Origin of the sequence: Alkalibacillus salilacus (assembly GCF_030812915.1) — a bacterium.
GTDB lineage: Bacteria > Bacillota > Bacilli > Bacillales > Alkalibacillaceae > Alkalibacillus > Alkalibacillus salilacus.
This window is the reverse complement of record NZ_JAUSTQ010000007.1, coordinates 57,672-115,342: the sequence shown is the minus strand read 5'-3', so window position 1 is coordinate 115,342 and position 57,671 is coordinate 57,672. Positions and strand designations below refer to the sequence as shown.

The following is a 57,671-nucleotide window of genomic DNA, read 5'->3' as shown; positions in this document are numbered from 1 at the left end:
TATAGTCATTGAAAAACCTAACATTAATCATGCAGGGGCTATTGCTACTATTTGTTCAACAGGCTGGAAACAAACAGTTGAAGGCATATTAAGTGATGAATATCAGTTAATAAATGTGGCCTATTGGTACAATGAAGAACGTGTTAAAAGCGATATAGAAGCAGGGGCTTATTCTTACATAGCATTAATGGACTCACAGGTTGTCGGCGTGATTGGTGGAGGAAAAACAGGAACGAATACAGGCGAAATATTTGTGCTTTATGTCGATGATCAAGTTAAATATAACGGGATTGGAAAGAAGCTGCTTGAAACATTAACCCAAGAACAGATCGAAGAGGGTATCTCTGAACAATGGGTGTCTGTCCAGGAAGGTAACTATAGAGGGATTCCATTTTATGAAGCAAGAGGATTTACGTATAAAGAAAAGCGAATCCAAGAAACCGAGACAGGTGAACAGCAAGTGTCCTTGCGATACTCAAGAGAAATACCTTTTTAGGAAGTGATGATATGCCAAGAGGTTTGAAAATCATTCTCTTTTCGTCCCTTATACTTCCGACCATAATCACTATTTTGCGAATTATAACAGACTATATTCTAGGCAGAGAAATTGAATTGTTTTCGTACACTGCAGTTTTTTTAGGTAAAGCTACTGCAGGATTAGTCATTGTTGCACCATTGTTGTATTTTGTATCTAGATCGAATGACGAACAGTATTAACTGTTATATTGCGCTTAAGGATTTAGACGCCTTTTTCAATTATGCAACATCTACACAAAGGAGAATTTATATGAGTTTTTTAGATTACATTGAAAAATTAATAATAGCAGGGTTAATCTTTGCCCCTATTGGTTTAATCAGCGAAATTTTCATCATAATCAACAATCCATACCCACTGTTCTCATTTGAAAATATCAGCATATTTATCAATCTAATCATGATTGTTATTCTAATCATGATCTTTATCAAAATTAAAAAGACACAGAATCAACGTGAGAATCAAGAGGATTTAGTGAAATCCTGATTTTTAATTCATCAAATGATAGCGGAAACAGTATGCTTAGATAGTAGATTACCTTTGTTATTTTGAAAAATAAGGGGAACAAATTATGAAGAAGGTATTACAAATTATAATTTCTATAGCACTCATTTCTGCTTTGGCAATCGTCATCATAGACCATTTCGAAGTATTTGATTCAACATCACCCGCAGAAATAACAGAAGGTCACACTAACTCTGAATTCGACGCAGTTTCAGCTCCAAATTTTAAGCTGAATAGACTTAATGATGGTGAACTTGAGTTAACAGAACTGCAAGGGAAAGGTGTAGTCGTAAACTTTTGGGCTAGTTGGTGCCAGCCATGTAGACACGAAATGCCAGTAATTCAAAAAGTATATGACTATTATGAAGAAGATGGTTTAGAGGTTATCGCCATCAATGTAGATGAATCAGAAGATACAATCACCAATTTTTTGGGTGAGATTCCAGAAATTGATTTTCCTATTTTATTAAATGATGGACAAGTAATGGAAGATTATATGGTTATGGGATTACCGACTACTTATTTCATTAACCCTGATGGTTCAATGGAAGATCACTATGTGGGAGAGCTTCACGAGGAACAACTTCATGTATTAGTGAACGAAATATTGCCGTCCGACTGAACGAGTCGTTCTGGTTAAAACATGCTAGGATTATTTTAAGCATTCTCTATGGAAAAAGTGTTATGCTTTCTTTCGTAACGTATAAATTTGTTCATCATGCTCAATTAACTTATGCTGAACAAATTCCAATTTTTCTTCAATTCGTGTTAGGCGATCATTGGTTTGCTTTTGGTTGTCAGATAACTCTTTAATCGCTTGCATGATGGTGTTCATTTGTTCATCAGTCATAATCGGTCACTCCTCGACATTTTATTCTAAATCTATTATAAAACGAAGGGGATGTTTTTACAACTCCAACTATGGGTTGCATCGCGTTGAAATTTTCGCAATCAATAAATGGAGCATAAGCTCGAACAAACGGATAAGATTATTTAATTGTTTTTATAAAACTATTATTTCTTAAGAGGAGGAAACATATGACTATTGTATTTGCTATTGCCGTACCAGTTTCAGTAGCCTTGATTATTAGTATAGTGATGTCGAACATATATAAGGATACAGAAAAGCAGGATAAAGGGGTTGTCCTAAACTATCACAGATTAACTTACAGAAGGAGATTCATACGTGATCTGTGGACGTTCCCCTATGCTGTCATTCTGTTCCTAATTATGTATTGGTTTAGTGATTTAACATTCAATGAATATTTAATTATTGGCGCTATTTTCTTTTTTGCAGTGTTAATAGACACAATTTACAATTATGTGAAATGGCAAAATAACGAGAAAGATGCATGACCAATATGAGGGTATTCTAATAGAGACATAGAGTATGACTGTTCATAAAAACATCAAATAAACCTTAACGTCCATGCTCCCTTGCTGCTTTCACCCGCCTTGCATGCCTTTTATATCTTTTCAACTTTTTAAATCCATCTCCCCAGTGTTTTAATGACATATTGATAGTCCAAAACTCTAAAAGGATTAATACCACATAATACTGAACTCCTAAGTCAGACCTTGTGTTATACAAGTAGACAAAAGCGATTATTACAACAAACCCTAACAGCATAGCAATTAAACTTATAGCAGGGCTAACATAAAACCCAATTTTTCTTAAGACTTTTGGAATCAATTTAATTCATCCTCTCATCTAAAACAGTCAATACTTTGAACCAAATACTAACATAATTTTAAATTATTGATAAACTTAATTTTTCACTATTCAAACATTAAATTCTATACCCAACACCTGCATCTAAAGTGGAACTTATAATAAGTAATAATTCTACGGCACATTTCCAATGATAAAAGCCTCAAGACACCTTCTTTATCCCCCTTTCTTTTCATTAACGCATTGAATTAATGAAAAGCCACACAATCAAAAAACGCCCGACTAACCCCAGCCGGACGTTCGTATCTTCTATTTCGTTAACAATGCACGATCGTTGGCCATTTTCTTGCCGCGAATGGCTTGGAACTGATCGAGAAGGTCTTCTACTGTTAGATCTTGTTTCACCTCGTCATTGGCTTCGAATATGACTTTGCCTTCATCCATCATCCAGAGGCGATTGCCGAATGCAATCGCTTGCTCCATTTGATGTGTGACCATCACAGTAGTCAATTGATGGCGTTCGACTAAATCGCGGGTTAAGCGTAAAATCAATTCTTCTTTCGATGGGTCAAGAGCTGCTGTGTGCTCATCGAGGAGGAGAATTTTTGGTTCGGTAAAGGTTGCCATTAAAAGTGACAACGCCTGCCGTTCACCGCCAGATAGTAAGCCGACTTTTGTATTCAAGCGATTTTCTAAACCGATTTCGAGTGTTGCTAAGTGCTCACGGAATTGTTGACGTAGTTGCTTCGTCACGCCACGAAATAGACTGCGTCGTTTTGTGCGACCGAGAGAGATCATCATGTTTTCCTCAATCGTCATCCCTGGTGCTGTACCGGCTTTAGGATCTTGGAAGACGCGGCCGATATAGGAAGCGCGCTTCTGTTCGGAGAGCCTCGTCACATCGTTTCCATCAATAACGACGTCGCCTTCATCAGGAACAATCGAACCAGCGATCGTGTTTAACAGTGTCGATTTACCAGCACCGTTACTGCCGATAATTGTGACAACATCGCCTCCTAAAAGCTCTTGATGCAAGTCTACGAGCGCTTGGCGTTCATCTGGTGTGTTCGGGTAGAACGTTTTATGAATCTGATTGAGCTGTAACATGGCCTCTCTCTCCTTCCGTCTCGATTTGGCTTGCTTTTTGTTTGGCCGCGTTTGCTTTCGATTTCTTATACTGTTGCTTCGCGTTGGTTTGGCCGAGCCAATTCGGGACGACGAGTGCCGCGACAACAATGAGTGCTGTAATGAGTTTCATATCACTCGCTTCTAAGAAATCAACTTGAAGCGCAACTGCATAAATCATGCGGTACACGATAGCACCTAAGATTACTGCAAGTGTGGTACGAACAATTTTATCCGAACCAAAACTAAAGAGCACTTCACCAATAATCACCGAAGCAAGACCAATAATGATCATTCCTACGCCTAAGTTGATATCCGCGAAACCGTTATGTTGGACTACCATCGATCCACTGAACGCAACAAGCATGTTAGATACGCCCATGCCGACGACAATATAGACGTTCGTATTCGCCGAGAAACTGCGTACCATTGTCTGGTTATCACCTGTCGCACGCAGTGTTGTGCCCGCTTCTGTGCGTAAGAAGAAGTCGAGAAGTTTTTTTACAATGATCATAAGAATAGTAGCTGCGACGAGAACATCTAATGAACTTGGGACGTAGGCAGCAATGCCAAGCGCTTCAAACGGTGCCATGACAATTCCTTGCAAGTTTAAGGTTTGCCACCAATTTTCCACCACCGTAAACACGGTCGTTTCGTTTAAAAGTGGTATATTGGGCTGACCCATAATTCGCAAGTTAATCGAATAGAGCGCAACCATCATTAAAATACCCGCTAACAATGGATTAATATGACCTTTCGTATGCAAAATCCCCGTGATGCAACCGACGATAAAGCCGACCGCTGCGCCAGCTAAAGTCGCGGTAAACGGATCAATTCCGTTTATAACCATGACTGAGGTTACAGCTCCTCCTGTTACGAAGGAGCCATCCACTGTTAAGTCTGGGAAATCAAGCAATCGAAAGGAAATATAAACACCTAATGCCATTAAGGCGTAAATTAACCCTGATTCAACTGCACCGTATAATGCTTGTAACATGACTTACTCACCTTCTTCCGTCGACACAATCTCCGATGCTCGCTCTTCTAAGTCTTCTGTTAACTCAACGCCCATATTACTGGCTGCGTCTTCGTTAATATGGAGCATTAGATTCTGTGGGTAATTGGCTTCGATGTCACCAGGATTGGCACCATCTTCTAGAATTTGCACCGCTTTTTCGCCTGCTTCAAAACCGATATCATAATAATCGAAACCAAATCCAGCAAATGCGCCACGTGAAACGGAATCAAGTTCACTTGTAAACACTGGAACATCATTATCTTGTGCAACGGATAAGACGGACTCTAGTGCACTAACGACTGTGTTGTCGGTGACGATTAAGAATGTATCAACATCACCTGCTAAAGATTGAGCGGCTTGCATAACCTCAGATGAAGATGACACCGTTGCTTCTTCTGTCGAGAGATCATGCTCGCTTGCGACACTTTTCACGTTTTCAACTTGTGATACGGAGTTTTGCTCACCTGAGTTATAAATAAGTCCGATTGATTCGTTGCCCATATCTTTAATAAGCTCAACCGTTTTTGGGACAGATTCTGGATGGGAATCAGCTGTTCCTGTCACATTACCACCTGGATTATCCATCGATTCGACTAACTCTGAACCAACTGGATCGGTTACAGATGTAAAAACGATCGGGATATCACTCGTTTCATTAAGGGCTGACTGAGCACTCGGAGTTGAGTTACCGAAGATCAAATCAACCTCATCACTTACAAATTGTTCAGCGATCAGCTGTGCATTTTGGTTATCGCCTTGAGCTAAGGAGACATCGTAAGAAACTTTCAAGCCTGCTTCATCAAGAGCATCTTGGAACCCTTCTGTTGCTCTGTCGAGTGATGGGTGCTCAACAATTTGTGAGACCCCGACAACATAATCGGCTTCGTCTTCCGATACGCCACTGTTACCCGAACCTTCTTCAGAATTGCTTTCGTTCGATTCACTATCACCTGAGTCACTGTTTGACTCACTGTCGCCACCACACGCGACAATTAGACTTAAGGTGCTGATCATCACTACCATTAACAATAAACGCTTCATAAATTAGCTCTCCCCTTTTTTGCATACATGCTTTGACGCGATAAAGAATTTCGGAATATTGTTTATCATTATATGAGAGCGCCTTCGGAAAATCAACCCTTAAAATAAAAAAGATTCCCCGGCTTGATCAGCCAGAGAATCCATGTAAACGCTTCCTTTATTATTCTGTTGCGACGTGGTCACGTAAGCTTCGTCTTAAAATTTTACCGGTTGTATTTTTCGGTAGTTCATCTAAGAAGTTAATTTGTTTCGGTTGTTTGTATTTAGCAAGTTGGGCTTCGCTTAATTCACGTAACTCTGCTTCTGTTAACTCTGAATTATTTGAGACAACAAAAGCGACAACTGCTTCTCCTAAGTTCTCATCAGGTACGCCAATTACAGCGACCTCGGTAATATTATCATGACTGTAGAGCACTTCTTCAACTTCACGCGGATAGACATTATATCCGCCGACTAGAATGAGATCTTTTTTACGATCAACAATATAGAAATAGCCTTCATCGTCTTGTTGTGCCATATCTCCAGTATATAGCCAACCATCTTTGATCGAGGCTTGTGTTTCTTCAGGCATCTTGTAATAGCCTTTCATGACGTTAGGACCTTTAACAACTAACTCTCCGACTTCTCCTTGTTGAACTTCTTCGCCATTTTGATCAACGACTTTGTTCGTCACGTTTGTGATATCCGTACCGATTGATCCTGCTTTACGTGGTTGGTCAAGTGGGTTGAAAGCTGTAACGGGCGACGCTTCTGATAAACCATAGCCTTCTGACACTTGCACATCGAAATGTTGTTCGAACTGTTCTAATAATGCGACAGGCATCGATGCACCACCTGAGATGCAGAGACGAATACTTGAGAAGTCTTTTTCTTCTTCGTTAGGATATTGGAGTAAATAGTTGTACATTGTCGGCACCCCAGCAAAAACAGTCGCACTATGTTCACGCGTCATGTTAAACACTGTTTCTGGCGAGAACTGTGGCACGATTAAAACAGTTGAACCACTAACTAGTGGAGCGTTAAGGGCAACAGTTAGACAGAATACGTGGAACATCGGCAATGCTGCGATCACGCGGTCGTTTTCATCAATCTGAAGATAATTTCCTGTATCTTTTGCGTTTGAGTATAAGTTTTTATGTGTGAGCATGGCACCTTTAGGTTTGCCCGTTGTGCCTGATGTATAGAGGATGACAGCGGTATCATCATCGTCTAACGTTGGACGATTGAATTCTAAACTGCCTGATTGCACGAGATTCATGAAGGAGTGGACTTTATTTTCTAGTGGTGACTTGCGGTCTCTAAGTTGTGGGTCAGCTTCTCCGACAATATAATCTTTGACGTTAAGTTGGTCATCGATCGCTTCAAATTTTTCAAGTAAAACATCAAGCGTAATAACCCCTTTTACGTCACCATTATTTAAAATATAAGACAGTTCATTTCCTGTATAAAGTGGGTTCACTGGAACGACGGTTAATCCGAGGCGGAGCGCACCGTATAAGCCGATCACAAAATGAGGTGTGTTACCGACGACTAGTGCGACGTGGTCTCCTTTCTGGTAACCTAATGATTCAAGACTTGAGGCGAATTTCGTCACAGAACCCTCTAATGTCTTATAATCTGTCGCTTCCCCATTGAAAATGTAAGCCGGTTTCGATAGATGATCCTTTGCGGTTAATGATAGTTGATCACTTAAATTCATCTTGCAACCTCCCTTAGATATGTAAGCCCTTTCAATGTCGGGCACAAAGTTGAATGAATAATCATTCATTAAATTGTCTGAATTTATTATAAATTATTTCGGTTATCTAAGCAAGTTAAATCTAGTCTGTGACGATGTTTTTCACTCGTCCTACTTGGCCGTCTTCTAAACGAACTTTAATACCGTGCGGATGTGATGCTGATTTGGTTAAAAGATCTTTGACTGTTCCGCGAGTCAGTTTGCCTGATCGCTGGTCTTGTTTCAAGACAATATCGACGGTTGCTCCAGGCTTAATCGCTTCACGTTTTTGTCCACTCATCATAACACCTCCTCCTTCTCAACAAGATTGTTAGATAATCTTGCAACTTTGTTTGATAATCTCAGAACTTTGTTAAACAATATCGATTATTTGTTAAATAAAAGAGTAACTTTGTCACATAACATTTTTCTCCTCGTCATATTACCACTGCTACACTTGCCCATTCTCTCCAATTTCTATCCCTTTCGCCAAGACATGTGCATAGGTTAAACAAGAGACGATCTAGAAAGGAGTTTAGCATAATATGTATTTTGACCCGAATTATTATGATTTCCGATTCAATCAGCAAGACTGGGGTAGTCCGAATCAACCAGGTTGGGGTGGTCCAAATCAGCCAGGTTGGGGTCCGCCGGGCTGGAATGGTCAACCAGGCGGAGGTTGGCAACCGCCACAGGACCGTGTTGACCACGGACCAAATCCATATGTCGTTAATATAGAACGGGCGACGATGATGAATCCTTACTACCGCCGGGCGTTATGGACGGGTGAGTATTTACAATTGACCCTGATGAGCATTGCACCAGGGGATGATATTGGCTTAGAACGTCACCAAAACCATGACCAATTTATTCGCATCGAGGGTGGCCGTGGCCTAGTTCAAATGGGCGACCGACGAGATCGACCGAATTTCGAACGCGAAGTACGTGACAATGATGCCATTTTTATCCCTGCTGGAAAATGGCATAACTTAACAAATATCGGGCGTTCACCACTTAAATTGTATTCGATTTATGCACCACCTGAACATCCTCGCGGTACCGTTCATGAAACAAAGCAAGACGCTTCTCATAATCAATATTAAAACAAATTAGATGTTGTTTTTGAACATTGTTAAACAATCTTCTTATATTATTTAACATTGTTAATCAGTTATGTCACAAAGTAGTGACATTGTTAAACAATCTCACTACTTTGTTTTACAATTCCCGCAGATTGTCTAACAATCCTTGTGATATATTAAAACCCGCCAACTATTTGGCGGGTTTTTCCTACCATTTAATCTTAATAAACTAATGCCATAAACTCTTCGTCTGGAATTTTACCTAAATAATGCTGAATGTCAACATCACTTAATGCTTCTTCAATCGCTTCGCGGTCATAGCGAACACCTTTAAGGGCATCTTCTACTTCACTCACTTCACCAATTCCAAAGAAGTCACCGAAGATATTCACATCTTGAATAACGCCTTTCTTCACGTCTAAACGTACGTCATATGAGCCAACGCCTTCTACACGTTTCGTATGCTGGATGTTAAATGCAGGCGATTTTCCATAATTCCAGTCCCAACGCTGATAACGTGCTTCTGAAATTTCACGGATCTTAGCCCAATCGTCTTCAGTCAACTTATACTCTGGTACATCATTTAAATCTTCTACATCAAAGATATACTTCAGTAGCAATTGTCTAAAGTCTTCAAGCGTAATATCGTCTTCAAGAAATTCTGAGATATTCGCGACACGACTACGGATCGACTTAATTCCTTTAGAACGAATTTTCTCGGACTTCACACGTAATGAACGAACCACTTTTTCAATTTCGGAGTCAAACAAAAGCGTTCCGTGGCTAAACATGCGACCTTTCGTCGTAAACTGTGCGTTACCTGAAATTTTCCGACCATCCACAGTAATATCATTACGACCTGACAATTCGGCATTAACGCCAAGCTGTTGAAGTGCGTCCACTACTGGCTGAGTAAACTTCTTGAAATTTGTAAAATTATCGCCTTCATCTTTTGCTAAAAAGCTAAAACTTATGTTTCCTAAATCATGATAAACGGCGCCACCACCTGAGAGTCGACGAACAACTGTTATATCATGTTCATCAACGAAATCAGTATTAATTTCCTCGATTGTGTTTTGGTTCTTACCAATGATAATCGATGGACTATTCGTATAGAACAGTAAATATTGTTGGTCATCATCGATGTTCAAATGTTTTAGGGCATATTCTTCAATCGCTAAATTCAAATATGGATCGTTATTGCCTTGGTTATCGATAAAATATAACATGGTGAAGCTCCCTTCATTTTATATATCTATTAAAAGTATAAGCAAATTCGCCTATCTTCGCAAATTAAAACATAACCCTTCACGTGCTAATTCAACCTCGCCATTGTAAACGGTCTTAGCCTCACTTACCAAATCCGCTAAATGCCCAAAATGCGGTAAATGGGTGAGCCAAAGTTTTCCCACACCTGCATCTTCAGCTATTCTTCCACATTCCGTACTCGTCATATGCCCCGGGCCACTTCCATCCATTCCGTCGTAAAAGCTACTTTCCGCAATCAGCAAGTCTACGTCTTTCGTAAAGCCTGTTAATTCAGGGAAGAAAGCCGTGTCAGCCGTATAGACAACTGTTGTTTCATCATCTGTCACACGCATGGCATAACACGTTTTAGGATGTTTCGTTTTCATAAACTTAAAGGTGAACGGCCCGAGGTGTAATGGTTTATTCGGATCATATCCACGCCCAGCTGTCGCTACATGATCCAACATATCAAAATCTGTATCACCATCTGCTGCGGCATAGATTGGCACGGGTCCATTTAACGTACCAAGTTGTTCATTAACGAGACAGGCATATTGAAAAGGACCTATGTCTGCCACATGATCATGGTGGAAATGTGATATAACAATCGCATCTATTTCATTTACTGTTATATACTGTTGCAGTCTCGATAACGCACCACTTCCCATATCAATGACGACTGAAAAACCATCTTTTTCAACTAAATAGCATGATGTCGCACTTTCCGCTTTAGGATAGACCCCCCAAGCACCAATAGTTGTCCATTTCATGTAGGTATTTCCTCCTATTTTTAGTTATATAACAGGTGTATGGTTCACAAATCTGTATTAATACAGTATAGTATGAGTATAAAGAAATTGTCTAAAAACTCTAAATTTTGAGGAGGTCGTTTCATGTTAATGTCACCTGTCCAATTTTTCCGTAACCTACCGAAAAAGCAATGTACTGTCTGTAAACGGGACATGAACGAACAGGCTGATTGCTACACAAACAAATGTGAAAAATGTGACCCAATTTCGTAACCGAACCGCAACCCATCTATTAAAAAAGTGCTCTAATTCACGTTAGAGCACTTTTTTATGTCTCATAAGGGGCTTGCGCTTAACTTTTGAAATAAATGCCTTTATTTATTTCAAAAATCAAGCCATTAATTAAATAACTTCCCGAAGTTATTTCATTACTTCTCATTTATCTCATAAATAAACCAAGTTATCTCATAAATCAATTGAATGATCTAATAAATTCAAGGAATTATCTAATAAATTAACAAGCGGAGTTAGGATTCGAGTGTTTCGATTGTTTTAACTGTTCGAATCGCTTGGTCCATACAATCAGGTAATCCTACACCACGATAAGTATTGCCGATCAAGAATACACCTGGCAGTTCACTGTCTAGCTGTGATTCTAGTTTTTTGACGCGGTCTAAATGGCCAACTGTATACTGTGGCATTGCATTGTACCAGCGCGTCACGATATGAAAACGAGGCTCGCCTTCGATTGTCATGATTTTCTTCAAATCTTCAATGACTAAATCAGCAATTTCATCATCTGATAATTCCAGGACCTCTTCATCACCAGGTTTTCCAACATAAGCACGTAAAAGAACCGAACCTTCTGGTGTTGTGTGTGGCCACTTCTTATGTGTCCATGTACACGCTGTAATCCGGTAACCTTCTTTGCGTGAGACAACGAAACCTGTTCCATCAGGCAAGTTCTTCACTGATTCTTCATCAAACGCAATCGCCACATTCGCAACCGACGTGTTTTTCGTCTGTTGAAAATCGTCCATGAACGATACATCAGTGAACATTTGAGCCGTGACTTCATGCGGAGTGGTCGCAATCACATAATCCGCTTCAACTGACTCACTTTCTCCTGCAACATCAATCACATAACGACCATTCTGCTTCACCACACGTTCGATCGGTGTTGATGTCCGCACTTCGCACTGAAGCGATTCGGCCAAACCGTTCAATAGTGTCTGCAAACCGCCATCCAACGTTAAAAACATCCCTTGTTTCTTACCAGACGTTTGCTGGCTTGGGGTGGTTTTTTGCAGTCCACGAATTAAGCTGCCGTATTTCTGTTCTGTTTGTAAAAAGTGTGGGAACGTTGCTTTCAAGCTTAAATCATCAATATTGCCAGCATAAATCCCTGAAATCAATGGATGAATTAAACGGTCAACTACTTGATCACCTAATCGGCGACGGAAGAAGTGTCCGACAGAAATATCGCCATCCACCTCAGTTCTACTCTTAACGAAATCCTTTAAGGCATTCAATTTGCCTGAAGCCGTGAAAAGTGTCGACTTTATAAACGGTTTCATATCAGTCGGAACACCCATCATTGCCCCAGCAGGCATGGGGTGTAATTCATCCTGTGATAAGATAAACGCTTTACCCGTCGCACTTCGAATTAGTCGATATTCAAGCCCTAAGTCTTGTACTAACGTTTTCGCTGTCTTTTTCCGTTCTAAAAATGAATCCGGACCACGCTCAATTGTAAAACCGTCACGTTCGACAGTCGAAATCTTACCACCTAATTGAGCAGACGATTCAAACAGTGTGACATCAGCTTCTACATTATTCTTCTGCAAATAATAAGCGGCGGTTAATCCCGTTATGCCGCCGCCTATTATCGCAATTTGTTTGCGCTTTGCCATAAGACATTACCCTTTCATCGTATCGAGAACGACTTTAGATAGTGTGTTAATAAACTTCGGATTTGCATTTGGCATTTCTGGACGATAATAGGATGCACCTACCTCATCACATACCTGTTTACATTCGATGTCATTATCATATAACACTTCTAAATGATCAGCCACGAAACCTACAGGGGCGTAAACAAATGTTGTATATCCTTTTTGTTCAAATAAATCGCGTGTTAGATCTTGCACATCAGGGCCTAACCACGGATCAGGTGTATTCCCTTCACTCTGCCAGCCAATTTCATAATCTTGAATGCCTGCACCCTCAGCAATTAGATCCGCTGTGCGTTGTAATTGGTCTGGATAAGGGTCTCCTTCTTGGATAATCTTCGTCGGTAAACTGTGCGCCGATACGATTAAGCACGCGTTATTGCGTTCTTCTTCTGTCATTTGACCGTATACTTTATTAATCTGTTCAACCCAGAATTCGATATAGCCTGGTTCGTCATACCAGTCGACAACTGAAGTTAACTGAATACCATGTTTATCCGCTTCTTCTTGGGCACGACCATTATAAGACTTAATACTAAACGTCGAATAATGCGGCGCTAATACGATACTAACTGCTTCATCAATACCATCGTCTGCCATTTGTTGAACCGCGTCTTCAATAAACGGATCAATATGTTTTAAACCAAGATATAGTTTGAATTCAACATCATCTTGTTCTGCGTTCAGTTTCGCTTCTAAGGATTCGCCTTGTTCGCGTGTAATACGTGCAAGTGGTGAGATACCACCAATTTCTTCATAACGACTACGGAGATCTTCAATCATCTCATCGGTCGGGCGCTTTCCTTTACGAATATGTGTGTAATAACGTTCTAAGTCCTCTTCTTTGTAAGGCGTACCATACGCCATGACGAGTAGTCCTACTGTTTTCTCTGCCATCATTCATTCAACTCCTCTTACTTTGAAGTATAGTCATGGACAAACGCCGCTAAGCGTTTCAGTGTCTCCGGATCCACTTCTGGAAAAACACCATGTCCTAGATTAAACACATAGCCTGGAATATCTTTTCCTTGATCTAAAATTGCTTTCGTTCTCTTTTCGATGACGTCCCAATCTGCTAATAACACAGCTGGGTCTAAGTTTCCTTGAAGCGAACTTGTAATTCCCATATCACGCGCTTCTGTAATCGATGTACGCCAATCTAAACCGACCGTCGTACATGGTAGACTATTAAACTCAAGCAACAAATGATTTGCACCAATTCCAAATAGGATGGTTGGCACGTCTTCGTCTTTTAGCGCATTAAAAATCTTTTCCATCACTGGTTTAATAAAGACGCGGTAATCTTGTGCACTAACAGCACCGACCCACGAATCAAAGATTTGAATACCTTTAGCGCCTGAAGCGATTTGTGCCTTCGTATATGTGATAATCATATCGCCAAGCTTGTCCATTAATGCAAACCATGTCTCAGGATCACCGTACATCATCGCCTTTGTCTTATTGTACTGTTTCGACGGACCGCCTTCAATCATATAGCTTGCTAGCGTAAACGGTGCACCACTAAAGCCGATTAACGGCACATTCAACTTCTCTTCCGTCAAAATCCGAATCGTTTCTAAAACGTAAGGCACATCTTCTTCGGGGTTAAGATCATCTAACTTCTCGACATCCATTTTCGATTGAATCGGATTATAAATCACCGGTCCGACGCCTTTTTTAATTTCAACATCAACACCCATTGGGGGAAGTGGCGACATGATATCTTTATACAGAATAGCTGCATCTGTGTTGTAGTTAATCACTGGCAGTTCTGTTACATACGCGCACAATTCAGGTTGATGCGTAATTTCAAATAAAGAATACTTTTCTTTCAGTTTGCGATATTCTGGCTGCGAACGTCCCGCTTGGCGCATAAACCATAACGGCGTGTAGTCCGTCTTTTCACCATGATAAGCTTTTAAAATCGTATCATTGAAATCCGTCATTCGACTCACCCTTCATTATTCCATCTAGTTACAATATAAATCAATTTTCGCAGTGTGTATAGTAACAGCACTGAATTGTCATGAATTTGCCTCACTCTGATCTAGAACGCTTGATCACGGTTAGAAGGCTCACCTTCTGAACCATTTAATGGGTTCACAGGCACCACATAATATGACGGATTATTAAACATTTGTGTATCGTTGACTTGATAGGTATTTTCTCCTGTAACCGAACCAATCTTCTCAACTTGATCACCTGTTTCGCGATAAACGTCGAAACGCACTCGATCATCGTCATGAGTCCAGGTTAATTGGACATCTACACCACTCAAAAACCCTAGAGATACACTTGCTTCTAGATCATCAATTTGAGCCAGTCGAATCGGTCCTTCTAAATCATCTACACCTTCAGGCACACTGAATGATGTTGTCAGGTCATGCGATTGGTCCAAATCAGACATCACGCCATCAACCAATGACACAGCAAGTTGACTACCATCTGTTAAATAATTCTCTTCATTACTGACATCATAACCAATCCAACTTGCCACGGCATAATCAGGATTAAAGCCGACAAACCAGGCATCTTTTACGCCACCAGACACATGTGGATGTTGGGTAGAGCCTGTTTTACCAGCTAAATCTTTGTTAAACTCGCCACCACTAGCCGTCCCATCTTCCACGACAGCCTCAAGCATTCTCGTCAAATTCCATGACGTCTGTTTTGAAAATAATTGCTGACTGTTTCGATCTGGAGCTTCTAAAATCTCACCATGACGATTCTTAACTTCTAGAATGGTGTAAGGTTCTATATATCTTCCTTCATTGGCAAAGCTTCGATATAAGCCTGCCAACTCAATTGGTGTTAAACCATTTTCTAAACCGCCAAGCGCAACAGATAAACCATTATCTTCAATAGAGTAGCCAATATCCTCAAGATAGGATAATCCTTGATTTATATCGAGCTCATCTAACAGAGCAACAGCTGGAGCATTTTTCGATTGAACTAACGCATCATAGATGGTCACTTCACCAGCATATTGCCCATCCACATTTTCGGGACTGTAACCATCATAATCTCTCTGTTCATCAGGAATTAAGCTATAAGGGTGGTATAAACTTTCTTCTAAAGCTGGTCCGTAAACGGCAAGCGGCTTAAACGTCGAACCAGGCTGTCGCCTCACTTGCACACGATTTAAATCACCCTGTTCACGATCACGTCCACCTACAGCAGCTCTTATCACAGCATTAGTTTGATCGACTAAAACAGTCGCACCTTCTACCTGATCAGTCGAGCCCTGAAAATAGTCCTCTTGTTGCATGCGGTCATGCACTGTTTCTTGCATGCTAGGATCTAATCCAACTGTAATCTCATATCCACCTGTATAAATCTCATCTCGTGACAAATGATAATCTTGTTCTAATTCATCCAAAACGAGATCAACATAACTATTAGTGGCAGGCTTCGATTCCGTATCGCCTATATCAAGACCGAGCGTACGACCTTGTGCTTGGCGCATATCTTCCGCTTGTAACATACCATTATTTTCCATATGACTTAGTACAACATCACGACGTTCTTCGACACGCTCTGGATGTTCACTAGGATCATAGTAATTCGGTGCTTTTGGCATCGCAGCAAGCGTTGCCCCTTCTGATAAGGTTAATTCTGATACAGATTTAGAATAAAAGGCTTGAGCAGCTTCTTCAATCCCATGAATCCCGTTACCGAAATATATTTCATTTAAGTAATATTCTAATATTTCATCTTTCGTCCGTTGTCGTTCGAGATAAATCGCACCCATGACTTCTTTTGTCTTACGCATCCAAGTCTGGTCATTTGTAAGCGACACATTTTTAACGAGCTGTTGAGTAATGGTGCTCGCGCCTTCCGCTTTACTCATTGTTGCTATGTCACGCCAAACAGCACGGCCGACCGCCCAAAAATCGACACCATTATGATCATAAAATCGGTGATCTTCAACAGCTAAAAAGGCATCTGTCACATGATCAGGAATTGTATCGAGCGGGACATAGGTTCGATTTTCATCATATAATTTTATAATGTCTTCTTCATTCTCAGTTGTTAAGACCGTCGATTCGTTAAAAACGAAATGTTCTTCATCTACAACAAATCGACCACCTAGGATAATGGCCATATAACCAAACAAACTTAACAACACTAGGACAACCACACCATATACTAAGTAACGCCATTTACCAAGGAATTGGTTTAATTTATTCATAACGGCCATAATGCCACCTCAATTATCATTCTGTTCAGTTCGATAAAACCCTTCACTATTATATTATAGTGGACGAATTTCGACAAAAGATTTACGTTTAGGGTTTTCTTAGCTTGTTTAATCAAAATACTATTCGGGTATTGTATTTATAGATACTCACAAAGAAAGGGTGATCAATAATGGAACAAGATGTACAAAAGTTAATTGATGGTTTAAACAAAGATTTAGCAGAAGAATATGGTGCGATGATTCGTTATACTTACAATGCAGCAGTTGTATCTGGTTTATACCGTGAAGTTTTAAAACCGTTTTTCGAAGCTGAAGTCCAGGATGAATCAGGTCACGCTTTATATTTATCTGAGAAAATTAAAATTCTAGGCGGTGATCCAACCACATCCCCTGCTGAAGTTAAACGATATGAAGATGTTAAGCCAATGTTAGAAGATGCTTTAGCTGCTGAGAAAGATACGATCGATCGCTATGAAGAACGCAGAAAGCAAGCTGATCAACTCGGTTACACTGAATTAGCTGTCAAATTAGAAGATATGATTTCAGATGAAACGAAGCATAAAGAAGACATTCAACGTCTTTTAGATGATCCAAGCTTTAAATAAATCATGATTAAGCGCGAGCAACTTCCTTACGACAAGGGAGTTGCTTTTTTCATGCTAAAAACTTATTACGTGTCACGAAAAATCTGTTATAATAGCTTTAACGTTCAGAGAGAAGGGAGTTAATGATATGTGGGAACAGTTTTATGAAAAACTTGATCAAATGTACGACCAAATGGTAGAAGATCGTCGTTACCTTCACCAACACCCTGAGTTGTCATTTGAAGAGAAAGAAACAGCTCAATTTATTAAAAATCGTTATGACCAATTAGGTATACCTTATCAAGACAATATTGGAGGGTATGGTTTAGTCGCGACATTAAAAGGTGGCAAACCAGGTAAAACAGTTGCTCTTCGTGCTGATTTCGACGCCTTGCCAATCCACGAAGAAAATAATGTCCCTTATAAATCAACAGTCGATGGCGTGATGCACGCATGTGGGCATGATGGCCACACAGCTTCATTACTTGCGGTTGCTGAAGCGGCACTTGAATTTCAAGATGAAATCCCAGGTACACTCGTCTTTTTACACCAACCTGCCGAAGAATTTGCTCCAGGTGGTGCCAAGCCAATGATTGACGACGGTGCACTAGAAGGTGTTGATGCCGTATTCGGTACCCATTTATGGGCGACAAGTAAGCTAAACAAAATCGAAGCGACTTATGGAGCATTTATGGCTGGCGCTGATCGTTTTACAGTTACGTTCCAAGGTAAGGGTGGCCACGGCGCGATGCCACACCAAACAAAAGATCCAGTCGCAATGGCAGGTCAAGCAATTGTAGAATTACAGCAAATTGTTAGTCGTCGCATAAACCCACTTCAACCTGCTGTTTTAAGCATTGGTAAAATCGAAGGCGGCAATGCGTTTAACGTCATTCCTGATACGACATCACTAACTGGCACTGTCCGTATTTTGGATAAAGCGGTGCAAGACGAAATTATTCAAGAGATGCACAATATTTTAGACGGAATCGCCACAAGCTTTGGTGCTAGCTATGAGCTCGATTACGTGAAAGGCTATCCACCAGTTGTGAACCACGAACGTGAAGCATCATATTATATTGATGATGCGACCGATATTCCTGGTGTCAATGAATCTGAAGCAGTTGACCCTGTCATGGGTGGCGAAGACTTCGCTTATTACTTAGAAGAACGCCCAGGTGCCTTCTTCTTTACTGGTGCGAATATCGAAGGCCATGATTATCCGCACCATCATCCAAAATTCGATTTTGACGAGCGCGCCTTACCAACTGCTGCTAAAGCACTTGTCCACGGCGTCAAACGCTATCAAGAAGATCATTCATCATAAACATATACAAATTCGCCTAGCTATTCTTTAGCTAGGCTTTTTTCGATCAAACAAATTTCTGTAACATAAAAAGACGACTCACAGTATGAGCCGCCTGATTAACTAAACTTTTAAATTATGATATACGTTGTTCTGATTCGTACCGACGATTTATCCGTTCAGCTGATTTATGAGCATCAATCATGCCCCAAATCCAGATAATTGGCGTTGTAATAAAGCCAATGATGACAATCATCAATAGAGCAGAAATCGCGTAAGCAACCATGAAGATGACGCCTTTTCCGATTTCACCATTATAAACTTGACCTAAACCTGAGAATAAAAATGATAAAACAGCTGCTAATCCAGCGTTCTTTTGCATCTAATAACGCTCCCTCGAATAATATAAATAAGTTCAACATTAATCTTATCACATTCATAATTTATGATGAAATAGTAACCATCTACTCATACATTTATACAATCACGTTAAGCTGGGTCGTAAAAGCCACGACCTAGTACTTCTGCTGAGTCCGTCACAATGACGAACGCCTCTGGATCGACATCTTTCACCGCTCGTTTTAGCATGGCCATCTCTGATTGATTGACCACACACATTAAGACAGGGCGTTCAACCTCTGTAAAACCACCTTGTGCTGCCAAACGTGTAACGCCACGATCCACTCGCGTATAGATTGCCTCTTGAACATCAACATATTCATTCGATATTATTAGTGTTGTTTTCGTTTTATTAAAGCCTGTTTGGACGAGATCTATTGCTTTGCTGGTTACATATACGCCCATTAAGGCATACAAACCAAGTTCAATATCAAACACGATAATCGCAGACAGGACGATCAAGCCATCAATCATAGCGATGCTTGCCCCAAGCGATAAATTCGTGAATTTGTTAATGAGCTGTGCGACTAAGGCAGTGCCACCAGTTGATGCATCACCTAAAAAGACAATCCCTAAGCCAACGCCGACACCTAATCCACCGAAAAGAGCTGCTAATAATGGATCGTCCACAAATGCTTCCATATTTCGAGATAGATAAACGAAAAATGGTAAAGCAATGGATCCCGTTAACGAACGAAATGCAGAACCTTTACCAAGAAAATAGTAAGCAACAAATAGAAGTGGGATATTAATACCCCAAATGACATATGCAGGCTCAAGCCCGAATAGCGCTTCAAGCAATGTACTAATACCACTAACGCCACCTGCAGCAACGTAATTCGGTAATAAGAAACCATTATAAGCAAACGCGACAATAACCGATCCGACTATAATGTATAAAAATTGTTCGACTATGGATAGTTCAGATTTCTTTTTCTGTCCGACCATGATGCTGTCCCTTCTTTCTCTATGATAACCCAAATGATTTTAACACTCTTGTCCTGCTTTGTGAACATCAGCATATGAACGCATTAATGGACAAAAGTCCTAATAATCTCATTATTCTCCCTATTAATGAAATAACTCAACTTATCTCAGAAATGAGTGCAATTATTTCAATAGTAAGCAGACTTATTTCATAACTTAATTGCACAAAAAAGCCTCCGACTGAGTCGGAGGCTTTTCCCCTCTTATTTAATCTCAATTCGTGTTGATTCTTGAATCCAATTCGGATAATAGTTCAATTCGACTTTAATTGGATTCATATCTAGTGATACATTCTGATCTAGTTTTTTTCCAAAAATACGTCCTTCTTCTTCCATTTGCATATACTGTCCTGAGCCATCAATCTCGTCACCATTCTCAGCATAAACCTGGCCGAATGGACCAAAACCAAATCGTCCCTCAGGATCCTTGATTGTCATTTTGAAACCATTTCCGGATTTCTCTAGAGACTCAAATTGACCTAATGGATCGTGCACAATCTCTTCATTCACTAAATCCAGTTCAATATAAGAATTTTCAGAAGGTACAGCTTGTAACTCCTCAAAGGCTAATGTCAACGATTCAGTCGGTTCAAAATAATGACTTTGCAAAAATACAGAAAAAACGTCATTTTCATTTGAACGCCAACTGCCATTTCCAACCACTCCGTTTCGAATACTCGCCCACACCTCACCATCACCATTAATTAAGCGGAGGTCTTCAAAATTAAATAGTGCCCAATCAGGATTTTCAGGAGCTTCTACTTTCACTTCTGTGCGAAGCGGATTGATGATCACTTCCGAAATTCGGTACTGTTCGTTCCCAACTTGAAAAGGTTGATCGACGTTATAGTGAACTGGTTCTGCTTTATTCTCTGCCTCAAATGAAACCTTAAATGATTTATTTAAGTCTTGCCCTTTGACTTTGCCTACTATAATAAATTTTGTATCCTTAACTGGTTCATTAAAAAATATCTCAGTTTCATGCGTATACGAAGACGTCTCACCGTGAGAAGGCATACCAAAACCAAGAGAACTTACTGGTAAACCCTCGCCATTTTGACGTTTAATGGTGACATCCGAAAAATTCAAGTCTTCTTTTGGCCCCTCTGTTTCAATTGTATGATAAACAACCATACCATATTGATCACGAATAACTCCATCAATCGTTAATGTCACGTCTCCGTTTTTAACTGATTGGTCTATTTCTTCATAATAACCTTCTGACAAAGCTGCTTGTCGACCTTTATCCCATTTAACTAACTCAACTAAATGATCGAAACCTGGGACTTTAGAGACTTGTTCAGCAAATACAGGTGATGTATTAACGCCAAGTACAAACATAAACATCACAACTGCAGCTACTATAGTAGAACGCCACGTCCGCTTCAGGCGTTGATGACGCTTCTTCTTTATTTTCAACCCATCTGCAATTGACTGATTTAATCGTTCATCTGAAGGCCATTCATCTATGGTTTCATTTGCCCAATCATTTAACTTTTTTTCAAGATCAGCCATCATGACGTCCTCCTTTCTTTTCATTTAGTAACTCTCTTAATTTATCTAAACAAACATGAACCCGGGATTTCAGTGTACCGGGAGCCACCCTATAATGATTAGCCAATTCTTCATATGTATATCCGTGAAAGTATTTTAAGAAAATTAAGGTTTGTTCATCCTCACTCAGGTCCTGAATCGCCCAGTCTAGCAATAACGTCTCAGAGAAGTCTTCCGCTCCATCTGTCAATTCATCATAATAGGCCATTGTCGGTTTCCTAGTCTGTTTCCTCAAAACATCTTGGCAATAATTGATCATCACGCGAATTAACCATGTTTTAGTATAGTTTGATTGGCGAATTTGTTTACGCTTTTTATAAGCTCGATAGGTTACTTCTTGCAGCGCCTCTAGTGCCGCTTCTTCAGATTTCAAAAAAGCGTAAGCTGTTCGGTATAAATCCTGACGATATGCTTGCACCACGGCGATAAAATACTCATCCTCTGTTCGATCACTCAAGCCCGGCTTCCCCCTTTTCAACCTATTTCTATGCATTAGACGATAAAAATTACAAATCGTTTGGTATTTTTTTAATTTTACTATAAAAAAAGCACATCCCCTTGGGACATGCTCTTCCTAACTTTACCCCTTAAACGCTCGAATTCGTCCGCGCACGTAAAACGCTTCAAATAGTACGGTAAACGCTGCGGCAATACTTAAGTAAATAAGTGCATTCAGCCAATCACTAGCCCATACAAATCCGATCGTCGTGATCACAACTTGCACAACCATAATAACTAAAATCAATTGATGCACCGCTTTACGTCGTACATCCACCGTTACTGGATATAACCTCAACCACTCCACTGTTCGGTGATGATTGTAGATCGCGATAAACTGGAAACCCGACATGAACAAGAATAATACCGCGAACAACACTTTACCCCAAAATGCCGGCACCCAGAACACGAAAAACAGCGCCAACGCGACCAACCTCAGATACATTCCGAAATAATCACCACTTCGGATAAACGTAATGGCATATAAATACGTAAACGTCTGCTTTCGTCTAATCGGCATACGCCCAGTAACCAGTCGAACTAAACCGTGGCGCTTCTTCGGCTTCCGTTTTAAATCTGGCACATCTGTCGACATATTCGCAATTCGATAGAAAAATTGCAACTTCGCATCTTCTTGGTCGATCAATCGATCCCAAGGCAGCGTAGATCCTTTATAGAGATTATGGTAGTTTAGAAAACAAACACCAATAATTAAAAGTGATCCGATTAACGCAAAATACGGTACACCTATTGCTAAGAAGTACATAATAAATCCATTAACTACAAACCGTATCCCAATATCAAAATAATGATACCGAATATCTCGCGTTTTTTGCATAAACCAAGTAGCAAACAAGTTGCCCACTTTCACCACTAACGCAAAAACGATCATTACCAGTATATAACTCGCGCTGACATTATCATAAATCTGCAAATACAATGGTGCTAACGCAAATAACGCAATCGCAATCCAATAGCTTTGCATGACAAAACTATAAATTACCGCATTTCTTACATAAGGTCTCAGTTTATTTTCCACTGGTAATAGAAAAACTGTGTCAGCTTCTTTAAAAAACGTCCGCACTGGACTGTATGTTAATAACGCCCCTACTATCCCAACAACAATCCATTCAACCGGAAACGTATCGGGTACTGTTTCTAGCCATGCCTGGTAAAAATATGCGAAGGCAGCCACAAAGAAAATCATCGCAAACGCTAGATGATCGTTAAAGATTAATCGCATATAACGGCTGACCATTTTGATATGAGACTGAAACCGCTCTTTCCATAATTGATTGGTATCCATATTAAGCATCGTCCTTTGTTAATTGCACATAAATATCATCCAAGCTTGATCCAGGCATATTAAACTCAGTTCTTAGTTCATCTAATGTACCATAAGCTCTAATCTTACCATGGTGAATAATAACAAATCGATCGCAGTACTTCTCAGCTGTTGCTAGGATATGTGTAGACATAAGTACGCCTGCCCCGCGACCTTTCATCTTTTCCATCGTATCTAAATAAGACTGAATCGCTAATGGATCTAAACCAACAAACGGCTCGTCCACAATATAAAGTGATGGTTCCACTAAAAATGCACACATAATCATTACTTTTTGGCGCATCCCTTTTGAGAAATGGACGGGGAACCATTTTCGCTTTTTATCTAAATGAAATTCTTTTAATAACCACTCAGTACGGCTCTTGTATGTTTCTTCATCTAAACCGTAAGCCATTGCAGTTAAGCGCAAATGTTCTTCTAATGTTAATTCTTCATAAAGCATTGGCATTTCTGGAATATAAGCAAATTCCTGGCGATAGGCTTCTAAATCTTCGTTCATTTGTTTACCATTAATCGTGATCGACCCTTGTTTCGGATTCATTAAACCGATTATATGTTTAATTGTTGTACTTTTACCTGCTCCGTTCAACCCGATTAAACCCACGACTTCACCTTGTTTAACCGAAAACGAAATATCGTGTAATACATTTTGCTGCGTATACCCGCCTACAAGTCCGTCGATTTGTAATAAGTCACTCATACCATCCCTCTTTTCTCTAACTCTTTCCCTATCATACCAAAATTTTGAGACAATTCACTAGTTTAGACGGTTTATTCTTACATTCGACACATGTTTACGTTACAATAAAAGAAAGAATATTTCTTAGGAGGATGACCATGTCAGATTGCATTTTTTGTAAAATTCTCGATGGTGAGATTCCATCTGCCAAAATTTATGAAGACGATGATGTATACGCTTTTTTAGACATTAGCCAAGTAACAGAGGGGCACACACTTGTCATCCCAAAGAAACACTGTGAAGATGTCTTTGATTTAGATGAAGATACAGCGGCTAAGTTGTTTAAAGCGGTTCCTAATATTGCTCGAGGAATCCGTTCAGCCTTCAATCCACAAGGCCTAAATATGCTTAATAATAATGGTTCATTTGCTGATCAAAGTGTTTTCCATGTTCATCTTCATTTAATTCCACGCTACGATGAATCAGACGGATTTAAATCTAAATGGCAGACACACGGTGATGATTACACGCCAGAACAACTTCAAAACATTGCACAATCCATTTCAAACGAGATATAAGAGAGATTATTGCGCAAGTAGACAGGGAATATAATATATAATAGCAGTAGAAGACGAAAGGAGAAATCGCAATGCCAAACAGTAAGTCTTTATTTTTAGGTGTATTAACAGGAGGACTGATTGGAGCATCCGTCTCTCTATTAACAACACCTTCCTCAGGCAGTGACATGCGCTTACGTGTAAAAGAACAAAGTGAACGGTTACGTGAAATCACACAGGAATTGAAGGAAAATGGAATTGATTTGAAAGATCAACTAACACAGACATCTAAAGAAGGTGCAGAACTTCTTAAAGACCTATCTCAAGATATTAAAACATCAGTCGAAAGCTGGAAATCAACAGTTGAACCCCATCAAGAAAATCTCCAAGAACATCTTCGTCAGATCGAAGAAGGCATTAAAGAATTAGAGGAAAAGATGAAAGAACAAAATGCTAATCAGACATGATTGTTAACCTGCTCGCCATTCGGTGAGCAGGTTTTTATTTTGTATAATTGTACATAAAAAAGCTCTCCCTAACCATCGTTAGAGAGAGCAAAATATTAAACTATTCTAATGTCATTCAATTATTCAGCTGCTTCTAAGTCTTCAATAGACTCTATGTCCATATAACTTGGAACGACAAGGCCGATTTTAGCACCTTCTAAGTTCGGACCTAAATCAACTACATCGTCTTTAACACTTTCGTAGAAGTCAGCATGCGTAAATGGCAACCAAGCTGCTACTGTAGCATCAGCATCACCATTCGCAATTGATTCGAAGACGATTGATGGATCTACCGGGGTTACTTCAACTTCGAATCCGTTCTGTTCTAAGACAGTTGCAAGAACATTGGATGAAGCGCGCTCAGAATCCCATGGTGTTGAAGCTAGTTCAATTGTTGAACCATCACCTTCACCAACGCCATCAGTCCATTCTGAAACTTTATCTTCATTGTCTTCTACCCATTGTGCTGAAACATCTGCGATATCTTCATCACTTTCATTGGCGTCATACATGATTTGTTCCATGTCTTCAACTGTCCAATTGAATTGATCGACTAGTTTGTATGCCTCAGGATGGTCCTCTTCAAAACCTTGGCGAGCTAATGTTTGAATGTTTTCAGCTTCACCATAAACCCCTTTAGGATCTTCTAAATACTTCATGTCCGGGAACTGAGCAAACATCCAATGTGGATTCCAACCAGTTACAATGATTGGCTCCTCTGCATTAATTGCCTCTTCTAATTCCGTGATCATAGCAGCTGTCGAAGGAGTTTCTAATGTCCATCCCGATAGACTGTCATATTCCTCGATAGCAGTTTCTGTTGTAACTGAAATACCTGCTCCAGGTTCAATTCCAATAATTGTACGGTCGACTTCTTCACTGTAATTGATATCTTCATTAGAATCACTGTCGCTAGTAGCATCATCTGACCCACACGCAACAAGCGTGAGGATCAGGGATGCTACTAACATTACCATTCCCTTTTTAAAGTTCATGTATGTTAGAGTCTCCTTTATTGTGAGTGAATTACTCCATTGTAGTCCATTCGTCAACTAGGTCTTGGTTGTTTTCAACGAAGTTAGCTGCTGCCTCTTCAGGATCAGCTCCGTCTTGGATTTCTGCCATTACAGAGTTAAACTTCTCTTCGCCCCATTGGAAGTTATCAAGTACTTGATAAGCACCTGGCATATCTTCTTCTAGACCTTCACGAACCATTGTTTCGATTGTTTCAGCATCACCATATACGCCTTCAGGATCTTCTAGATATTTAAGATCCATTTCTGCGAATTTCCAGTGTGGAGACCAACCTGTTACAACGATTGGTTCTTCGTTTTCATATGCTTCTTGTAATGATGTAGCCATTGCACCAGAAGAAGAAGTCTCTACTGTCCAACCATCTAAGCCTTCATAAGTTTCAACTGCATCTTCTGTAGCCTGTACAACACCAGCTCCTGGTTCGATACCAGTGATTGTCTCATTTAAATCATCACCATACTCACCTAAGTTTTCTAGTGAATCAACTTCCATATATTCAGGTACAACAGCACCAATCTTAGCACCTTCGAAGTTAGGACCAAGCTCTACCATTGAATCTGAATGCTCCTCATAAAGATCTCCGTGAGTTGCTGGTAACCAAGCAGCTACCATACCATCAGCATCACCGCTTGCAACTGATTGCCACATAACTGCGTTGTCTAATGGTGTGACTTCAACATCATAGCCTAAATCTTCTAATACTTTACCAATTACGTGAGTTGATGCAATTTCTGTTGCCCACTCAACGTAAACAAGTTCAATTTCACCTTCGTGCGTGATGTCGCCTGATTCACCTGAATCTGAACCATTTTCTTCTGAATCTGAGCCAGAACCTTCATTGTCACTACCACAAGCGGCAATTACTAGAATTAACGCAAGCATAGCTACAAGGCCAAAGCTTTTCCATGTTCCTTTTAACATGTTAAAACAACTCCCCTTTAATTTATTATAATATATTGGAACTCCTCTCCCATTACAGGAGAGAAGAGCTTCCTTATTTTATTTACCCTTATTTAAACTTTGGGTAAAGCGATCGATGATAATCGCAAGGATTACGATACCGAAACCAGCTACGAAACCTGTTCCTGCTTCGGCACGTTGTAACGCGGATAACACGTCACGACCTAAACCTGGCGCACCGATCATCGAAGCGATAACAACCATTGATAGTGATAACATCACAGTCTGGTTAACACCAGCCATAATCGTTGTTTTCGCCATTGGTAATTCAACTTTAAAGAGCTTTTGACTTCCAGTTGTACCGAAAGCGTCTGAAGCCTCTACTAGTTCGTCTGAAACTTGGCGAATCCCTAAGTTTGTAAAACGAACAACAGGTGGTGTTGCGAATACGAATGATGCAAACACACCTGGAACCATACCGATCCCAAAGAAGGCTACGGCTGGAATTAGGTAAACGAACGCCGGCATTGTCTGCATGAAATCAAGTACCGGTGTAATAATATTTTGAGCTATGTTACTCTTCGACATTAGAATCCCGAAAGGAATACCGACTATGACAGAAATTAAACTGGCATAGAAGACTAATGTGAATGTAAACATAAGTTGCTCCCAAAGTTCTTGGTTATGAATGAAAATCAAACCAACAATTGAAAATGCTGCTAATCCAAACTTCTTGCCTGATAAGAAAAAGGCAATAAGTGCAACAAGAATAATGATAATAAAAGGTGGTACCATTGCTAAATATTCAGCCGATGTATCTAGTAGCCACCCGAAACCATCTTGGATTGGGTTAAATATAAATGAAAACCAATCTGTAATGTTGTCTACTCCATCATCTATCCATTCTGCTACTGGTATTTGTGGTATATTATCAAGCATCGTCTGCGTCCACCTCATTTCCATCAGCTAATGCTGCGATTACAGCACCACGTACAATAATACCGCGAAGCTTTCCGTCTTCTGTCACGGCGACTGGTACGGGTGAATCGTGAATAATATTAAAAATATCTTGAATTTGTGTATCTTTGTCGACAGTTGGAACTTCTGTTTTCATGATTTCACTAAGTTTCTCTATTCCACTTTCACGTGCTTGACGTGCTTCATCCGCTGTTACATAACCTTTAAGGTTACGAGAACGGTCTGTTACAAAGATGGATGAAAGTCCTTGTTCACGCATTCTTTCTAATGCAACACGCGGACCATGTTTATCATAGTCAACTGTTTCAGGACGTTTCATAATATGTTCAGCTGTTAAGACTTTCGAACGGTCTACGTCTTCTACGAATTTCTCAACGTAATCGTTCGCTGGGTTTGTCAGAATCTCTTCTGGGGAACCAATTTGAACAATTGAACCGTCTTTCATTAATGCAATACGATCACCAATACGTAACGCTTCATCTAAGTCGTGTGTAATGAAGACAATCGTTTTCTGCATTTTTTCTTGTAAATCTAGTAACTCGTCTTGCATGTCTTTACGAATAAGTGGGTCTAATGCTGAGAATGCTTCATCCATTAGAAGCACTTCTGGATCATTCGCTAAAGCACGTGCAAGACCAACACGTTGCTGCATACCACCTGATAATTGGCTTGGTAGTTGTTCAACATATCCACCGAGTCCAACTAGCTCAAGTGCTTCCTCAGCTTTTTGAGAACGTTCTTCTTTTTCCATACCTTGTATTTCAAGACCAAATTCTGCATTCTCACGTACAGATCTGAATGGGAATAACGCAAAGCGTTGGAATACCATACTCATTTTTGTACGACGAATCTCACGTAAATCTTCTTTATTCATGGTAGCTAAGTTTTGACCGTCGATCTCAACGCTACCTTCTGTCGGTTCAATCAAGCGGTTTAATAGTCGTACCAATGTCGACTTACCACTACCTGAAAGACCCATAATTACGAAGACCTCTCCTTCTTCCACCTCAAAAGTTGCTCGGTTGACACCGACTGTACAACCTGTTTTCTCGAGGATATCTTCTTTGGAGTAACCTTCGTCTAATAATCTCGTTGCCTCTTTTGTTTTCTTACCGAAAATCTTCGATAAATTTTCGACTTTAATAGGCACTGGTTTACACCTCTCTCTTCCTCAATCACTTTAATCATATAACTTATGTTGTAATCACTTTGTAACAATCACTCTTCTAACTATATTATGTTCGACAAAAAAACTCAACTTGTACATAGAGCGACATAGCTTTATTTATTCCGTAAAGTTAAAACTGAACAAACTTATCAGACGAAATACTGATTTTTTCTCTCTTATACTAGCAAATACTATCAATTTTCCTAGTTTGTTTTTGTAAGAAAGTAGTGTAGATTGAAATTAGAAGTCCTAAGGAGGCTCATTGGTATGCAAACACAAGAAAGGGACGAGGCACTTGAAGCTTTTCATTACAATATGATTAGCGAGTTTTCGAAAACGTTGGAGATGTTTTCGCTAAACACAACAGAATCTCAATTATTTGTTATTCTCTACTTGAGTGAAGAACCGATGACGTTGGATGATATGAAAAACGCTCTAGGAAAAAGTAAGACCGCTATGAGCAATGCCATTCACACATTACTAAACTTTAATCTAGTAGAACGGGTTTGGAAGAAAGGTGTCCGAAAAGATTTATACCAAGCTGAAAAGGATCTCTATGAGAAGTTCATGAACGCTTATGTTAATCGCTGGCTAGAGGCGATTGCCAGACAAAAAGCTAATTTAGAAGAGATTGAGAAACAATTCTGCAAAAAATCAACAAACGATAAACAAACAAATCTTAAATTACAAGAAGCATTAAGATTTCACGATGCACTAGAAGATGTTTTTAACAATTTACATAAAGAATACTAGATGTTTATAAAGCGAGTTGTTAGGTGTAAAAAAATTCCTACAACTCGTTTTCTTTATATTATGTTAAACTATAACAAAACTCAAGTGATATACACTGTAGTTTAATTAAAACTTTATCATTAAATAGCGTTACTCCATGAAGTATATCGGGTAAACTATAAAGATATAACTTAATACCATTAAAAAGGAGACGTTGTCGTGAGTGAACAAAACTATTCATTACAAGAAGCCATTCTCTATTCACACAAAATGGCACAGTTATCGAAAGCTGTTTGGAAACAAATCGAAAAAGATTGGCAAAATTGGGTGAAGCCGTTCGACTTAAACTTAAACGAACATCATATATTATGGATCTGTTATCATTTAGATGGCGCTAGCATTTCGGAAATATCCAAGTTTGGGATTATGCATGTGTCTACCGCTTTTAATTTTTCCAAAAAGCTTGAGGAACGTAAGCTTTTAACATTTTCAAAACGAGAAGAAGATAAAAGAAATACGTATATTGAGCTAACAGAGTCTGGCAAGCATCTATTCGAGGAAACGATGGAAGCTCATGCTCAAGGAACAGATAAAAACACCGTTATGCAAGCTTCATTACCCCTAAAAGACTTATATGGTAGATTTCCTGAATTCCAAGAGTTAGAAGCTATTGTAAAAGAAATTTATGGCGAAGAATATCTAGACATTTTAGACCGCTCCATCGCAAGTATTAAAGCGGAATATTAAGAAGGTGTAATTTTTTTGTCAAAAGGGTTGAATTTTTTCTTTGTAAGGCGTATTATCACCCTTGTAATAGACGTTACAAGGCTACGCAACGCCTAAATTCAAAGATAAAGGAGGCCCTATCATGACTTGTTGGAAAACGATCAACATTTCAAGAGAATTCGGCCATAATCGACTGAAAATCTTATCGGTTTTTTTCAGTATTATGTCATTTATAGTCTTATTTGTACCATTTTCGATTATTTACCATAATGTGTCGTTACATGAACCCGCACTGTGGCAAGTTTTGTTAGGGCTATTAACATTACCGATTTTGCATAAATTAGCTCACGCATTTCCACTTACCTTTACGAGTAAGGAATTTACGTTAAAATGGTATTTTAAATACCGCTATATACCAATGTTAAAATTTAATATGCGTTCAAGTTTATCGAAACGCACGTCCATTATCATGATGTTAGCACCTACAATTGTGCTGACATTACCATTGTTAGCTGGCGCAATCGTATTACCGACATTTTATCCAATCTTGATTGTATTTACTGCGATCCATCTGGGTATTTCCCTTACAGATTGGTTAATGTTATCATTCTTTATTAGAGCACCAAAACAATGTATTGTAGAAAAGTCAAAACACAATTATGATATTCTCGTTCAGTCTCCACAAGCGTAGTATGATCGTAAGTCATTAGGAGGGGGAAATATTGCTACTGTTTTATGTACCATTTGCGTTGTTTATTTTTTACGCATTTAATACTATGGCCCAGAAATTCTGTACAAAATCTGAGATGTCTAACGAAAAAAGCACTAAAGTTTATCGTATGATTAACATTTCAATGCTTGTCTTACTCATCTCATCTTATTATGAAGTGAATTTTCTATAAGAAAGTTTAAATTAAGGCTCGCTGTTGATATTGTGATCCGCTACCGGTGGACGCTTTCCGCGGGCACGGCTCGAGCCTCCTCGGCCAAAGAGCGTGGCCTGTGGGGTCTCGAGACTCGTGCTTTTCCCGCAGGAGTCGCCACCTTCGCTTCTCACAAATCAACAACTGATAGCAATTCTAGTTAATAATCAAAAATAAACATTAAACTAACCATAAAAAAAGGTTGATCTTCTTTTGAAGATCAACCTTTTTTGTGAGGTTTTTTAGAACCAAGCGGCGCCCACAATGATGAGTAAAATGAACAACACAACAATTAAAGAAAATCCACTGTAATAACCTTTTCCATAACTCATTTTTTCACCCCCTAATCCATATCTATCTTATTGTATGGTTATGAAAGCTGATGCGATTAGGCGCGTGTCAATTTGATTAATGCCACTTTAAAATATTTATGGTATAGTTATGATTGGAAATATAGAAAAATGGGGGAATCAGAGTTGAAAAAACTAATCGTACTACTCTTTGCAAGTATTTTAGTTATTACTGCCTGTCAATCAGACGAAGAAGTGGTTGTAGAATCTCAATCAGGTGATATCACAAAGGACGAGTTCTATAATGAACTGAAAGAACGTCACGGCGAAGAAGTATTAGAACAAATAACGAAAGAAATGGTTCTTGAATCGCAATATGACGTATCTCAAGAAGAGATTGACCAAGATATAGAAGAATTCAAATCACAATTAGGGCCTCAATTCGAACAATTCCTAGCCCAACAAGGTTATGAAAATGAAGAAGATTTCCGTAACGATTTTTATATGAGTCAACTTGAATTCAAAGCAGCAACAGATGACCTAGATGTTTCAGATGAAGATGTACGTATGCGTTATGAAAATATGCAACAAGAAGTAAAAGCGCGTCACATTTTAGTCGAGGATCAAAGCACAGCAGAAGAAGTCATTCAAGAATATGAAGATGGTCAAGAATTTGCAGCCTTAGCTGAAGAATACTCAACTGATGGTTCTGCTAGTTCAGGTGGTGATCTTGGCTATTTTACTGGCGGTGACATGGTTCTGCCATTTGAACGTGCAGCCTTTTCACTAGATGTAGGAGAAATTAGTGAGCCTGTCGAAACACAACATGGTTGGCATGTCATTCTAGTTGAGGACAAGCGTGAAGCTGATGTAGAATTAGATTCCTTTGAAAACATGGAAAGTCAAATTCGCGAATCGTTATTAGCTTCTCAAGTCTCACAAGATGAACTCAATTCGATTATTGATGAAGTGATGAATGAAGCTGACGTGTCTATACAAGACGATGACTTAGACCATATCTTTGATTCAGAAAACGAAAGTGAAGACGAATAATATATTTAACACAAAAAAGTTCCGAAACATGCCTAACAGCAGTTTCGGAACTTTTTTATAACTAGATTGTAGGCTTGTAAAATTGACGGTTCTCCATTGGAAAAATACGATCAGTAAATTCACCAGGTTCCACCTTCTCAAGGGCCCGATTCATCATGTTCATCTTAGCATCTATCATATCAATTTGGTGCAACATTTCAGCTTCACGGACAATCGGCGTTTTCGGGCTTCCCCATTCATTCTTACCGTGATGACTTAAGACCAGATGTTGTAATAGCATCACTTCTTCACCTTCAATTCCCAATTCTTGAGCGGTTACTTTAATTTCTTCAACCATCATCGAAATATGACCAAGCATTTTACCTTCAAGTGTATAGGATGGTGATGCTGGTGAAGATAGCTCTTTGACTTTTCCTATATCGTGCAAAATAATACCCGCATACAATAAATCCATATTCAAATCAGGATATAACGACTTGAGTGATTGAGCGATTTTAAGCATGCTAATAACATGGTGCATCAGTCCAGAAGCATATTCGTGATGATTCTTTGTTGCAGCTGGGTAAACAAACACATCATCGTTATACTTTTTCAAAATCTGTCTAACGATCCGTTGAATATTTGGATTTTCCAATGCAAAGATGGTTTGTGTTAAGTAATCTTTCATTTCCTCCAAATCAACGGGTGCTTTCTCGATAAAGTCTTCTACTCTAACACCATCCATCTCATTAGCCAGACGAATTTGGCGTATATTCAATTGATGCTTCCCGCGAAATTGGCGAATTTCACCTTGTACGTGAACGATTGATTCCGCAAGAAACGTTTCTTCATCCTCTTTCGCCGCTTCCCATAGCTTGGCTTCAATTTCACCACTTAAATCCCGAAACACAATCGTTAAAAAGGGCTTACCATTACTCGCCACTCCTTTATCAACGGATTTAATTAATAAGTAGCCTTCAAATTGATCTCCAACTTCTCGGTTAGCTACGCCTTGTGTCATACCATCGCACTCCTTTTATTAAACTATTATCTTCTTCGCTAATTTAAATGTATCACATGATAAGATGTAGATGATGGACCCTCTTCAAATGAAAAATAAATAATTTGTTGTTTCTTTGCTTGCTGGGATAAGATCCTCATCATTTCTTGTTTGCGTTCATGATCAAAGTGGACAAACGCATCATCCAATATAAACGGAAATGCTTTAGTATCTCTTAAAGACTCATTTAAAGCGAACCTTAAAGCAACATAGAGTTGATCAGCAGTCCCATCTGACAATTGCTTAACATCAAACCATATATCATCATATCGCTGTACCATTAACGATTCCTCTTGGGAAAATCGAACGGTTTGATAGATTCCTTGAGTCAATTTATTAAATAATTGAGAGGTTTGAGTCAATACATGAGGTAAATAATCGTATTGATACCTTGACTTCGTATCTTGAATAAGTCCTTTAGCTACATTTAAAGCTGCCCATTGTTTTGATAATGTCTTAATTTCATCTTCAATTTTGGATCGTTCATGAATAAGATCAGACAGTCGACCATCTTCTTCTATTTGCCTAATATGTGCTGTACAATCAGCTAAACGTTGTCGTTTCTCTTCTAGTTGTGCCTCTCCTATCTCTTTTCGATGTCGATTGTCATGAAGCACTTCTTGTAGGTGATCCCAGTTATAAGACTGAGCAATTACCTCGTTTGTACTGTCACCGAATAATTGTTTAACAGCTTCATATGCTTCAGCCCTCTTCTGGTCCTTCTCTTGATAAGTAGCAAACGCTTGAATGACGTCTTCTAATTCAGCTTCATTTTCTACATCAATCTCTGACAACATATCCTCCATTGCTTGTTCATAAGGGGCATATTCGTCTTTTAACTCTTGTAGTTGCTTCTCTAATTCCTCTAACCAATAGTGATGCTGATTGATCTGGTTAGTTATATCACGTTCTTGATTTAAATATTCGCGAACCAATGATAATCCCGCTTGGTCGTCGCGCCAATTCAAATCATTCACATAATAAGATAAAAAGCGTTGCAGTTGTTCTTTGATATAGTCGAGCGAGGATTCGATGGTTAGCTGTGATTCAACTAATTGATCGATATCACTTAATATATGTTTAGCATTAATCAATTGTTGGGCAACATCTTCCCATTGCTCGAGTTCATATCGTTCCAGCCACTGATGTTGATTTATTTCTTGGTTTTGTTTGAATTCTAGATCATCAATGATTTCTTCAATCGATAATCGTTCACTTTCAACTTCACGTAATTCACTGTTCACGTAATCGATTTTGGTTTGAAGGTCGCGATTATCATTTATAAGCTGATCATCATTTTCTATGATACGCTCTAGATCACGTTTTTCTTGTTCTAAAGAAACCTTTTCTGAGTTATCTGAATGACTTGCCTGTTGCTCAATAGAAATCTGCTGTCGATTGAGTAGGACATAAAATGCTATCCCACTAATGCCAGCATACACATAACTAAAAACATTCATCCAAGCCATCACACCAGCTAATACAAATCCAATAGCGAAAGCAAGTGCCAACCATTTACCTACCATAAATAATGGCTGTTTTAAAGAAGATTGACGGTTACGTGAAGAGCTACCACGTGAGGCAGTAGTTTGATCGACAAAAATCTGTTGGTTAATTTGCTCAAGTTTCCGTGAGGTTGTGGCACGTTCCTCTTCTGTCAATAAATTCTTTTGAACGTCTTGCTGTTTAGATTCTAACGATCTCAATTCATCTAATTTAATTCGCTTACGACGTTCTAAGTCACTTAATTTTTCTGCATTCGCATGTAAATCATAGGCGATTCTTGACCATGTTTGTTTTGTATAATCACTAATAGCTAAGGATCTTAATTCAGTTTCATCAACTGGCAAATTCAGTTTTTGTAATTGTGAACGCTTTGACTGAATTTGATTAGATAAATCATCATACTGCTGTTTCTTATGTTCCCATTCCACCGTCCAGGCTTGAATTTCATCAAGCGTGAATGGAAAATGATCTTTTTTCGATTGAGCCATTAAGCGATTGCGTTCTTCTTTCGCTTCACTCATCTTAGCCATAATGGCTCGAGCACGGTCATCATAAGTTTGACGTTTCGCTTTAACATCTTCATATCGATCAATGACATCTTGGGACAAATGCGAATGATTGAGTAATGATGCCATTTCCTGATCAAGTAATTGAACACGATCAATGGAAGAAGAAACCTGCAACAGTTGTTGATAATCTTTGATTTGTTGATTTAACTGCTCATCTTCATATTTTAAGGCTTGAATATCTAATTCCAATTGTTTGGCTTCTTGATAAAGCGTAGCGTGCTCTTGTTCTTTTATTTGTGCTTTCTCAATTTCTTCATTGATAGCCTTTAATTGCTGCAAAGCTTGGTTAACAGGAGGCTTGCGACCTTGTTTCTTGAACAGTTTATCGCTTTCTTTTGTTAAGCCTTGTTCAATTTCAACAATATCTTCAGAGCCTGTTAAGCCTAAATTGAATAATACTTTTCCAATATCATCTGACTGCTGATGTCGAATGGCTTCAAGATCACGATCCTGAAAAGAAAAAATGGCTTGATAGATATAATGATCAACATGATCCAATAATTGCTCGATTTCTTTATCCTGAACGGTTTCTCCAGCTAGATACCCTACTCTCTTACCTCGATTACGATGAGAAAATCGCTCAATCGTATATTCTTTTACTCCATCTGTTAAAATGATCCGACCACCTAGTTGCCCATCAAATATAGATGTATATTGTTCACGTTCAGAGGCTGATAATCCAAATAAGATATACGTGATAAATGATCGTAATGATGATTTACCTGACTCATTAGAACCGTATAAATAATTAAACCCACTTGTTAAATCAATCGTTTTTTGATGCCATTTCCCAAAGGACACCACTTCCAATTGCTTTATCCACAAATTAATCCCTTCTATCATTCAGTAATTGATTGATGACTAGTTGTTCTGCTTGTTCTTGAATATCTAATAGATCCTCGTCACTAAATGTTCCGATATGATCTTTGAACTGTCGGTGTTGAAGTAAATCGGTTAAATAGCTCGTGACATGTTCTTGTTCGTCTGACAATTTTATCACTTCACCGACAAATTGATTGGATTGTTTAAGTTGGTTACGGTCGTAAGAAACACTTGTTTTTAACTCTAAATCAGTTAACCAAATCCAGTCATTAACTTGATTTTCCTGCTCATTTAGCCACTGTAACAACTCTGTTTCATAGCCCTGAAGAACATCTGGCACGATGACACGAAGGCGTAACCAAACTTTACCATGTCGCTGTCTCAATTGGTCTTTGTAATCAGTCAACACTTTAACAAGATCATCGATTTTATCACTTGATGAGGCTGTCGTTTGTTCATCTAAAAAAAGCACATCATGTAATGTGTGAAAGGAAAGGTTAGTTTGTTGTTCGGTTAACTCCACTACATAACAACCTTTTTCACCTGTTTCTTTCATATGACGACCTTGGATATTACCTGGATAGACGATATAAGGTCTTTGGGCTAATAGATCACGCTTATGAATATGACCGAGCGCCCAATAATCAAATGGTTTCGCTTTTAACTCTTCCAATTGAAACGGTGCGTATTGATCATGCTCTTCATTTGATTTCAAACTTCCATGTAAAGTCGCGAGATGATAACCTGGCCGTTCAATTCGCTCGTATTCATGCACTTTGGACTCTCTTACGGCTCTTGATTCATAGCTAAATCCATATAAATGAGCTTCGGTTTCACCTTTATTGAATGTTGTCACTGTCACCTCTTCACTGGGGAAAACATAGGTGTTTTCAGGCAGTATTAAATCAACTTTGCGCATCATATCGTAATCATGATTACCAAAACTGATGTAAACGTTAATCCCGTACTCATCTAATCGCGATAATCCTCGCTTTAAGGTCACAAGCGATTTTAATGAAGCAGATTGAACGTCAAATAGATCACCAACAATCAAAACAAAATCAACTCGTTCGTTTACCGCTAGTTCAATCAAACGTTCAAACGCCTTTAATGTCGCGTTTTGCACATCATGTAATATATTTTCTGGTACTTCACGCATTCCCTTAAAAGGGCTATCCAAATGTAAATCGGCTGTATGTATAAATCGAATCGGCTGTTTCATCGTGATCCTCCTTATTATGTATTTTACCAAAAGATAAAAGCGAATGCACGTTCGATTACTATAAAATGTGTTTAAGGCGTCAGACTATTTACAAAACTCCTGAAATTCCATATAGTTAAAGTAGCCTAATTAAACTAGAGGAGGACAAACATGAAGACTTATTTCTTAACTGTTTTTTCACAAAAGGGAGAGAACTTATTAGACGATACAATTGAAGCGCAAAATGATGAGGAAGCATCGAAGATTGGTAAAGAACGCCTAGCTGAACACGGCTATGAAGAGTCGACTCACCGCTGTGTATCACCAGATGGACGTTTAGTGTTATTTCATCGATAAGACAAAAAGAGGCTGCCGCATTTGCGACAGCCTATCAATATTTATTGTTGTTGTTCATCTTCACCGTAAAGTTCTTCTAACGGCTTCGTGATAATCTTACTAACATCGCCAATTAATGTATTAAGGCGCTGCTCTTCTTCCATAAGCTTAGAAATATCTTCGTTTTGTTGAACAAGTTCAACAACTTGTTGAGCTTTCTCAACTTCTTCTTGTGTGATTTCTTCACCTTGAGCTTGTTTTTGTTGCAATTCAAGCTGTGTATCACGGAAGTTATCGAACATTTGCTTCGTTGTTGGATCGTTCATTACTTTTTCATACGCTTCTTTTAGCGCTTGAAATTCTTCACTTTCGCGAAGTCCTTTTTCTAAATCGTAAGCTAAATCATAAATATTTGACACAATATACCTCCTAGAAACTTTGCACATATTCGAACCCTACTGTAACAGAGATTCATCCTCATGTATAGTCAAAACTCAATTATCCGACAAAAACGACAATCAACCCTTGTACTAATCCGATTGTACCCCCAAGTAAAGCTCCTAAATACGTGATCATCTTCAGTTCACGTCTCGAAATATCTAAGACCATTTTTTCCAAACGATTCACATCAAATTGACTGACTTGGCGTTCAACCATTTGACTTAAATCGATTTGCTTCATAATGGTTTCAAGATGATCAGCTATTTGATTAAGCAAGAGCGTGACAAGATTAGGGATGATATCGTGTTTTGCCTGATATTCGAATGTTTTTAACCATGTTGAAACAGGTTCATGTAAATATTTACTAACGTCTAATTCATTAACGATGTAATTGGCCATTTGATCTTCAATCTGATCGTGCAATAGTTTGTTTCGCATGCTTGCAAGATCAAGATGTTGCCATTTATGCCATTCGGCTCGAAGCATGGTTTCAACTGTCTCATGTGTATCATCTGAACGGATAAATTGGTTAATCGCCGGTGTAATCTTCTCAACTAGGCCTTCTTCACCTAAATAATTCGACACCATATTCCCAAGGAAACCTTGACTTTGTAAGAAACTAGAGCCTGTTTCAGATAGTTTTCTTTGACCTTCCCGACTATTCACATATTGGTCGACTTGATCTAATATATATCGCGTTGCTTCAGGCAACGATTCATCGATTGTCTGCGTAAGTTGCTCAGGCAATATTTCATGCAAAGTCTTCGTTTGTTCACGGTCATAGATCTGGCGTAATTGTTCAGCAATCTTCTTCGTTAAATTGGCTTCAATCTGCTCAGTTGACCAGTCCGATTTCACATTACCTAGAAGATCGATCGTGCGTTTTTCAGATTCACACCATTCATCATACTTATGAGATACAGCTTCCGTCACCTGTTGATTAAACGATGGACTGACTAACTTTTCTTTTAAGGCGTCTTGTGTCACTAAATGTGACGTTACTAAATAGCCCAGTTGTTCGGCTAATTCTTCTTGGCGCTTCGGAATCAATCCTGGCGTAAAGGGTAACTGAAAACGGCCAATATATTTCGCTTTATATGGTTTAAATAACATTTTAATGGCTAAGTGGTTCGTCATACCACCTATTAACGCGCCTACAACTACCATCATTAGCACTAATAGTAGTGTCATATCATCACCAGCTTTCTTAACAAATCTCACTTTTCATACTGTAGCATATTTGGTTTAGCATTGCGATTTTACACACATGATTTTTTTGTATCAGGTTAACCTAAACGATAAAGGAGGGTGTTGGATGGCATCTAAGAACAACCGAGAAAAAGACCCACGAAGCGAATTCGATTTAGATGTCGAGCGCATGTTAAATGAAGGGTTAGCTGGTGGCCAATTTAATCCTAAAGATGGCCAAGGTCAAATCGAACAATCTCACGACATTCGTCGAAATAATAAACCATTTGCAAAAGCAGATGATGATGAGAGCTAGGCCGTGGCCTAGCTCAATTTTATGACCCATATCCGATTTTCGTTTCGCCATATATACTATTAATTTCGCCGTATCAACTTAAAATCGCTGTATAAGAATAGATTTTCGCCTGATCGACCAGCTTAACTGGGTCACCCATGATCCACAAAAGAAAAGGAGGGTCTTTTTTATTAAGACCCTCCTCATCATATTCAATCCGCTTCTCATGGCTAGGCTTGTGGTCCGCCGCCCATTTGTTGTTCTGCCATTTGAACTAGGCGTTTTGTGATTTCACCGCCAACAGAGCCGTTTGAACGTGACGTTGAATCTGGTCCAAGCTGTACACCAAATTCTTGAGAGATTTCCGTTTTCATTTGATCTAAAGCTTGTGAAACACCAGGTACAACGAGTTGATTTGAATTGTTGTTTTGCGCCATGTTGTTCACCTCCTGTGTAATCATTATTGTTAACAGGAGACTTTCAATTATAACGGTAAATCTTGTTATTTTGCGTTAGGTTTTGTCATTTCTTTAGGATTAACAAGGCGATCAAATTCCTCACCCGAGAGCAATCCTGTGTCTTCCGCTGCTTCACGCAACGTTTGATCATGCTCATGAGCGTGTTTGGCAATTTTTGCTGCGTTCTCATAACCAATATGAGGGTTTAACGCTGTCACTAGCATAAGTGAATCGTTAACATTTTTATTAATTTCTATTTCATTAGGTTCTAGTCCAACTAAGCAACGCTCGTCAAATGACTTCATGCTGTCACCAAGGAGCTGACAAGATTGCAAGAAGTTATAAGCAATCATAGGTTTGAAGACGTTAAGCTCAAAGTTACCCTGACTTGCCGCAACACCAATTGCTGCGTCATTACCCATGACATGTGTTGCAACCATCGTAATCGCTTCACTCTGCGTTGGATTAACTTTACCTGGCATAATTGAACTTCCAGGTTCATTCGCTGGAATCTCAATTTCACCTATACCACAGCGAGGTCCACTAGCAAGCCAACGCACATCATTAGCAATCTTCATCACATCAGCTGCTAAACCTTTAAGCGCTCCATGTGTATGCACAAGTTCATCGTGACTAGTTAAAGAATGGAATTTATTCGGTGCTGAGATGAATTCACCATTTGTTTCGTCATTTATTTTACCTGCAACCACTTCAGCGAAATCAGGATGTGCATTAATGCCTGTCCCAACAGCTGTACCACCCAGTGCAATCTCACGCACATACTTTAATGAGTCATTGATCATGGATTCTGTTTTCTCTAACATACGATGCCAACCACTAATCTCTTGTCCTAAGGTTAATGGTGTCGCATCCTGTAAATGCGTACGTCCAATTTTCACAATGTCATAAAAAGCATCGGATTTTTCTTTTAATGTGTGTTTCATCTGTACTAAAGCTGGTAATACATGATCCTCAACCTTTTTAACGGCTGCGATATGTAGTGCAGTCGGATAAGTATCATTAGAACTCTGTGATTTATTAACATCATCATTCGGATGTAGACGTGCATCTTTTCCTTGCTGTTCTAACCACTCGTTCCCTACATAAGCTAACACTTCATTCATATTCATATTCGATTGTGTGCCACTACCTGTCTGCCACACAACAAGTGGGAAATGATCAAATAATTCCCCTGCTAATACACGATCAGCAGCATGTGCAATGGCATCTGCCTTGTCCTGATCTAGTAAACCAAGTGATTCATTTGCGCGAGCAGCACTCTTTTTAAGGACGGCAAAACCTTCAATAATTTCTTTTGGCATTGTTTCATTACCAATCGGGAAGTTTTGTAAACTACGCTGGGTTTGCGCTCCCCAATACTTATCGGCTGGTACTTTCATTTCACCTAATGTATCGTGTTCAATACGATATTCCATGATTAGATCCTCCTTTGAATTTACGAACATGACCACTATTTATTATAAGCATTTTTTCTGTGAATTTAAACGATTTACTCAACTAAACCGTAATATTCTTCCACTGTCACACCGGCTTCATGAATTTCTGTTGCAATTGATTCACCGAAATAACGTAAATGCCAAGGTTCATAACCATAGCCTGTTATATCACTCTTTCCTTCAGGATAGCGAATCACAAAACCATATTCATGTGCATTCTCTGCCACCCACTGTCCAGCCGCTGAATTACCAAACGATTCTGTAAGGGCGTAATCATTTTGTGGTGTTGAAATATCCATTGTTAATCCTGTCTGATGTTCACTATGACCTGGTTGAGCGGAATATTGCAGAGCGTGTTCACGACCGTTACGATCAACATTAGAAGCGAATACTGCAGCTTGTGTTTGTTGTGAACGATACCCTGAAATACCAACTAATTGATGACCTTGCTGCTCAGCTTCTTGGAATAAATCCTCTAGGGCTTTAGCGGCCTCAGCTCGCATATATTTGCGCTCATTATTCACAACATGAAATTCAACATTTGGTGTTGTTAAGTCAGGTGGTTCATAACCTTCTGGTAATTTGCGTTGTTTATTGACAACAACATCCATCGCCGTTGGTTCATCAACTACTGTCACGTCTCCATTATTGGTTTCATTTGATTCTTGTTCTTCATTAGCTTCATCTGTTTCTTCATCACCCGATAATTCAATATTGGGTTTGTTTTCTAAGGCTTCTTCACTTGCTGATACTTCTTGTCCTGTTTTCACTTCGGATTCTGTTTGACATGCACTCATCGCTCCAATGATGCATACCATACCAAAGATGCCTATAATACGTTTCACAATCATTCCCCTATCATTTTCTTTTTAAATTCAAATCACTCTTCAATGTTTTATACATTGTTAAGTTTTGATTATTTACGACACAATTTTAACATACGACATACAAATTCGTACTCATTTCACAAGAAAAAGCTGCCTAAATTCAGGCAGCTTTTGAGTCAATTTCAGCTTATTTTACATATTTACCATACTGTTGGCTAAGTTCAATGAATGACTGAACGTCGCCAGTGTCAAGCGCATCATTGATTTGTTCTTCGAGACGTTGTTTGTTAAAGGTGTAAGTTATTTCATCTAAGAATAATCGCGATGCTAACTTGACCTCATAAGGAATGTCACGACGTGCCTTGAATGTCGTCTCACTTGGAAACTGATTTTTCACGAGTACATAAGAGGTAACTTGTTTTTTCATGGCCCCTTCCCCCTTACTCCTTTTTTCTATTATCCTAAATTTTTAAGATAATTGCAACAATTTTCTGAACCTTTAATGTAATTTATTCAAATTTTCTTCTCGTGTGTTAGGTTTTAACGAAATTTTTACCTAAAAACAAGACCCTGACGTTTAATAGCGTCAGGGTCCACCTTATTGGGAGAGAGGTGTTATATAGATACTTTGCTTAGCAAAGTGATCCGCGATTATTTGCCATTCGGTCCGCCTTTACCTTTACTTTTACCTTTAGCTTTGCCCTTACCATTTGATTTTCCTTGGGCTTTGTTTTCTGAAGCTTTATCTTGCTTTTCTTTCACAAATTCTGGCGGCCCTTGTTTACCATTTTCCTCTTTTTCTTCTTTTTGTTCTTCTTTCTCATCATTAGTTTCTACTAATTGATTTTGTGTGACGTCACCTTTAGTGCTGTCTTGTTCATCATCTGATTTATTATTTTCTTCTTGAGCTACTTCTTCGTTAGCTTCGTTATCATCTGTTCCATCATCATTCTGTTGCTCTTCTGTTGTTCCTTCTTCGTTGTTTTGCTCTTCATTTTCAGTGGATTCATCTTGTTCACTGTCATCTTCAGAAAATTCATCAGTAATTTCATTTAACGACTCATATAACGATGCTAAACGATCGTCATCATATTTCGATTCTAAACGATCTAAAGAACGCTCAACATTACGTTTTAGGGCAGCTTTAGCAACTGGATTCTTTTTATCTTCCATAGCTGTTGCTAAAGACAATACATTTTGTCCAACTTGTTCTTCATCAGAAGATTCTTCCTCATCATTTTCTTCTTGCTCTTCTTCGTCAGTTGATTCGTCGCTGTCTTCTTCCTCTTCTTCTGTTCCTTCTTCATTGTCTGTTTCATCTGATTCTTCAGATTCGTCTGCTTGTCTTGCTTCCTCTAATACAGCTAAAACTTCATCTAGTTTTGTCTGGGCTGTTTCAAGATCACCTGATTCATAAGCTTCATAAGCTGACTCTAGTTCTTCCACTGACCAAGCTAAGATGTCTTGAGCTAATTCAGTGTCTTCATTTTCGATTGCTTTTGACAATTCCTCAGATAATTGTGTGTAATAAGTAAATAATTGCTCTTCAACTGTCTTTTCTTCCTCTTGTTCATTCTGTTCTTGTTCACTTTCTTCAGTTTCTTCTACTCCTACATTCGCAAATGTGCCGATTGGAGATAAAAACAAAGCTCCCGTCAGCGTTGCGGCTGATAATGAGTAGACAAAAGGTTTCATTTTCATGTAATCATCCTTTCTATGTATTGTTACTTATACATTACGAAATGCAACCAATCATTGTTGGGGGTTTTAAGAAAATTTATGCAATTTCTTCGTTTATACATTTCAATAACTAAACATTAAAAAACTTACTAGCTTGGTACTAGTAAGTTTTGAGGATTTAATTCAACTATTTTTATAAAGTTATTTATCAAACACTATGATAGTAATTAACTTCAAGACTTAGAATGTGAAGAGGCTAAAAGTTGCTTTAACTTCTGTAGATCATACCATCCATAAGCCGTTTCTTCATATGTCCCTTTCCCAATCGTAATCTGTTCAGCTTCGATAGGACGTGCCCCTAAGCGCACATAAAATTCCCCATTCGGATTATCGGTTAAAATCCACACGAGTAGTGATTGATATCCTATCGTCTCACATTCCTCTACGAAGGTACGTAGTAGTTCTTTTCCATAACCGCCACCTTGATAATCGGGGGACACATATATATTATAAATTTCTCCTTCTACTTCTAAGTAATCTGTCCTTGCTTTACCACCTGCGATAAAGCCTACGATCTCTTCATGTAACGTTTCTAGAACAAATACGTGGTGATTCGTTTGTAACGCGGTCTCCCACATAATCTTACGGTGTTCAAATGATGTTATTTGTTGCAAATCGTCTTGTTCAATTATCGGTTGATATGTTTCAATCCATGTTTGTTCATGAACCTTTGCAATTTGTTCAGCATCTTCAACACATGCTCGTCTTATGTTCATGAGTATCCCTCACTCTTTTTTAGAAAGTCAATAAAAATACGGTCGCAATTGCACCTAACACTGCAAAGATAACATTTAAATTAAATAATGCAATAACAACAGCTATTAAACCACCTGCTAAACCAATCCAAGGCTGATCTGGTATTACCGTTAGAATACTTGGGAAAATCAAAGCCCCTAATGCTGCAAACGGAATCGCATTTAGCCAACGATTGAGCCAAGGACGAAGTTGAACCTTCTCCATAATAAAAGCCGGAATAAACCGAGGCACCATCGTCACAATCGCCATACCAATTATAGTTGCTATAATCATGCCTCATCCTCCTTCATCACAACAATTCCAAGCAAGCTCGCTAAAAGCGTCGAAATGACAATAGCCCAGCCTACTTCAACTGCAAGGACATTCATCAAAACAAAATTAACACCCATCGCAACTACTGCAATGACACCAATACGCCATTCTTTTTTAATCGATGGCACTAATAATCCTATAAACATCGCATATAAAGCGATCCCCATACTATCACTTAGTGTTGCAGGTAAGGCATCACCCAAGATCGCTCCTAAAAAGCTTCCAAACAACCACCCTATGTAAGCTAATAAAATTAACGCTAAAAAATAAAAAGCTCCATGTTCTTTTTTAGCTTCATGGCCATTTAAGGATGATACGGCAAAAGTTTCATCTGTCAATCCAAGTGTTAATCCGAACTTCCAACGCATCGGGAATTCCCGGATTTTATTAACAAAGGACATGCTCATAATGAAATGACGAAAATTCAAAACAAATGTCGCAACGACAATTTGTATGAGCACGGCCCCTTGAGCAAACATATTTGCTGCCATGAATTGAGCTGCTCCAGCGAAAACCAAAGCACTCATCATGGTAGTCTCAAAAGTTGTTAAACCTGACTGCTGTGCTAAGACACCATAAGCAATTGCAATGGGTAAATAACCTAAAAAGATGGGAAAACCAGCGATCGCACCTCGCTTAATCGCTAAGAGTTTTGTTTGTTCAACTCCCTCATCTGTTATCATTGATGTTTCCCCCATGTTAACACCTTCTCTCATCTTAATCTGTTGTTGGTCTGGGATAATATGTTGGATGCAATAAGTACGCAATTTTCTCTAATCCTTCTATCAATCGCGGTGATGGCCTGCAATATAAATATTCCTCCAACACATGGATATTTTCGTTTTGAATCGCTGATAAGGTATTAGCTTGTTCTCGTTTTTTTATAATGGCAGGGTTCATCTTAGCTTCTTGAACACCAACCCATACCATACAAATGACATCAGGATCACGTTCTAATACCTCTTCCCATTCTACTTGTACACTCGCCTGATCATAATCTTTGAAAATGTTATAACCACCTGCTAATTCACTTATGTAAGATAGCCAATTTTGTTTGCCTGGTGTGAATAATGGTTTCGGCCACCACTCCCAATATAACGCTTTCGGATATTTTATTTCCCGGGAAATGGATCGATATTTGTCTAAGTGGGACTTAAATTGGTCGTAAACTGTTTGTGCTTTAGTCTCTTTCCCTATTTCCTTCCCTACTGTCAGTAAATCGTTTGCAATTTCGTCTAATGAATTAGGATCGAGAATAATATAAGGAATTTGAGCATCATCTAGCTTTTCAATATTTCGTTCCATACCAGGTACACTTAATGAGGCCAATACTAAATCCGGCTCCAATGCACGGACTGCTTCAATATCAATATTTAAATCTCTACCTACTTTAGGTAATTGATGGACTGTTTCTGGCCAATCACTATCATCATCAACACCCACTAATTGATCGGTCGCTTCTAAATACGCTAATATCTCAGTATTGCTGGGACAGATCGATACGATTCGCACACCATCACCTCGCCTTAAAATGTTAGAAAGGAGAGACTGAATTTTCAGTCTCTCCTTATATTATAGCTTGAATTGTTGGACTTGGCTATTTAAGTCTTCTGCTAATTTCGTTAAATCATCTGCTGCCCGAGATATTTCTTCCATCGAGCTATTCGTTTCTTCAATTGATGATGCTGTCTGTTCCACACCAGCAGCTGATTCTTCTGAAATCGATGCAATCTCCTCGACTGACTTATTCATCTCTTGGCTATCATTTAATACATCTTTTAAGTTAGACGTAATCTCTTGAATTTGACTGACCACATTATTAATGGCCTCTTTGATTTGGATAAAGGTTTGCTCTGTATGTTTGATTTGTTCTGAGCCTTGTTCCACTTCATGATAACCCGATTCTAATGATTGGGTAACTTGTTTTGATTCTGTTTGTATAGAGCCAACAATGCCTGTGATATCACCGACAGAATGGCTGACTTGCTCAGCTAATTTACGCACTTCATCAGCAACAACTGCAAAACCTTTCCCATGTTCACCAGCACGTGCCGCTTCAATAGCTGCGTTCAATGCGAGTAGATTTGTTTGATCAGCAATATCTTCAATCACTTGGACCAATTTAGAGATTTCGTTTGATTGTCGGTCTAATCCTTTTACTTTCTCGACAGCATCTTCAACAATATGATGAATTTGGCTCATTTGAGTAACCGACTCACTCATCATCGATCGACCTTCTTGTGTCATCTCAAGAACTTCCTCTGAAGCGTGCGAAACATGTTCTCCACCGTCATATGATGTCTGTACTTTCCGAACTAATTGTTCCATCATTTCCGATAAAGCGGATGCACTTTGGGCTTGGGTTTCAGTACCAGATGAAAGCTCCTGCATGGTTGAGGCGATTTGTTCGCTACCTTCACTAACTTCTCGAGCCGATGCTGTCATGGCTTCCCCTTTATTTGTCACAGATTCAGAAGCAGTGGAAACACTCGAAATGATTGTGCGTAAATTCGATTTCATGGTATTAATCGACGATGCTAGTCGTCCTAATTCATCATTTCCTTGATATTGCACATCTTCAACCGTTAAATCACCTTCTGAAATCTGATCAGCAACTTCAACAACAGACTGTATATTTTTATTGACGTTACGACTGATTACAACTAGTAGTATTATAGCAATAACAGCAGCAACGATAATACCCGTCACTAAAACCGTTTGAATCTCAAGCATAGCTGAGCGCGTATCACCAGCTGAAGCGCTGAAATCATTAATCACCATTTGACGAAGTTCATCAATCATACCAGTCGTTTCAGTACGAATAGATTCAACTTTTGAACGACCACCTAATGCTGCTTGTTCGTCACGTTCACCAATAGCATAAACAATCTCCTCTTCAACAATATTCGTAATTTCTTCATTGTTCGTCAAAATTTGATCAAGTAGGCTTTGCTGTTCAGAACCTAAGCGATTTCCAACGTTTTCAGCTATAGCCACAAATTCTTCGTTCATACTACGATATTCATTAATATGGTCATTCGTTTTCAACATAACATAGTCGCTAATTCTAATATCTTTCCCTCGGAAAATGGATTCCATTTCACCTACTTCAATAGCTGCTTCACTTAACCCTACTTGTTCGTTAATGGTTTGATCAGAATCGTAAGCTTGCATAAACACAAACCCTGAAGCAATAGTAAACAGTAATAAAGTAAAAATAAGCACTAAACCATACTTCTTACCAATTGATAAATTAGAAAAAACTTTTGTTTTATGTATATTCTCTTCAGTTTCACGTTTCGATTTTTGTCGTCGACTTCCTCTCTTAGGCAATTTTGCTCGCCATTTTTGTAACTTCCCCATCGTTACTCCCCCTTTTTGATAATCCTATCCACTCAATCATCTAGCCATTAACCTTTAATAATCCAAAAGTTCACTTAATGATGAATTTTCTAAATTCGACAATTCTTACTTAAGATTAGCATAGGGGGGTCTAATTGACAATGTTTTGTGAGCATTTTTTCTTAAAATCCAATCATTGACCACAGGCTATTAGTCTTAGTGAATGACCATTAAATTGGTTTTATATAAACACGGCGATTTAACAGCATTTCTAATGAATAAATGATATTTCGAATCTTAATGTCATGATACTGTTCTTTTGGATAGCGGAAAGTAACTTCATTTGTATTTAATGTAGATTTACGATCTAACTCAACCCGTAATTTTCCTTGGTAACGAGCTGTTACTTGAAGCTGTTGTTTAACAAACGGATAGTTATTTCTTGCTTCTTTTAGACTGGGGTGAAGAATTGATATGAGGTCGTTATAGTGAATGTTTGGTGAGTAAAATCGCTCTAAAAAAGAGAAGTCAGTCGCTAGCCAGCGTATTCTATACCGCAGATCTTCATCAACTTCCTTCCATAATTGCTCACCTAAACGATATAAATTAATACCAGTAGGATACGGGCGATTCTTTTCATTTACTACCTTTTCTACAGCAGGGGTGTATGAATGATTATGTTTTAATAAACGACGTTCATACAAGGTAGCCCAACCTTCATTCATGAGACTGGTTTGGCCTATTATTCTAAATAAACGATTCTCGAAATCAAACACACGCCATAATTTCACAAGTGGCACATTCAAATTCATGTTAGTTAGAAACCATTCGACGTCATCTTCACGAATATAAATGAATTGATATAAATCGTATAAAGAACGATTTAACGAGAAGAAATCATGATCACTCAGTTGTTCTCTTGCTTGTTCAAATTGTTGCCGCATGACAGGGTATTGTTCTTTAAACGCTTGAATCATGGTGACTATATAATGATTTTGATTTATAAAATCTGCATGCGCTAAGCAATGTGCGGTGATCAGATTTTTGATGTGTTCTGGTTGGTTTTCACGTATATAAACCGTTTGGTCGACAACATCAAACAATTCGGTCACTTCAGTTGGTGCATGAGAAGGTTTATGTAATGTGAGTCTTTTAGCGTAACCTTTTTGCTGCAATTCATCTAACGAAGCGGAAGATACAATTTCAATATGAAACGGTTGAGGTGACAGACCAAGATCCACTGCTGCTTCCAACCATTCATGATCCACCATTCTCAAATAACCCCTTTTTTTCCAAATAAAAAGATGGAGCTTGGTCATGCTCCATCTTTTGCGTGATTATCGTTCTAGGTCTGGAAAAATGCGATCTAACATTGAGTTAAACTCTTCAAAGAATCCTTCAACTGGATCGCCTTCACCAGCACGTTCAACATAATCATTAATCGTGTCAAAGAAATCAGCATTAGCTGATACATAAACATTATCTAAATCTGATTTCTCCGATTGAACGACTTCTGAAACCTTTTTCTTAACTTCATCACTGATCTCTTCACGATTATTATTATTCATGACAACTGCTACATATGCATTATTATCGCCAGTCATGACATAGGCACGGTCTACTTCATCAACTTGACGAGTTACTTCTTCTGCCGCTTCCTCTGCTACATCGAAACGGTTTTGATCGTTATTTTGATTCATTCCATTTCGATTGTTTTGTTCTGTTCGATTAATTTGATTTTGACGACTGTAGTCATTTTCCGGATCGTTTACGTTCATTGGTTCTTCTCTCTGGTTACGATCTAAAGCTTCATTCTCTCTTGTTTGTTGATAATCTGTCTGCCCGTCGTTATCCATCATACCCGTGTCATCACCTTGACATGCTGCTAACAGAGTAAATAAGAGAACAAACAAAAGTACAAACATCCGTCGCATAAAATCAGCCTCCTTTCCAACATATTCAATCGTTAGTATGGAAATAAGAAGCTAACATTATGCTGAAGAGTTAATTCCATTTATTGCTATCGACGTAAAGCAAACATTTTCCGCAAATCACGACCAGTATAATAACCGTATTCTCTTTGTTTTTGATCAACCTGAGCAATTGGAAAGCGATCAATTAGTTCTCCATCGTCTAGAATCCACATTGATTGGGCAATGTGCTCAATCACATGCCAGTCATGACTAATCATAACATTCGTTGCTCCTTGTTCATTTAGTTGATGTAGCCACGTCAACATATCGTGTTTAGTCGCTAAATCAACACCGACAAACGCTTCATCCAGTAATATGAGATCTGGTTCATGGATTAAACCAATAGCTAAATTCAATTTCCGTGCCATTCCACCACTTAATGATTCGACATTAAGATTAAGAACATCTTTTAAACCGAGCACTTCAATCATTTCATTTACATAGCGTTGATTAATCTGTTTCGTCATCTTCTCGTAATACGTTAAATGATCTCGAACAGTCATGTGATCAAATAGAGCTAACTGTTGCGGCACATAACCTATCGAGATTTTTTCTTGATTCTCATTTACGCATGTACCAGAGCTTGGCGTTTCTAAACCAGCAATTAGCTTTAATAACGTTGATTTACCCGCACCATTCGGCCCAAACAAACTAATGCAATCGCCCTGCTTAATCTCACCAGATATATCTTTGATTAATACTTTCTTTTTTCTTTTATAAGTCACATCATTTAATGCCAACATCTAAACACCTCAATTTACGAACCAAAATGGGAGCCAAATTTGATACCAATTTTGAACGGATAGCATATCCCATTCGACTAGTAACACTAATGCCACGCCTATAACTGTATAAATCGTTGTGACAGCTATTAATACATGACGCGAACGAATGAAAAAACTAATCAACCAAATAATAAATAAAGAAATTACGCTGACCAATGCCAAAAGCCCATATTGACCAAAGTCTAAAGCCATAATCTTTAACCATTCGTTAATTCCCATAAAACCTAGACTAGCAATTAATATCGTACCTAATACATTTTTAATCCAAGTTAAATGCAATCGAAATTTACCGTGAGGAAAAACGGCTAGTCGATCGAATACACCTCTATTTCGCCATTCATATAACCATGAGGAAAAATAAACAATAATTAAAATCATGTATGCCCAAACCAGCGCAATCGGCCAGTTTGATGAATCTTCACCTTCAATTGTATTGGATTCATATGTCGTAAAATTCATTTGAAACAATGGCTCAGGTCGAAAGAATTGCGCCCCGTATTGATAAGCCTCATTCCATGTTGCCATTTCAGTCTCGTCTGTTACGATATTAGCCGCTTCAGAACGAACAATGTCTTCCATCAACGTAGAAGCAAAATATTCTTTAAACAAGCCATCAACTAAGCTATGCTCATGCCGATACCATGTCAGTATATTCTCGGTTTCACCTTCTTCAACTTTCTCCTGAAACTGATCCTCCACAACAAAAATTGCTTCAACCTCACCACGAGCTAGCTGACTTAATTCTAATTGATCGTTTAAATTCAATGAGAAGGATTCACGATCATTCAATCGATTAACCATCTGTTCGACATAAGACTGGTTATAAGGATCAACTACATCAATTCTGACTTGAGTGTTCTCTGTCGTCTTTTCAACAAAGGGAAGAATAACAACCAAAATAAGTAGTGGTAGACCTAAAAGTGTCAACAAGGTAGAACGACGCCAGAGCATTGATTTAACAATCATCATAGTCGCTCACCCTTTCTATAAGTTAATAACCACAGAATGATCCCTAACCCTACTACCAATCCTAATAACAAGCTCCACTCTTTAAATGGAACATCATAACTGTTGAACAATGTGTAAAAACTATTTTGCACAACCTGTAACCCTTCCACTCTTAAGTAATTCGGCAAATACGCAACAGGTAACAAGACACCTGACATCACTAACAGAACGGTATTAAAAAACGCACTCAACATAAGAACAAGTGTTGATGTTCGCCATATCTTCTCAACAATTAGATGAATAAAAATTATAATCATCATAATTAATAACCATTGAATACTCATATAAATCGGATTGAAATCCATCCAAATCGTTGTGATACTGATCAAAACTGCTATGTACAGAAACATAAACGAACTATAAACCAAAGCTTGGCTTATCCCTTGCTTAAACGCGGTGAAACCTAATAGTCGAAAACGATCCTGTACAATTTGAAAATGTCTAGGCCTAAAAACTAAGACGAAGAATAAAAACGTCATTAGAAGCACCGATGCTTTCATTGCAATATAGCCTTGTTCTTGCCAAGACAATACGGAATGATCCGTTAAATATTGTTCATCAAACAATTCATTTCGACCTAAGGTTAACCAGGTAAAATGAAGGGTCATTTCTTGAATTAAGGCTTGCCGATCATCAGAATCACTAAAATGTAATACTGTATTCACTCCACTTTGTGCTGCTGTGATATAGTCTTCGCCGCTTTCTAAAAGTAATTGTGCCAGTCTAGAGGAGAAGGGTTGTCCTTGATTTAAATAGACATCAATTGGTTGATTATGGCCCTGTCGCAATTGTTCAGTAAAACCTTTAGGCACATGCAAAACAGCAGCTACATTTTCGTTATTTTGATATGATTCGACTGATCCTGTTTCATTTTGAAATGTTATGTAATCATTCATTGAATCATCACTAGCTAATTGTTCTATAAGCGCATTCGTTTCAAAAGTGTCATCATCATCAATAACGACGAGCTGCACATCATCTATTTCAGATTGTGCCGTGTGATAAATAATTAGGCCGACTACCGAAAGAATCAGTAATGGTAATAACAGAACAGCTAAACATAGGGTAGGCGATTTCAATACACGCTTCCATTCCCAAATTAAGTAATGCCAAATCATCATCGCCTTCCCCCTCTCATTTTAAAACGGTAATTCTAATTGATCCTCAAACAATTGCTCTGGATTTTCCGTTAAATCCTTTAACGTCTTCTCCCATTCTTTAAGCATGTCTGGTTCAAACATCTCCACTTGACCACGATCAACAGTTTGAATATTAACTTCTTCAGAGAATTGATGCTGCCGCTCAACCGATAGTTCCCAATCTTCAAAAGGGAGCTCTTGATTTAAAGCGTCCTGATCCTCAATGGACACATATAATTCTGTATCATGAGTCGACGTTTCCTCAGCTTTAGAGTAGTGATTGACCAACTGGCCACTCACCCATTGTGACACTTCATTGTTAGCCAATTTCACTTCAAAACTTGTTTCACTTTGGTCAGATGTAGCGTTAGTTTGCCAATCCAGGCGAACCCCCTCAGCAAACTCCAATATAGGATAGTCTATGATTAAGGTTTGCTCACTTTTAACTTGGTCATCTAACAACTCATCACTTGATGCATCAAATCGGATGTCTAACACTGTATCCTTATCTTCATTCGTTACGAGAACTTGCCCATCGACCACCATGTCACCATTTGAAGAATTAGATTGTATGGAAACTTGAACATCATACACTTGCTCCCCATTAACTACCGTCGTTTCCCATGTTCTATCCGAAACAAAATCATTTTCATACGTTGCTGAATACACCATCTCACCATCGACTTGATAAGATTTCAATTCTTCTTGTTGTAAAGAATCACTATTTGCTAAAGCTTGCTGCCACACTTCATTCGCTTGTGATTCGCTTAATGTCAGTTCAATTTGGTTCTCTTGATGATTTAATGACGTTTCTTCAACCTCTAGCTCTTGGAGAAATTCCATAAACATTTGAATGGCACTAAGTCCTGTTCTATCCGTATCTTCACTCGTTGATTGTCTCTGTTTATAAAGTGATGGAATGTAAGACGCGTTTGTTTGATCAAAACCAACAGCTGAATGGAGCCAATCCGATAGATCAAACACAGTTAATTGTTCATCTTGATACACCGAACCCTCCAGCCAATTTAGGCCAAGTGTAGCAATCTGCCAGTCATAATGAGCATGAGGTATATTTGGGTTCATCTTACGTTCAGCAGACATACTGGTGGACATAAGCAAACTAGTCATAGTCTGATACTGACTTGAACTAGATGACCCCACTAAACCAATCTCATAATCGGTGATCGAAGGATCTGATGCTAGTTGATCATTAATAGAAGAACGAATCGGTTGGTCAATCCAAAAATGATCCTCTATACGTTCGAGTGTTTCTTTTTCTGCTTTAATATAATTTGTTAAAGGATGTTGGTAGGTCCAAGTAACAAGGATTACAACAGTGACAATTAAAATTGCTGTTAGAATTAAAATAAGCTTCTTCCAATTTTTATTCCAAAATGTATGATATAGCCACTGTTTTATTGCCATCAAATCATCCTTATTTATTAGATAATAGTTTCATTATACTATGTTTGACAAGCCGCGTTAAGAATAGCTGATACAAAAACAGTACGCCTTTAAGACGTACTGTTAACCGTTAATCCTCATCATTACTTTGTCCTGGTGGACCGTCATTCCCAAACACGGGGTGACCATCTTCCTCTTCGCTATCTTCTTGATCTGATTCTTTTTTATCCGTCTCTCGATCACGGTCTTCAGGTAACTGTTCCTTTTCTTCTGATTCTTCTTTGTTTTTATTATGTCCAGGTGGCCCATCATCTCCAAAAACAGGGTGATCATCTGACTTGTTCGACGCGTTATCTTTTTCTTGATCATTTCTTTCTTCATCTGATTCCTTATCATTAGTGTCTCGTTCTCGGTCCTGTTGATCAGATGTCTGTTGTTTGTCCTTTGATTCATTTTCGTCTTTATTATGCCCAGGAGGGCCGTCATCTCCGAATACAGGATGACCATCTAATTTTTCACTGCCCTTATTCTTATGGGAGTCTTCGTTCTTCTTGCTTTGACCTGGTGGACCTTCATCACCGAACACAGGGTGACCATCTGATTTCTGACTTCCTTTATTCTGTGTATCTTTTGTTTGATCTTCTTGTTCTTTTTCCTCAGATTGAGAATCTGTGAATTTGTCGCGTAAACCTGATGGGAGCTCATCACGGTTCATTCGTTCAAAGAATTTCTTAAACTTTTCGTTCATAGATTCTTTCTGATTAGAATCTTGATTTTCTGAAGAAGAATGATCTGCTTTAGTTTGATTATTCGATTGATCCTCCCCATCACTTGAGTCTTTATGATCGGATGACTCTGTTTGATCAGAATCTTGATCAGATTCATCCGAAGTTTGGTTCATCAATTGGTTAGAAGCAAAGAGAATATTCATGGAAGTGCCTTCTTGCTCTGCTTGTTCACGTATTTCATTGGGCACCTCAAACCAAGTAAACTCGTAATCTTGATTAAATTCCGTTGCTAAGTCATTAGATAATGACTCTAAGTAAGTATCATTATTATTAGATTGATTACCTGCATAATTAACTCCTAATAATATATTACCATCAACATCTAAGTAACCTTTCTCTTGGCTTAATGTCATAATTGAAGAAGAGATTTCTTCCAATGATTCACCTTGCAAATCACCCATTTCTGATAACAATTCAGACCCGTCTTCATTTATAGCATGGGCATCAATTATTTGATAAGAATCATCCACTTCGAATGACAAACTCGGGTTAATATCGATGTTGACGTAAGCATATGTCTCTGATGAACCGTTCGTCCACGATAATAATGGATATATAATAGCTAAACACAACAGGATTGCAGCAGCCGCTTTAAGTTGGGGGGATGATACATACGAGCGTAATATTGACAACAACCCTGATTGTTCATTTAACGGTGTGAACTGAACCTCTTCACCAATTGCATGACTTGAATCGATTTTTGTTTTATAAAAACCACCTTCAGCGGTCATCATAATCGCATATCGTTTCTTCCGTTCAACAACTATACCTTTCACTAACTCACCCCCTGAACGTATTCTTTCAAATACGTAAAATCTTCACACAGCAAGACAAATACAGCCAAAATATACTTGCGATTACGTTCAATTGTTTTTTTACTCACTGATACATGCGGTTCTATTTGTTTAATGGGGAGTCGTTTTTTATCGAGGACATAATGACGCAATGCTTCATCTTCATAAACATAACGTGCCACATCTTGTGCTGATTGCCTCGCATCCACATGTTTCGGTGAGAGATCTGCTAATTCTGCAAATGAGAGCTTAAACTCCTTTAGCCGCTCATTATATTCTTCTATTTCGATTTGTCTGTACCAATTGTCTTGTGTTTTGGCGTATTCATCTTTGGAAACTTGTGATACACGCCATTCAGCCGTTTGCGATTCGTCGTCTTCTTCTACCTGATCAAGTGATACAGAATGAAAATGATCTGTTTGTTGGCG

General features: G+C 38.7%; 64 protein-coding genes (2 of these 64 cut by a window edge). 17 read left to right on the top strand and 47 right to left on the bottom strand.

The annotated features are described in order from the left end of the window. The 3 genes from J2S77_RS09680 to J2S77_RS09670 form a co-directional block, all read left to right on the top strand. On the top strand, window positions 1-496 hold the 3' portion of the coding sequence (locus J2S77_RS09680) for a GNAT family N-acetyltransferase (RefSeq protein ID WP_306976832.1). It extends 5 nt beyond the left edge of the window; the window shows 496 of its 501 coding nt (coding positions 6-501); its start codon lies off the left edge, out of view; its stop codon occupies window positions 494-496. A gap of 291 nt (window positions 497-787) precedes the next feature. Further along, window positions 788-1,021 carry a hypothetical protein gene (locus tag J2S77_RS09675; RefSeq protein WP_306976830.1) on the top strand — a complete coding sequence of 78 codons (234 nt, stop codon included), beginning with the start codon at window positions 788-790 and terminating at the stop codon, window positions 1,019-1,021. Between the two features lie 85 nt (window positions 1,022-1,106). Continuing rightward, window positions 1,107-1,661 (top strand): redoxin domain-containing protein, encoded by a 555-nt coding sequence (locus J2S77_RS09670; protein ID WP_306976828.1) that lies wholly within the window; start codon window positions 1,107-1,109, stop codon window positions 1,659-1,661. Window positions 1,662-1,721: 60 nt separating this feature from the next. On the opposite strand, the gene J2S77_RS09665 is transcribed toward J2S77_RS09670, so the two are convergent. Beyond that, entirely contained in the window at window positions 1,722-1,889 is a 168-nt protein-coding gene (locus tag J2S77_RS09665; protein ID WP_306976827.1) for a hypothetical protein, read from the bottom strand. Window positions 1,890-2,077: 188 nt separating this feature from the next. On the opposite strand from J2S77_RS09665, the gene J2S77_RS09660 reads away from it, so the two are divergent. After that, entirely contained in the window at window positions 2,078-2,395 is a 318-nt protein-coding gene (locus tag J2S77_RS09660) for a hypothetical protein (protein WP_306976825.1), read from the top strand. Between the two features lie 64 nt (window positions 2,396-2,459). Here the strand turns inward: J2S77_RS09660 and J2S77_RS09655 are convergent, their stop codons facing one another. From J2S77_RS09655 to J2S77_RS09630, 6 genes are all read right to left on the bottom strand, one after another. Continuing rightward, window positions 2,460-2,732, bottom strand: a complete 273-nt coding sequence (locus tag J2S77_RS09655) for a hypothetical protein (RefSeq protein WP_306976823.1) — start codon at window positions 2,730-2,732, stop codon at window positions 2,460-2,462. Between the two features lie 288 nt (window positions 2,733-3,020). Further along, complete coding sequence (locus J2S77_RS09650; RefSeq protein ID WP_306976821.1) at window positions 3,021-3,818, bottom strand: ABC transporter ATP-binding protein; 798 nt, start codon at window positions 3,816-3,818, stop codon at window positions 3,021-3,023. Next, on the bottom strand, window positions 3,793-4,833 hold the full coding sequence (locus J2S77_RS09645) for an ABC transporter permease (protein WP_306976819.1): 1,041 nt from the start codon (window positions 4,831-4,833) through the stop codon (window positions 3,793-3,795). The genes J2S77_RS09650 and J2S77_RS09645 overlap by 26 nt, the downstream gene beginning before the upstream one ends. A gap of 3 nt (window positions 4,834-4,836) precedes the next feature. After that, window positions 4,837-5,895 carry an ABC transporter substrate-binding protein gene (locus tag J2S77_RS09640; protein ID WP_306976817.1) on the bottom strand — a complete coding sequence of 353 codons (1,059 nt, stop codon included), beginning with the start codon at window positions 5,893-5,895 and terminating at the stop codon, window positions 4,837-4,839. A gap of 160 nt (window positions 5,896-6,055) precedes the next feature. After that, window positions 6,056-7,594 carry a fatty acid--CoA ligase family protein gene (locus J2S77_RS09635; protein ID WP_306976816.1) on the bottom strand — a complete coding sequence of 513 codons (1,539 nt, stop codon included), beginning with the start codon at window positions 7,592-7,594 and terminating at the stop codon, window positions 6,056-6,058. 121 nt (window positions 7,595-7,715) lie between these two features. Beyond that, complete coding sequence (locus J2S77_RS09630) at window positions 7,716-7,913, bottom strand: YwbE family protein (protein ID WP_306976815.1); 198 nt, start codon at window positions 7,911-7,913, stop codon at window positions 7,716-7,718. Window positions 7,914-8,157: 244 nt separating this feature from the next. On the opposite strand from J2S77_RS09630, the gene J2S77_RS09625 reads away from it, so the two are divergent. Then, window positions 8,158-8,715: a cupin domain-containing protein gene (locus J2S77_RS09625; protein WP_306976814.1), complete on the top strand. Its 558-nt coding sequence runs from the start codon at window positions 8,158-8,160 to the stop codon at window positions 8,713-8,715. 200 nt (window positions 8,716-8,915) lie between these two features. Here the strand turns inward: J2S77_RS09625 and lplA are convergent, their stop codons facing one another. Together lplA and J2S77_RS09615 are read right to left on the bottom strand one after the other, a co-directional pair. Continuing rightward, complete coding sequence (gene lplA, locus J2S77_RS09620; protein ID WP_306976812.1) at window positions 8,916-9,923, bottom strand: lipoate--protein ligase; 1,008 nt, start codon at window positions 9,921-9,923, stop codon at window positions 8,916-8,918. 51 nt (window positions 9,924-9,974) lie between these two features. After that, complete coding sequence (locus J2S77_RS09615) at window positions 9,975-10,712, bottom strand: MBL fold metallo-hydrolase (RefSeq protein WP_306976810.1); 738 nt, start codon at window positions 10,710-10,712, stop codon at window positions 9,975-9,977. Window positions 10,713-10,835: 123 nt separating this feature from the next. On the opposite strand from J2S77_RS09615, the gene yhfH reads away from it, so the two are divergent. Next, window positions 10,836-10,964 carry a protein YhfH gene (gene yhfH / locus J2S77_RS09610; protein ID WP_306976808.1) on the top strand — a complete coding sequence of 43 codons (129 nt, stop codon included), beginning with the start codon at window positions 10,836-10,838 and terminating at the stop codon, window positions 10,962-10,964. 254 nt (window positions 10,965-11,218) lie between these two features. On the opposite strand, the gene hemY is transcribed toward yhfH, so the two are convergent. The 4 genes from hemY to J2S77_RS09590 all read right to left on the bottom strand — a co-directional run bounded on the left by hemY (window position 11,219) and on the right by J2S77_RS09590 (window position 16,835). Next, complete coding sequence (gene hemY / locus J2S77_RS09605; protein WP_306976806.1) at window positions 11,219-12,604, bottom strand: protoporphyrinogen oxidase; 1,386 nt, start codon at window positions 12,602-12,604, stop codon at window positions 11,219-11,221. Between the two features lie 6 nt (window positions 12,605-12,610). Beyond that, on the bottom strand, window positions 12,611-13,540 hold the full coding sequence (gene hemH / locus J2S77_RS09600; protein ID WP_306976892.1) for a ferrochelatase: 930 nt from the start codon (window positions 13,538-13,540) through the stop codon (window positions 12,611-12,613). A 17-nt stretch (window positions 13,541-13,557) separates the two neighbouring features. Beyond that, the gene (hemE, locus tag J2S77_RS09595; protein ID WP_306976803.1) at window positions 13,558-14,589 is read right to left on the bottom strand and encodes a uroporphyrinogen decarboxylase; all 1,032 of its coding nucleotides are present in this window, start codon (window positions 14,587-14,589) and stop codon (window positions 13,558-13,560) included. A gap of 101 nt (window positions 14,590-14,690) precedes the next feature. Beyond that, window positions 14,691-16,835: a transglycosylase domain-containing protein gene (locus tag J2S77_RS09590; RefSeq protein ID WP_306976801.1), complete on the bottom strand. Its 2,145-nt coding sequence runs from the start codon at window positions 16,833-16,835 to the stop codon at window positions 14,691-14,693. 179 nt (window positions 16,836-17,014) lie between these two features. Here J2S77_RS09590 and J2S77_RS09585 point away from each other — a divergent pair, with 179 nt between their 5' ends. After that, the gene (locus tag J2S77_RS09585) at window positions 17,015-17,449 is read left to right on the top strand and encodes a ferritin-like domain-containing protein (protein ID WP_306976798.1); all 435 of its coding nucleotides are present in this window, start codon (window positions 17,015-17,017) and stop codon (window positions 17,447-17,449) included. A gap of 127 nt (window positions 17,450-17,576) precedes the next feature. Next, entirely contained in the window at window positions 17,577-18,755 is a 1,179-nt protein-coding gene (locus tag J2S77_RS09580) for a M20 metallopeptidase family protein (protein WP_306976796.1), read from the top strand. A gap of 115 nt (window positions 18,756-18,870) precedes the next feature. Here the strand turns inward: J2S77_RS09580 and J2S77_RS09575 are convergent, their stop codons facing one another. The 6 genes from J2S77_RS09575 to J2S77_RS09550 form a co-directional block, all read right to left on the bottom strand. Next, window positions 18,871-19,116, bottom strand: coding sequence for a TM2 domain-containing protein (locus tag J2S77_RS09575; protein WP_306976794.1), 246 nt, complete (start codon window positions 19,114-19,116; stop codon window positions 18,871-18,873). Window positions 19,117-19,223: 107 nt separating this feature from the next. Next, window positions 19,224-20,081: a YitT family protein gene (locus tag J2S77_RS09570; RefSeq protein ID WP_306976792.1), complete on the bottom strand. Its 858-nt coding sequence runs from the start codon at window positions 20,079-20,081 to the stop codon at window positions 19,224-19,226. Between the two features lie 242 nt (window positions 20,082-20,323). Beyond that, entirely contained in the window at window positions 20,324-21,634 is a 1,311-nt protein-coding gene (locus tag J2S77_RS09565; protein ID WP_306976790.1) for a DUF4179 domain-containing protein, read from the bottom strand. Beyond that, a complete protein-coding gene (locus J2S77_RS09560) occupies window positions 21,627-22,130 on the bottom strand; it encodes an RNA polymerase sigma factor (RefSeq protein WP_306976788.1) in 504 nt (167 codons plus the stop codon). The genes J2S77_RS09565 and J2S77_RS09560 overlap by 8 nt, the downstream gene beginning before the upstream one ends. 123 nt (window positions 22,131-22,253) lie before the next feature. Next, the gene (locus tag J2S77_RS09555) at window positions 22,254-23,477 is read right to left on the bottom strand and encodes an ABC transporter permease (protein WP_306976786.1); all 1,224 of its coding nucleotides are present in this window, start codon (window positions 23,475-23,477) and stop codon (window positions 22,254-22,256) included. A gap of 1 nt (window position 23,478) precedes the next feature. Beyond that, on the bottom strand, window positions 23,479-24,216 hold the full coding sequence (locus J2S77_RS09550) for an ABC transporter ATP-binding protein (protein WP_306976784.1): 738 nt from the start codon (window positions 24,214-24,216) through the stop codon (window positions 23,479-23,481). A gap of 137 nt (window positions 24,217-24,353) precedes the next feature. Here J2S77_RS09550 and J2S77_RS09545 point away from each other — a divergent pair, with 137 nt between their 5' ends. Together J2S77_RS09545 and J2S77_RS09540 are read left to right on the top strand one after the other, a co-directional pair. Beyond that, on the top strand, window positions 24,354-24,773 hold the full coding sequence (locus J2S77_RS09545; RefSeq protein WP_306976782.1) for an HIT family protein: 420 nt from the start codon (window positions 24,354-24,356) through the stop codon (window positions 24,771-24,773). 71 nt (window positions 24,774-24,844) lie between these two features. Beyond that, a complete protein-coding gene (locus tag J2S77_RS09540) occupies window positions 24,845-25,219 on the top strand; it encodes a YtxH domain-containing protein (protein WP_306976780.1) in 375 nt (124 codons plus the stop codon). 119 nt (window positions 25,220-25,338) lie between these two features. Here the strand turns inward: J2S77_RS09540 and J2S77_RS09535 are convergent, their stop codons facing one another. The 4 genes from J2S77_RS09535 to J2S77_RS09520 all read right to left on the bottom strand — a co-directional run bounded on the left by J2S77_RS09535 (window position 25,339) and on the right by J2S77_RS09520 (window position 29,321). Then, the gene (locus J2S77_RS09535; RefSeq protein WP_306976779.1) at window positions 25,339-26,253 is read right to left on the bottom strand and encodes a glycine betaine ABC transporter substrate-binding protein; all 915 of its coding nucleotides are present in this window, start codon (window positions 26,251-26,253) and stop codon (window positions 25,339-25,341) included. Window positions 26,254-26,284: 31 nt separating this feature from the next. Next, window positions 26,285-27,214 (bottom strand): glycine betaine ABC transporter substrate-binding protein, encoded by a 930-nt coding sequence (locus J2S77_RS09530; protein ID WP_306976777.1) that lies wholly within the window; start codon window positions 27,212-27,214, stop codon window positions 26,285-26,287. Window positions 27,215-27,292: 78 nt separating this feature from the next. After that, window positions 27,293-28,132: an ABC transporter permease gene (locus J2S77_RS09525; RefSeq protein ID WP_306976776.1), complete on the bottom strand. Its 840-nt coding sequence runs from the start codon at window positions 28,130-28,132 to the stop codon at window positions 27,293-27,295. Next, a complete protein-coding gene (locus J2S77_RS09520; protein WP_306976775.1) occupies window positions 28,125-29,321 on the bottom strand; it encodes a quaternary amine ABC transporter ATP-binding protein in 1,197 nt (398 codons plus the stop codon). Before J2S77_RS09520 ends, J2S77_RS09525 begins: the two co-directional genes overlap by 8 nt. A gap of 285 nt (window positions 29,322-29,606) precedes the next feature. Between J2S77_RS09520 and J2S77_RS09515 the strand changes: the two genes are divergently transcribed. The 4 genes from J2S77_RS09515 (at window position 29,607) to J2S77_RS09500 (ending at window position 31,699) form a co-directional block, all read left to right on the top strand. Then, the gene (locus J2S77_RS09515) at window positions 29,607-30,092 is read left to right on the top strand and encodes a GbsR/MarR family transcriptional regulator (protein ID WP_306976773.1); all 486 of its coding nucleotides are present in this window, start codon (window positions 29,607-29,609) and stop codon (window positions 30,090-30,092) included. Between the two features lie 198 nt (window positions 30,093-30,290). Next, window positions 30,291-30,818, top strand: a complete 528-nt coding sequence (locus tag J2S77_RS09510; RefSeq protein WP_306976771.1) for an HTH-type transcriptional regulator Hpr — start codon at window positions 30,291-30,293, stop codon at window positions 30,816-30,818. Window positions 30,819-30,939: 121 nt separating this feature from the next. Next, complete coding sequence (locus J2S77_RS09505; protein ID WP_306976769.1) at window positions 30,940-31,488, top strand: DUF3267 domain-containing protein; 549 nt, start codon at window positions 30,940-30,942, stop codon at window positions 31,486-31,488. A 31-nt stretch (window positions 31,489-31,519) separates the two neighbouring features. Then, window positions 31,520-31,699, top strand: a complete 180-nt coding sequence (locus J2S77_RS09500; protein ID WP_306976767.1) for a hypothetical protein — start codon at window positions 31,520-31,522, stop codon at window positions 31,697-31,699. 263 nt (window positions 31,700-31,962) lie between these two features. On the opposite strand, the gene J2S77_RS09495 is transcribed toward J2S77_RS09500, so the two are convergent. After that, window positions 31,963-32,052, bottom strand: coding sequence for a YjcZ family sporulation protein (locus J2S77_RS09495; RefSeq protein ID WP_306976765.1), 90 nt, complete (start codon window positions 32,050-32,052; stop codon window positions 31,963-31,965). A 144-nt stretch (window positions 32,053-32,196) separates the two neighbouring features. Here J2S77_RS09495 and J2S77_RS09490 point away from each other — a divergent pair, with 144 nt between their 5' ends. Further along, window positions 32,197-33,063, top strand: a complete 867-nt coding sequence (locus tag J2S77_RS09490) for a peptidylprolyl isomerase (protein WP_306976763.1) — start codon at window positions 32,197-32,199, stop codon at window positions 33,061-33,063. A 61-nt stretch (window positions 33,064-33,124) separates the two neighbouring features. Here the strand turns inward: J2S77_RS09490 and yhaM are convergent, their stop codons facing one another. The 3 genes from yhaM to J2S77_RS09475 are packed head-to-tail and all read right to left on the bottom strand — an operon-like array spanning window position 33,125 to window position 38,221. Further along, the gene (gene yhaM / locus J2S77_RS09485) at window positions 33,125-34,063 is read right to left on the bottom strand and encodes a 3'-5' exoribonuclease YhaM (RefSeq protein ID WP_306976761.1); all 939 of its coding nucleotides are present in this window, start codon (window positions 34,061-34,063) and stop codon (window positions 33,125-33,127) included. Between the two features lie 38 nt (window positions 34,064-34,101). After that, complete coding sequence (locus tag J2S77_RS09480) at window positions 34,102-37,002, bottom strand: ATP-binding protein (RefSeq protein ID WP_306976759.1); 2,901 nt, start codon at window positions 37,000-37,002, stop codon at window positions 34,102-34,104. A gap of 1 nt (window position 37,003) precedes the next feature. After that, window positions 37,004-38,221, bottom strand: a complete 1,218-nt coding sequence (locus J2S77_RS09475) for a metallophosphoesterase family protein (RefSeq protein ID WP_306976757.1) — start codon at window positions 38,219-38,221, stop codon at window positions 37,004-37,006. Between the two features lie 150 nt (window positions 38,222-38,371). Between J2S77_RS09475 and J2S77_RS09470 the strand changes: the two genes are divergently transcribed. After that, window positions 38,372-38,557 (top strand): YhzD family protein, encoded by a 186-nt coding sequence (locus J2S77_RS09470; protein WP_306976756.1) that lies wholly within the window; start codon window positions 38,372-38,374, stop codon window positions 38,555-38,557. 41 nt (window positions 38,558-38,598) lie between these two features. Here J2S77_RS09470 and J2S77_RS09465 read toward each other — a convergent pair whose 3' ends face one another. Further along, window positions 38,599-38,955 carry a YlbF/YmcA family competence regulator gene (locus tag J2S77_RS09465; RefSeq protein WP_306976754.1) on the bottom strand — a complete coding sequence of 119 codons (357 nt, stop codon included), beginning with the start codon at window positions 38,953-38,955 and terminating at the stop codon, window positions 38,599-38,601. Window positions 38,956-39,034: 79 nt separating this feature from the next. Next, window positions 39,035-40,168: a DUF445 domain-containing protein gene (locus J2S77_RS09460; protein ID WP_306976753.1), complete on the bottom strand. Its 1,134-nt coding sequence runs from the start codon at window positions 40,166-40,168 to the stop codon at window positions 39,035-39,037. A gap of 124 nt (window positions 40,169-40,292) precedes the next feature. On the opposite strand from J2S77_RS09460, the gene J2S77_RS09455 reads away from it, so the two are divergent. Then, a complete protein-coding gene (locus J2S77_RS09455; protein ID WP_306976752.1) occupies window positions 40,293-40,481 on the top strand; it encodes a hypothetical protein in 189 nt (62 codons plus the stop codon). A gap of 209 nt (window positions 40,482-40,690) precedes the next feature. On the opposite strand, the gene J2S77_RS09450 is transcribed toward J2S77_RS09455, so the two are convergent. The 18 genes from J2S77_RS09450 to sigI form a co-directional block, all read right to left on the bottom strand. Then, on the bottom strand, window positions 40,691-40,897 hold the full coding sequence (locus tag J2S77_RS09450; protein ID WP_167262802.1) for an alpha/beta-type small acid-soluble spore protein: 207 nt from the start codon (window positions 40,895-40,897) through the stop codon (window positions 40,691-40,693). 65 nt (window positions 40,898-40,962) lie between these two features. Further along, window positions 40,963-42,354 (bottom strand): class II fumarate hydratase, encoded by a 1,392-nt coding sequence (gene fumC, locus J2S77_RS09445; RefSeq protein ID WP_306976750.1) that lies wholly within the window; start codon window positions 42,352-42,354, stop codon window positions 40,963-40,965. Between the two features lie 74 nt (window positions 42,355-42,428). After that, complete coding sequence (locus J2S77_RS09440) at window positions 42,429-43,226, bottom strand: M15 family metallopeptidase (protein WP_370871814.1); 798 nt, start codon at window positions 43,224-43,226, stop codon at window positions 42,429-42,431. Window positions 43,227-43,389: 163 nt separating this feature from the next. Further along, on the bottom strand, window positions 43,390-43,629 hold the full coding sequence (locus tag J2S77_RS09435) for an IDEAL domain-containing protein (protein WP_306976747.1): 240 nt from the start codon (window positions 43,627-43,629) through the stop codon (window positions 43,390-43,392). Between the two features lie 224 nt (window positions 43,630-43,853). Continuing rightward, window positions 43,854-44,903 (bottom strand): hypothetical protein, encoded by a 1,050-nt coding sequence (locus tag J2S77_RS09430; protein ID WP_306976745.1) that lies wholly within the window; start codon window positions 44,901-44,903, stop codon window positions 43,854-43,856. A 212-nt stretch (window positions 44,904-45,115) separates the two neighbouring features. Next, window positions 45,116-45,658, bottom strand: a complete 543-nt coding sequence (locus J2S77_RS09425; protein ID WP_306976743.1) for a GNAT family N-acetyltransferase — start codon at window positions 45,656-45,658, stop codon at window positions 45,116-45,118. A 19-nt stretch (window positions 45,659-45,677) separates the two neighbouring features. Continuing rightward, complete coding sequence (locus tag J2S77_RS09420) at window positions 45,678-45,971, bottom strand: AzlD domain-containing protein (RefSeq protein ID WP_306976741.1); 294 nt, start codon at window positions 45,969-45,971, stop codon at window positions 45,678-45,680. After that, a complete protein-coding gene (locus tag J2S77_RS09415; RefSeq protein ID WP_306976739.1) occupies window positions 45,968-46,708 on the bottom strand; it encodes an AzlC family ABC transporter permease in 741 nt (246 codons plus the stop codon). Before J2S77_RS09415 ends, J2S77_RS09420 begins: the two co-directional genes overlap by 4 nt. Window positions 46,709-46,727: 19 nt before the next feature. Continuing rightward, window positions 46,728-47,522 carry a cobalamin-binding protein gene (locus J2S77_RS09410; RefSeq protein WP_306976738.1) on the bottom strand — a complete coding sequence of 265 codons (795 nt, stop codon included), beginning with the start codon at window positions 47,520-47,522 and terminating at the stop codon, window positions 46,728-46,730. A gap of 60 nt (window positions 47,523-47,582) precedes the next feature. Next, the gene (locus J2S77_RS09405; RefSeq protein ID WP_306976736.1) at window positions 47,583-49,373 is read right to left on the bottom strand and encodes a methyl-accepting chemotaxis protein; all 1,791 of its coding nucleotides are present in this window, start codon (window positions 49,371-49,373) and stop codon (window positions 47,583-47,585) included. A 209-nt stretch (window positions 49,374-49,582) separates the two neighbouring features. Further along, the gene (locus tag J2S77_RS09400) at window positions 49,583-50,623 is read right to left on the bottom strand and encodes a hypothetical protein (RefSeq protein ID WP_306976734.1); all 1,041 of its coding nucleotides are present in this window, start codon (window positions 50,621-50,623) and stop codon (window positions 49,583-49,585) included. Window positions 50,624-50,689: 66 nt separating this feature from the next. Next, the gene (locus J2S77_RS09395; protein ID WP_306976732.1) at window positions 50,690-51,286 is read right to left on the bottom strand and encodes a YhcN/YlaJ family sporulation lipoprotein; all 597 of its coding nucleotides are present in this window, start codon (window positions 51,284-51,286) and stop codon (window positions 50,690-50,692) included. A gap of 86 nt (window positions 51,287-51,372) precedes the next feature. Continuing rightward, the gene (locus J2S77_RS09390) at window positions 51,373-52,068 is read right to left on the bottom strand and encodes an ABC transporter ATP-binding protein (protein ID WP_306976731.1); all 696 of its coding nucleotides are present in this window, start codon (window positions 52,066-52,068) and stop codon (window positions 51,373-51,375) included. A 9-nt stretch (window positions 52,069-52,077) separates the two neighbouring features. Then, window positions 52,078-53,079: an ABC transporter permease gene (locus J2S77_RS09385; RefSeq protein WP_306976730.1), complete on the bottom strand. Its 1,002-nt coding sequence runs from the start codon at window positions 53,077-53,079 to the stop codon at window positions 52,078-52,080. After that, complete coding sequence (locus J2S77_RS09380) at window positions 53,076-54,239, bottom strand: ABC transporter permease (protein ID WP_306976728.1); 1,164 nt, start codon at window positions 54,237-54,239, stop codon at window positions 53,076-53,078. The genes J2S77_RS09385 and J2S77_RS09380 overlap by 4 nt, the downstream gene beginning before the upstream one ends. Window positions 54,240-54,257: 18 nt before the next feature. Continuing rightward, window positions 54,258-55,682, bottom strand: a complete 1,425-nt coding sequence (locus tag J2S77_RS09375; protein ID WP_306976727.1) for a hypothetical protein — start codon at window positions 55,680-55,682, stop codon at window positions 54,258-54,260. A 109-nt stretch (window positions 55,683-55,791) separates the two neighbouring features. After that, on the bottom strand, window positions 55,792-57,225 hold the full coding sequence (locus tag J2S77_RS09370; RefSeq protein ID WP_306976725.1) for an anti-sigma-I factor RsgI family protein: 1,434 nt from the start codon (window positions 57,223-57,225) through the stop codon (window positions 55,792-55,794). After that, on the bottom strand, window positions 57,225-57,671 hold the 3' portion of the coding sequence (gene sigI, locus J2S77_RS09365) for an RNA polymerase sigma-I factor (RefSeq protein ID WP_306976723.1). It continues 291 nt past the right edge of the window; 447 of the gene's 738 nt are visible here — the last part of the coding sequence; its start codon lies off the right edge, out of view; its stop codon occupies window positions 57,225-57,227. The genes J2S77_RS09370 and sigI overlap by 1 nt, the downstream gene beginning before the upstream one ends.

Coding starts and splice junctions, on each gene's coding strand:
- J2S77_RS09380 (WP_306976728.1), bottom strand. CDS start 54,239: ATGATGATTTGGCATTACTTAATTTGGGAATGGAAGCGTGTATTGAAA.
- J2S77_RS09565 (WP_306976790.1), bottom strand. CDS start 21,634: ATGGCTGATCTTGAAAAAAAGTTAAATGATTGGGCAAATGAAACCATA.
- J2S77_RS09515 (WP_306976773.1), top strand. CDS start 29,607: ATGCAAACACAAGAAAGGGACGAGGCACTTGAAGCTTTTCATTACAAT.
- J2S77_RS09650 (WP_306976821.1), bottom strand. CDS start 3,818: ATGTTACAGCTCAATCAGATTCATAAAACGTTCTACCCGAACACACCA.
- J2S77_RS09505 (WP_306976769.1), top strand. CDS start 30,940: ATGACTTGTTGGAAAACGATCAACATTTCAAGAGAATTCGGCCATAAT.
- J2S77_RS09415 (WP_306976739.1), bottom strand. CDS start 46,708: ATGGGGGAAACATCAATGATAACAGATGAGGGAGTTGAACAAACAAAA.
- J2S77_RS09440 (WP_370871814.1), bottom strand. CDS start 43,226: ATGATTGTGAAACGTATTATAGGCATCTTTGGTATGGTATGCATCATT.
- J2S77_RS09540 (WP_306976780.1), top strand. CDS start 24,845: ATGCCAAACAGTAAGTCTTTATTTTTAGGTGTATTAACAGGAGGACTG.
- J2S77_RS09425 (WP_306976743.1), bottom strand. CDS start 45,658: ATGAACATAAGACGAGCATGTGTTGAAGATGCTGAACAAATTGCAAAG.
- J2S77_RS09635 (WP_306976816.1), bottom strand. CDS start 7,594: ATGAATTTAAGTGATCAACTATCATTAACCGCAAAGGATCATCTATCG.
- J2S77_RS09450 (WP_167262802.1), bottom strand. CDS start 40,897: ATGGCGCAAAACAACAATTCAAATCAACTCGTTGTACCTGGTGTTTCA.
- J2S77_RS09495 (WP_306976765.1), bottom strand. CDS start 32,052: ATGAGTTATGGAAAAGGTTATTACAGTGGATTTTCTTTAATTGTTGTG.
- J2S77_RS09435 (WP_306976747.1), bottom strand. CDS start 43,629: ATGAAAAAACAAGTTACCTCTTATGTACTCGTGAAAAATCAGTTTCCA.
- yhfH (WP_306976808.1), top strand. CDS start 10,836: ATGTTAATGTCACCTGTCCAATTTTTCCGTAACCTACCGAAAAAGCAA.
- J2S77_RS09395 (WP_306976732.1), bottom strand. CDS start 51,286: ATGCGACGGATGTTTGTACTTTTGTTTGTTCTCTTATTTACTCTGTTA.
- J2S77_RS09640 (WP_306976817.1), bottom strand. CDS start 5,895: ATGAAGCGTTTATTGTTAATGGTAGTGATGATCAGCACCTTAAGTCTA.
- J2S77_RS09660 (WP_306976825.1), top strand. CDS start 2,078: ATGACTATTGTATTTGCTATTGCCGTACCAGTTTCAGTAGCCTTGATT.
- J2S77_RS09580 (WP_306976796.1), top strand. CDS start 17,577: ATGTGGGAACAGTTTTATGAAAAACTTGATCAAATGTACGACCAAATG.
- J2S77_RS09555 (WP_306976786.1), bottom strand. CDS start 23,477: ATGGATACCAATCAATTATGGAAAGAGCGGTTTCAGTCTCATATCAAA.
- J2S77_RS09675 (WP_306976830.1), top strand. CDS start 788: ATGAGTTTTTTAGATTACATTGAAAAATTAATAATAGCAGGGTTAATC.
- J2S77_RS09590 (WP_306976801.1), bottom strand. CDS start 16,835: ATGAATAAATTAAACCAATTCCTTGGTAAATGGCGTTACTTAGTATAT.
- J2S77_RS09550 (WP_306976784.1), bottom strand. CDS start 24,216: ATGAGTGACTTATTACAAATCGACGGACTTGTAGGCGGGTATACGCAG.
- lplA (WP_306976812.1), bottom strand. CDS start 9,923: ATGTTATATTTTATCGATAACCAAGGCAATAACGATCCATATTTGAAT.
- J2S77_RS09670 (WP_306976828.1), top strand. CDS start 1,107: ATGAAGAAGGTATTACAAATTATAATTTCTATAGCACTCATTTCTGCT.
- J2S77_RS09470 (WP_306976756.1), top strand. CDS start 38,372: ATGAAGACTTATTTCTTAACTGTTTTTTCACAAAAGGGAGAGAACTTA.
- J2S77_RS09430 (WP_306976745.1), bottom strand. CDS start 44,903: ATGAAAATGAAACCTTTTGTCTACTCATTATCAGCCGCAACGCTGACG.
- J2S77_RS09585 (WP_306976798.1), top strand. CDS start 17,015: ATGGAACAAGATGTACAAAAGTTAATTGATGGTTTAAACAAAGATTTA.
- yhaM (WP_306976761.1), bottom strand. CDS start 34,063: ATGACACAAGGCGTAGCTAACCGAGAAGTTGGAGATCAATTTGAAGGC.
- J2S77_RS09530 (WP_306976777.1), bottom strand. CDS start 27,214: ATGTTAAAAGGAACATGGAAAAGCTTTGGCCTTGTAGCTATGCTTGCG.
- hemH (WP_306976892.1), bottom strand. CDS start 13,540: ATGGCAGAGAAAACAGTAGGACTACTCGTCATGGCGTATGGTACGCCT.
- J2S77_RS09575 (WP_306976794.1), bottom strand. CDS start 19,116: ATGCAAAAGAACGCTGGATTAGCAGCTGTTTTATCATTTTTATTCTCA.
- J2S77_RS09390 (WP_306976731.1), bottom strand. CDS start 52,068: ATGTTGGCATTAAATGATGTGACTTATAAAAGAAAAAAGAAAGTATTA.
- J2S77_RS09630 (WP_306976815.1), bottom strand. CDS start 7,913: ATGAGTGGACAAAAACGTGAAGCGATTAAGCCTGGAGCAACCGTCGAT.
- J2S77_RS09375 (WP_306976727.1), bottom strand. CDS start 55,682: ATGGCAATAAAACAGTGGCTATATCATACATTTTGGAATAAAAATTGG.
- J2S77_RS09535 (WP_306976779.1), bottom strand. CDS start 26,253: ATGAACTTTAAAAAGGGAATGGTAATGTTAGTAGCATCCCTGATCCTC.
- J2S77_RS09405 (WP_306976736.1), bottom strand. CDS start 49,373: ATGGGGAAGTTACAAAAATGGCGAGCAAAATTGCCTAAGAGAGGAAGT.
- J2S77_RS09400 (WP_306976734.1), bottom strand. CDS start 50,623: ATGGTGGATCATGAATGGTTGGAAGCAGCAGTGGATCTTGGTCTGTCA.
- J2S77_RS09625 (WP_306976814.1), top strand. CDS start 8,158: ATGTATTTTGACCCGAATTATTATGATTTCCGATTCAATCAGCAAGAC.
- J2S77_RS09455 (WP_306976752.1), top strand. CDS start 40,293: ATGGCATCTAAGAACAACCGAGAAAAAGACCCACGAAGCGAATTCGAT.
- J2S77_RS09665 (WP_306976827.1), bottom strand. CDS start 1,889: ATGACTGATGAACAAATGAACACCATCATGCAAGCGATTAAAGAGTTA.
- J2S77_RS09545 (WP_306976782.1), top strand. CDS start 24,354: ATGTCAGATTGCATTTTTTGTAAAATTCTCGATGGTGAGATTCCATCT.
- fumC (WP_306976750.1), bottom strand. CDS start 42,354: ATGGAATATCGTATTGAACACGATACATTAGGTGAAATGAAAGTACCA.
- J2S77_RS09385 (WP_306976730.1), bottom strand. CDS start 53,079: ATGATGATTGTTAAATCAATGCTCTGGCGTCGTTCTACCTTGTTGACA.
- hemE (WP_306976803.1), bottom strand. CDS start 14,589: ATGACGGATTTCAATGATACGATTTTAAAAGCTTATCATGGTGAAAAG.
- J2S77_RS09645 (WP_306976819.1), bottom strand. CDS start 4,833: ATGTTACAAGCATTATACGGTGCAGTTGAATCAGGGTTAATTTACGCC.
- J2S77_RS09525 (WP_306976776.1), bottom strand. CDS start 28,132: ATGCTTGATAATATACCACAAATACCAGTAGCAGAATGGATAGATGAT.
- J2S77_RS09570 (WP_306976792.1), bottom strand. CDS start 20,081: ATGGTCGGACAGAAAAAGAAATCTGAACTATCCATAGTCGAACAATTT.
- J2S77_RS09460 (WP_306976753.1), bottom strand. CDS start 40,168: ATGACACTACTATTAGTGCTAATGATGGTAGTTGTAGGCGCGTTAATA.
- J2S77_RS09475 (WP_306976757.1), bottom strand. CDS start 38,221: ATGAAACAGCCGATTCGATTTATACATACAGCCGATTTACATTTGGAT.
- J2S77_RS09615 (WP_306976810.1), bottom strand. CDS start 10,712: ATGAAATGGACAACTATTGGTGCTTGGGGGGTCTATCCTAAAGCGGAA.
- hemY (WP_306976806.1), bottom strand. CDS start 12,604: ATGGCAAAGCGCAAACAAATTGCGATAATAGGCGGCGGCATAACGGGA.
- J2S77_RS09420 (WP_306976741.1), bottom strand. CDS start 45,971: ATGATTATAGCAACTATAATTGGTATGGCGATTGTGACGATGGTGCCT.